This is a genomic window from Streptomyces sp. NPDC048671, from assembly GCF_055587045.1.
The window spans coordinates 280,481-336,958 of record NZ_JBVJHB010000001.1 but is presented as its reverse complement, the minus strand read 5'-3'; the positions used below and the strand labels follow the sequence as shown (position 1 = coordinate 336,958).

Genomic DNA, 56,478 nt, shown 5'->3' with positions numbered 1-56,478 from the left:
AAGACCACGACCGTACGGATGCTCGCCTCGATCCTGGAGGCGGCCGGTCTGCGCACCGCGGCCGTCGGCAACATCGGCGTCTCGCTCCTGGACGCCGTCCTCGGCGAGCAGGAGTACGACGTACTCGCCGTCGAGCTCTCCAGCTACCAGTTGCACTGGTCGCCCTCGTTGCGCGCCCACTCCGCGGCCGTCCTCAACCTGGCCCCCGACCACCTCGACTGGCACGGCTCCATGGAGGCGTACGTCGCCGACAAGGGCCGGATCTACGAGGGCAACGGCGTCGCCTGCGTCTACAACGTCGCCGACCCCGCCACCGAGGAACTGGTGCGCGGCGCGGACGTCGAGGAGGGCTGCCGGGCGATCGGCTTCACCCTCGGCACTCCCGGCCCCTCCCAGCTCGGGGTCGTCGACGGCATCCTCGTCGACCGCGCCTTCGTGACGGACCGGCAGAAGCAGGCCCAGGAGCTCGCCGAGGTCGGGGACGTGAACCCGCCCGTCCCGCACAACATCGCCAACGCGCTGGCGGCCGCGGCGCTGGCCCGCGCCTACGGTGTCGCACCCGCCGCCGTACGTGACGGGCTGCGGGCCTTCCGCCCGGACCCGCACCGCATCGAGCATGTCGCGGAGGCCGGCGGGGTCACGTACATCGACGACTCCAAGGCCACCAACACCCACGCCGCCGAGGCCTCCCTCGCGTCCTACGACCCGATCGTCTGGATCGCCGGGGGCCTGGCCAAGGGCGCCACCTTCGACGAGCTGGTGACCGGGTGCGCGAAGCGCCTGCGGGGCGTCGTACTGATGGGCGCCGACCGCGCCCTGATCCGCGAAGCCCTCGCGCGACACGCGCCCGAGGTCCCGGTGGTCGACCTCGACCGGACCGACACTGGGGCGATGTCCGAGGCGGTCCGCGAGGCGGCACGGCTCGCCCGGCCGGGAGACACCGTACTGATGGCCCCGGCCTGCGCCTCGATGGACATGTTCGTCAATTACAACAAGCGGGGCGAGGCCTTCGCGGACGCCGTCCGCGCACTCGTCGCCGAGAGCGCCTGACGGGCCCGGCCTCCGCGCCGTACCGTCCCGGAGCAACCGGGTACGTACGGCTGTGCCGCGGGCGCGGGCCCTCGGCACCGAAGCCCCGGGCACGAGCAGTGGAGGGGACAGGACCATGCCGGCCGAAGAGAGCTCTGCCGCACGCGGCAGGGAGCGCTCACGGGCGACCACGGCGATCAGCCGGGCGCTCCATCCGCCCCTCCTCGCGGCCGGGGGCGCCCCGCTGCCGGACGGACTCGCCCTGCGCGTCCGCTCGGCTCCCGGCTCCCGGCGGCCCCCCGCGGCCCGCTCCAGGAGCACGGGCGGCCCCCGCACCCCGCGCGGCGGCGGTGTGCGGCGGTTCCACGAGCAGGCACGCCGGGCCTGGGACCGCCCGCTGACCGCGTACTACCTGATCCTGGGTGCCGGGCTGCTCATCACCGTGCTCGGGCTCGTCATGGTCTACTCCGCCTCGATGATCAAGGCGCTGGAACTCGACAAACCGGGCACCTACTTCTTCCGCAAGCAGTTCCTGGCCGCCGTCATCGGGGCCGGGCTGATGGCGGTCGCCGCCCGGATGCCGGTGAAACTGCACCGCGCGCTGTCCTACCCGCTGCTGATGGGCGCCGTCTTCCTGATGGTGCTGGTCCAGGTGCCGGGGATAGGGATGTCGGTCAACGGCAACCGGAACTGGCTCTACCTGGGCGGCCCCTTCCAGCTCCAGCCCAGCGAGTTCGGCAAGCTCGCCCTCGTCCTGTGGGGGGCCGACCTGCTCGCCCGCAAACAGGACAAGCGGCTGCTGAACCAGTGGAAGCACATGCTCGTGCCGCTCGTCCCGGTCGCCTTCATGGTGCTCGGGCTGATCATGCTCGGCGGTGACATGGGCACTGCGATCATTCTCACGGCGATCCTGTTCGGGCTGCTCTGGCTGGCCGGGGCTCCCACCCGGCTGTTCGCCGGAGTACTCGCCGTCGCCGGCCTGATCGGCTTCGTACTGATCAAGACCAGCCCGAACCGGATGGCCAGGCTCGACTGCATGGGCGCCAGCGAACCCGGACCGGGCGGCTCGTGCTGGCAGGCCGTACACGGTATCTACGCTCTGGCGTCCGGCGGCTGGTTCGGTTCCGGGCTCGGTGCGAGTGTGGAAAAATGGGGTCAACTCCCCGAGCCGCACACCGACTTCATCTTCGCCATCACGGGGGAGGAACTGGGGTTGGCGGGGACGCTGTCGGTACTCGCCCTCTTCGCGGCTCTAGGCTATGCGGGTATCCGCGTGGCCGGACGCACGGAGGACCCCTTCGTGAGGTACGCCGCGGGAGGTGTGACCACCTGGATCACGGCTCAGGCCGTGATCAACATCGGTGCGGTGCTCGGTCTCCTTCCGATCGCCGGTGTCCCGCTCCCGCTGTTCTCCTACGGAGGGTCGGCCCTGCTGCCGACCATGTTCGCTGTCGGGCTGCTGATCGCGTTCGCGCGAGCGGATCCCGCCGCGAAGGCGGCCCTGGCCATGCGGAGGCCCGGGGTGAGATGGAAGACGATGAGACGGCGCATCAAGAAGCGTCCGTCCGGAGAGCGGTGAATTTCGGTGCATGTCGTACTCGCCGGTGGGGGGACCGCCGGCCACATCGAGCCCGCGCTTGCCCTCGCGGACGCCCTGCGCAGGCAGGACCCGAGCGTGGGAATCACCGCTCTCGGCACGGAGCGCGGACTTGAGACAAAACTGGTACCCGAGCGGGGGTACGAACTCGCCCTGATCCCGGCCGTGCCGCTGCCGCGCAAGCCCACCCCCGAACTCATCACCGTCCCGGGGCGGCTGCGCGGCACCATCAAGGCCGCCGAGCAGATCCTGGAACGCACCAGGGCGGACTGCGTGGTCGGGTTCGGCGGCTACGTGGCGCTGCCCGGCTACCTCGCCGCCAAACGCGCCGGGGTCCCGATCGTGGTGCACGAGGCCAACGCCCGGCCGGGCCTGGCCAACAAGATCGGTTCGCGGTACGCGCACGGGGTCGCCGTCTCCACCCCCGACAGCAAGCTGCGCGGTGCCCGCTACATCGGTATCCCGCTGCGCCGCACCATCGCCACCCTGGACCGGGCCCGGGTCCGCCCGGAGGCGCGTGCCGCCTTCGGGCTCGACCCCAACCTGCCGACGCTGCTGGTCTCCGGCGGCTCGCAGGGCGCCCGGCACCTCAATGAGGTGGTCCAGCGGGTCGCCCCGCTGATGCAGCGCTCCGGCATCCAGATCCTGCATGTGGTCGGTCCGAAGAACGAAATGCCGCGTGTGGACAACATGCCCGGTATGCCGCCCTATATCCCGGTACCGTACGTGGACCGGATGGACCTCGCGTACGCCGCGGCCGACATGATGCTCTGCCGCGCGGGCGCGATGACCGTCGCCGAACTCTCCGCCGTCGGGCTTCCCGCCGCCTACGTCCCGCTGCCGATCGGCAACGGCGAACAGCGGCTCAACGCCCAGCCGGTGGTCAACGCCGGCGGCGGTCTGCTGGTGGACGACGCGGCACTCACCCCCGAGTGGGTCCAGGGCAACGTCCTTCCGGTGCTGTCGGATCCGCACCGACTGTATGAAATGTCCCGCGCTGCCGCCGAGTTCGGCCGCCGGGACGCCGACGACCTGCTGGTCGGCATGGTGTACGAGGCGATTGCCGCACGCCGAGGCGCGTGAGGCGGACGGGTCCGGGGGCGGCGCCCCCGGACCCGGCGTAAGGAGCGAGCGTGGCCGGACCGACGACCGCCCAGCGCGGTGCAGGGAAGCAGGAGGACACCCAGGACCGGCCGCCGCGCCCGGACGCCCGGGGGCGCCGGATGTCCCGGCGGAGCCTGCTGATCGTGATCGCCGCGGCGGTGCTGCTGCTCGGCTCCGGCGTCGTCTGGGCGCTCTACGGCTCGTCCTGGCTCCGGACCGAACAGGTCCGGATCACCGGGGTCGACGTGCTGTCGCCGGCCGACGTGGAGGCCGCCGCGGCGGTGCCGATGGGTGCTCCGCTGATTTCCGTGGACACGGATTCCATCGCGGACCGGTTGCGCCAGAAGTTGCCTCGTATCGACTCGGTGGATGTCGTACGGTCATGGCCGCACGGCATCGGACTTAAGGTGACCGAACGAAAGCCGGTTCTGTTGGTGAAAAAGGGCGCAAAGTTCATTGAAGTGGACGCCAAGGGCGTGCGCTTCGCCACGGTGGACAAGGCGCCCCGGCGCGTACCTCTGCTGGAATTGACCGCTGGTCAGTCCGCGAGTCTGCACCGTTTCGGCAACGACCGGCTGGTGCGGGAAGCGGTCCGGGTCGCGGGCGGCCTCCCGGACGGCGTCGCCAGGGACACCAAGGTCGTGCGGGTCACCTCGTACGATTCGGTTTCCCTGGAACTCACTCGGGACCGTGAGGTGATCTGGGGGAGTGGTGAAGAAGGTGCGGTGAAGGCGAAAGTCCTCACCGCGCTCATGAAAGCCGCTCCCAAAGCAGGACACTTCGACGTGAGTGCACCCACCGCTCCTGCGGTATCGGGCAGTTGACGCGCATTCCGCCTGGCCAGCACCCTGGTTGGTCAGCGCTACGGGTGATCACATAGGGTGAAAAGAAAAACGGGAGGTTCGGCGTGTTCGTTGAACGTGCGCCACTTGTCGACTTAGTGTCCTGTTCGGAAGAGTCCATGAAGCAGACACACTGGTAACCCTAAACTTCAACGTTAGGGTTTGGGTCGGCGTTCGGACCGTCCCAATCGGCATCCGTCGTCGCGGCGGGACTACCGCCAAGCGACGACACGTAACTCGAGGCGAGAGGCCTTCGACGTGGCAGCACCGCAGAACTACCTCGCAGTCATCAAGGTCATCGGTGTCGGCGGCGGTGGTGTCAATGCCATCAACCGAATGATCGAGGTCGGTCTCAAGGGCGTCGAGTTCATCGCGATCAACACTGATGCGCAAGCCCTGTTGATGAGCGACGCCGACGTCAAGCTCGACGTCGGCCGTGAACTCACCCGTGGCCTCGGCGCCGGGGCGAACCCGGCCGTCGGTCGCAAGGCGGCAGAGGACCACCGTGAAGAGATCGAGGAGGTCCTCAAGGGGGCCGACATGGTCTTCGTCACCGCAGGCGAAGGCGGCGGCACCGGCACCGGTGGCGCCCCCGTCGTCGCCAATATCGCGCGCTCGCTCGGCGCCCTGACGATCGGCGTGGTCACCCGCCCGTTCACCTTCGAGGGCAGGCGTCGCGCAAACCAGGCGGAGGACGGCATCGCCGAACTCCGCGAAGAGGTCGACACCCTCATCGTCATTCCCAACGACCGACTGCTGTCCATCTCGGACCGCCAGGTCAGCGTGCTCGACGCGTTCAAGTCGGCCGACCAGGTACTGCTCTCGGGTGTCCAGGGCATCACCGACCTCATCACCACCCCGGGCCTGATCAACCTCGACTTCGCCGACGTCAAGTCGGTCATGTCCGAGGCCGGATCGGCGCTCATGGGCATCGGCTCGGCGCGCGGCGACGACCGTGCGGTGGCAGCGGCCGAGATGGCGATCTCCTCGCCGCTCCTGGAGGCGTCCATCGACGGCGCCCGTGGTGTCCTGCTCTCCATCTCCGGCGGCAGCGACCTCGGTCTCTTCGAGATCAACGAGGCCGCCCAGCTGGTGAGCGAGGCGGCGCACCCCGAGGCGAACATCATCTTCGGTGCGGTCATCGACGACGCACTGGGTGACGAGGTGCGGGTCACCGTGATCGCCGCGGGCTTCGACGGCGGACAGCCGCCGACCCGTCGCGAGAACGTCCTGGGCGCGAACTCCTCCAAGCGTGAGGAGTCGGCTCCGCCGGTCCGGGCCGCCGAGCCCGTGCGCCAGACGAGCGGACTGGGCTCCGTGCCCCCGCGCGAGGAGAGCCCGGTCCAGAACGATCCGGTGCCGGTGGCCCATGAGAGCCACCTTCCGCCGGTCGCTCCGCCGCACGTCCCGCCGGCCCGTCCCTACCAGGACTCCCAGGCGGAAGAGCTGGATGTTCCGGACTTCTTGAAGTGATAGGTCCGCAACACGCAGTGAACTCGCAGGATTCTGTTTCTTCGGGGGGCGGCGCCCACTTCTCCTTCACCGACAGGTGGGGCGGAGTGAGCGCCGCCCCGTATGCGGAGCTCAACCTCGGCGGCGCGGTCGGAGACGACCCCGCCGCCGTTCTCGCCAACCGCGAGCGCGCCGCCCGCGGCCTCGGTCTCGACCCGGCACGGGTCGTCTGGATGAACCAGGTCCACGGCCGGGACGTCGCCGTGGTCGACGGACCGTGGGGCGGCGCCCCCGAGATTCCCGCCGTGGACGCGGTGGTGACCGTGCGGCGCGGACTCCCGCTCGCCGTCCTCACCGCTGACTGCACCCCCGTACTCCTCGCCGACCCGGTCGCCGGGATCGTCGCGGCGGCACACGCGGGGCGTCCAGGTCTGGTCGCCGGAGTCGTGCCCGCCGCGATCGGGGCCATGGTCCGGCTCGGCGCGGACCCCGCGCGGATCATCGCCCGCACCGGGCCGGCCGTCTGCGGACGGTGTTACGAGGTCCCGGCCGCCATGCGGGACGAGGTCGCCGCGAGCGTCCCCGCCTCCTGGTCGGAGACCAGCTGGGGGACCCCGGCCGTGGATGTCACGGCCGGAGTCCATGCCCAGCTCGAAGCCCTCGGAGTCACCGACCGGCACATGTCGCCCGTCTGCACTCTCGAATCGGGCGACCATTTCTCGTACCGACGCGACCGCACCACGGGGCGGCTCGCCGGATATGTCTGGTTGGACTGATAGGGCATGACGGACCGTAAGACGCAACTCACAGCAAATCTCGCACAGGTGGAGGAACGCATCGCTTCCGCCTGCGCCGCCGCCGGCCGCAAGCGGGAAGAGGTGACCCTCATCGTGGTCACCAAGACCTACCCCGCGAGCGATGTGCGGATTCTGTACGAACTCGGCGTGCGCCATGTCGCGGAGAATCGCGACCAGGACGCGGCCCCCAAGGCCGCCGCATGTGCTGATCTGTCCCTCACATGGCACTTTGTCGGTCAATTGCAGACGAATAAGGTTCGTTCTGTGGTGAGTTATGCCGATGTCGTGCAGTCGGTGGACCGCGCCAAACTGGTGACGGCACTCTCCGCGGCGGCTGCGCGTGACGGCCGTGACGGGCGTGAACTCGGGTGTCTCATCCAGGTCGCGCTCGACGCGGAGAGCGGTGAACGGGGGGAGCGGGGCGGCGTCGCACCCGACGGGATCGAGGAGTTGGCCGCCGCGGTCGAATCCGCCCCGGGACTGCGGCTGACCGGCCTGATGACCGTCGCGCCGCTCGCCGGGCCGTTCGCCGGCAGACAACGGGCGGCGTTCGACCGGCTGATGGAAATCTCATCCCGGCTGCGCGGGAACCATCCGGCTGCGAACATGGTCTCCGCAGGGATGAGTACGGACCTTGAGGACGCGGTTGCGGCCGGAGCGACACATGTGCGCGTCGGTACTGCGGTACTCGGAGTCCGACCCGGGCTCGGGTAACGTCGCCAAGCAAGTCGGACCACAGCAGAAAATATGGTCATTACCGCCCACGGCGGGTAGGCCACAGTGGATCGCGGGCACTTGGTGACAGATGCCGATCCACCACAGAGCGGAGGACTCAGAGCATGGCCGGCGCGATGCGCAAGATGGCGGTCTACCTCGGCCTCGTGGAGGACGATGGGTACGACGGTCCGGGGTTCGACCCCGACGACGAATTCGAACCCGAGCCGGAACCCGAGCGGGACCGGCGCCGGCACCAGCCCGCGCATCAGGTGGAGCGGGAACGGGACGAACCGGTACGAGCGGTGCAGCCTCCGGCACAGCGGGAGCCGGTTCAGATCCCGGCCGAGCGAGAGCGACCCGCCCGAATCGCCCCCGTGGCATCCATCACACCTGAACGCTCGAACTTGGAGAAGAACGCACCGGTGATCATGCCCAAGGTTGTGTCCGAGCGGGAGCCCTACCGCATCACCACGCTGCACCCCAGGACCTACAACGAGGCCCGTACCATCGGGGAACACTTCCGTGAGGGCACTCCGGTGATCATGAATCTCACGGAGATGGACGACACGGACGCGAAGCGACTTGTCGACTTTGCCGCAGGACTCGTCTTCGGTCTTCATGGCAGCATTGAGCGAGTGACGCAGAAGGTCTTTCTGTTGTCGCCTGCTAACGTCGATGTCACGGCGGAGGACAAGGCCCGCATCGCAGAGGGCGGATTCTTCAACCAGAGCTGAGAACACGACACCGGGAACAACCCGGCCGAGAGGCCGGAGCTACGAGAGCCAGGGGAGAGGGAAGCGCGAGGATGGGCGTCGCTCAAAGTGTTGTCTACATCGCGTTGATGTGTTTCCTCATCGTGCTGATCTTCCGGCTTGTCATGGACTACGTCTTCCAGTTCGCACGTTCATGGCAGCCGGGCAAGCCGATGGTGGTCGTTCTTGAGGCCACCTACACGGTCACCGATCCACCGCTCAAGCTCCTGCGGCGGTTCATCCCGCCGCTGCGTCTCGGGGGCGTGGCACTCGACCTGTCCTTCTTCGTTCTGATGATCATCGTTTCCATCCTGATCAGCGTCGTGATCAGGTTGTGAGCGATACGGTCTTGCCGACTGCCGACGACTACGTAGAGGTGAAGAAGAGATGCCGCTGACCCCCGAGGACGTGCGGAACAAGCAGTTCACGACGGTCCGCCTCCGAGAAGGCTATGACGAGGACGAGGTTGATGCCTTCCTCGACGAGGTCGAATCCGAGCTGACCCGCCTGCTCCGTGAGAACGAGGACCTGCGCGCCAAGCTGGCCGCCGCCACGCGTGCCGCCGCGCAGAACCAGCAGCAGCAGCAAGGCATGCGCAAGCCGGAGCAGCAGGACCGGCCCGGCGCACCGGTGCCGGCCGCCATATCTGGTCCGCCGGTCCAGCAGCAGCAGCCCCCGCAGATGGGTCCGCCCCAGCTGCCCGGTGGCGCTCCGCAGCTGCCCGCCGGTCCCAGCGGTCACGGGCCCCAGGGCCCGCACGGCCCCGGTCCGCAGGGCCCGCACGGCCCCGGCCCGATGCAGGGCGGTCCCATGGGTGGCCCGATGGGCGGCCCCATGGGCGGTCACAACCCCCAGCAGCAGCAGATGCAGCAGATGCAGCAGCAGCAACAGCAGCCGCCGCAGATGCAGCAGCAGGGCCCCGGCGGCGACAGCGCCGCCCGTGTCCTCTCCCTGGCGCAGCAGACCGCCGACCAGGCGATCGCGGAGGCCCGTTCCGAGGCCAACAAGATCGTCGGCGAGGCGCGCAGCCGTGCCGAGGGCCTGGAGCGCGACGCACGTGCCAAGGCGGACGCCCTGGAGCGGGACGCGCAGGAGAAGCACCGCGTGGCGATGGGCTCCCTGGAGTCGGCCCGCGCGACGCTGGAGCGCAAGGTCGAGGACCTGCGTGGCTTCGAGCGCGAGTACCGGACGCGTCTGAAGTCCTACCTGGAGAGCCAGCTGCGTCAGCTGGAGACCCAGGCGGACGACTCGCTCGCTCCGCCGCGGACCCCGGCGACCGCCTCGCTGCCGCCGTCGCCCTCGCTGGCTCCGGCCGGCGCGGGTGCCATGGGTCACGCCATGGGCGGCAACCACGGCGGTCACGGCAACCCGCAGATGGGCGGCAACCCGTCCATGGGCGGTGCGCCCTCGTACGGTGGCCAGCAGCAGATGTCCCCGGCGATGACTCAGCCGATGGCACCGGTGCGGCCGCAGGCGCCGCAGCCGATGCAGCAGGCGCCTTCGCCGATGCGCGGGTTCCTGATCGACGAGGACGACAACTGAGCGGCTGTCGCGCGATGAGCGCGTAGCCGTCGGCAGGCTGAGGGCCGGGCCCCGGGGTTTTCCCCGGGGCCCGGCCCTTTGCCGTGGGCGGCGGCTCCCGGGGGCTCTGCTCCCGGGGGCTCTGCCCCCGGACCCCCGCTCCTCAATCGCCGGAGGGGCTTGATTTTGCTGGGCGAGGGCGTGAAACCCAGGTCCGGGAAGGGGAACAGCGAAGAGCCCGGCCGGAGGTGCTCCGGCCGGGCTCTCTCAGGCGCTGTGGGTTACCGCTCCGTCTTGCGGAGACGGAACGTCAGGGACAGGCTCTCGTCCTCGAACGGCTCGCCGTACGCCGTGTCCGCCTCGCCCTGTGCGTAGTCCAGGGCCAGGACCTCGTCCGCGATCAGGGACGCGTGCTCGGTCAGGGCCTCGGCCGTCGCGGGCGACGTGGACGTCCAGCGGACGGCGATCCGGTCCGCCACGTCCAGGCCGCTGTTCTTGCGGGCCTCCTGGATGAGACGGATCGCGTCACGGGCCAGGCCCGCACGCCGCAGCTCCGGGGTGATCTCCAGGTCCAGGGCGACCGTGGCGCCCGAGTCGGAGGCGACCGACCAGCCCTCGCGCGGGGTCTCCGTGATGATGACCTCGTCCGGGGCCAGCGACACCGTCTCGCCGTCGACCTCGACCGAGGCCGTGCCCTCGCGCAGGGCCAGCGACAGCGCGGCGGCGTCGGCGTTCGCGACGGCCTTGGCCACCGCCTGGACGCCCTTGCCGAACCGCTTGCCCAGCGCCCGGAAGTTCGCCTTCGCCGTCGTGTCGACCAGCGAACCGCCGACCTCGGAGAGGGACGCCACCGAGGAGACGTTCAGCTCCTCGGTGATCTGGGCGTGCAGCGCGGGGGAGAGGCTCTCGAAGCCCGAGGCCGCGACCAGGGCCCGGGACAGCGGCTGCCGGGTCTTGACGCCCGACTCGGCGCGGGTGGCCCGGCCCAGCTCGACCAGCCGGCGCACCAGCGCCATCTGCGTCGAGAGCGCGGGATCGATCGCCGCCAGGTCCGCCTTCGGCCAGTCGGCGAGGTGGACCGACTCCGGGGCGTCCGGGGCGACCGGCACGATCAGGTCCTGCCAGACCCGCTCGGTGATGAACGGCGTCATCGGGGCCATCAGCCGGGTGACCGTCTCGATGACCTCGTGCAGGGTGCGCAGCGCCGCCTTGTCGCCCTGCCAGAAGCGGCGGCGGGAGCGGCGCACGTACCAGTTGGACAGGTCGTCGACGAACCCCGAGAGCAGCTTGCCGGCGCGCTGGGTGTCGTAGTTCTCCAGCGCCTGGGTGACCTGGTCGGTCAGGGCGTTCAGCTCGCTCAGCAGCCAGCGGTCCAGGACCGTGCGGTCGGCCGGGGCCGGATCGGCCGCGGACGGCGCCCAGTTCGACGTACGGGCGTACAGCGCCTGGAAGGCGACCGTGTTCCAGTACGTCAGGAGCGTCTTGCGGACGACCTCCTGGATCGTGCCGTGGCCGACGCGCCGCGCCGCCCACGGGGAGCCGCCGGCCGCCATGAACCAGCGCACGGCGTCGGCGCCGTGCTGGTCCATCAGCGGGACCGGTTCGAGGGTGTTGCCCAGGTGCTTGGACATCTTGCGGCCGTCCTCGGCGAGGATGTGGCCCAGGCAGACCACGTTCTCGTACGACGACTTGTCGAAGACCAGGGTGCCGATCGCCATCAGCGTGTAGAACCACCCGCGCGTCTGGTCGATGGCCTCCGAGATGAACTGCGCCGGGTAACGGCTCTCGAAGATCTCCTTGTTCTTGTGCGGGTAGCCCCACTGCGCGAACGGCATCGAGCCCGAGTCGTACCAGGCGTCGATGACCTCGGGGACGCGGTACGCCTCCAGTTGGCAGCTCTCGTGCGAGCAGGTGAACGTGATCTCGTCGATGAACGGCCGGTGCGGATCGAGGGCGGAGAGGTCGCTGCCGGTCAGCTCGCTCAGCTCGGCGCGCGAACCGACGCAGGTGAGGTGGTCGTCCTCGCAGCGCCAGATCGGCAGCGGGGTGCCCCAGTAGCGGTTGCGGGACAGCGCCCAGTCGATGTTGTTGTTCAGCCAGTCGCCGTAGCGGCCGTTCTTGACCGAGTCGGGGAACCAGTTGGTCTTCTGGTTCTCCTCCAGGAGGCGGTCCTTGATCGCGGTCGTGCGGATGTACCAGGACGGCTGCGCGTAGTAGAGCAGCGCGGTGTGGCAGCGCCAGCAGTGCGGGTAGCTGTGCTCGTACGGGACGTGCCGGAAGAGCAGGCCGCGGTCCGCGAGGTCCGCGGTGAGCGCCTCGTCGGCCTTCTTGAAGAAGACGCCGCCGACCAGCGGCAGGTCCTCCTCGAAGGTGCCGTCGGGGCGGACCGGGTTCACCACCGGCAGCCCGTACGCCTTGCAGACCAGGAGGTCGTCGGCGCCGAAGGCGGGGGACTGGTGGACCAGACCCGTACCGTCCTCGGTCGTCACGTACTCGGCGTTGACGACGTAGTGGGCGGGCGCCGGGCTGTGTCCGTTGCTTCCCTCGCTGACGCTCGGGAATTCGACCAGCGCGAACGGGCGCTCGTACGACCAGCGCTCCATCTCGCGGCCGGTGAACGACCGTCCGGTCACCTCCCAGCCCTCGCCCAGCGCCTTCTCGACGAGCGGCCGGGCGACGACGAGCTTCTCCTCGCCGTTCGTCGCGACCACGTAGTCCACCTCGGGGTGCACGGCGACGGCGGTGTTGGAGACCAGGGTCCAGGGGGTCGTCGTCCAGACCAGGAGGGCGGCCTCGCCGGCCAGCGGGCCGGAGGTGAGCGGGAAGCGCACGAAGACCGACGGGTCGACGACCGTCTCGTACCCCTGAGCCAGCTCGTGGTCCGAGAGGCCGGTACCGCAGCGCGGGCACCAGGGGGCGACGCGGTGGTCCTGGACCAGCAGGTCCTTGTTGAAGATCTCCTTCAGCGACCACCACACCGACTCGACGTACTCGGGGTCCATCGTGCGGTACGCGTCGTCGAGGTCGACCCAGTAGCCCATCCGGGTCGTGAGCTCGGTGAAGGCGTCGGTGTACCGGGTCACCGACTCCCGGCACTTGGCGTTGAACTCGGCGATGCCGTACGCCTCGATGTCCTTCTTGCCGTTGAAGCCCAGCTCCTTCTCGACCGCGAGCTCGACCGGCAGACCGTGGCAGTCCCAGCCGGCCTTGCGGCCGACGTGGTAGCCCTGCATGGTGCGGAAGCGCGGGAAGACGTCCTTGAAGACGCGGGCCTCGATGTGGTGGGCGCCCGGCATTCCGTTGGCGGTCGGCGGGCCCTCGTAGAAGACCCACTCGGGGCGGCCCTCGGACTGCTCCAGGCTCTTGGTGAAGACCTTGCTCTCGCGCCAGAAGTCGAGCACTGCGTGCTCCAGAGCGGGCAGGTCGACCTGGGCGGGTACCTGGCGGTACTGCGGCGATGTCATGTGCGGCTTCCTCCGGCGGACGTATTCCACTTCCGTCGGAGGGACGAGAACCCGTCGGGCTCCCGCGGTACCACCCTCCTTGGCCCCGGGCGTGCGCCCGCGGCCCCCTCATTGGGGTGCGAAGCCGGTTCTACTCGCCTTGCGCCAGTGGTCGGAGCCCACTGTCCAAAGCTTTCCTCCGGCGGCTCAGGGTGATCTTCACGACGCGCTCGCCCCCGGGCTCCCACCGTCCCCGGGTCGCTCCTGGCTGCGTACGACGCTACTCGTCCCATCCACGCCTCTCGCTGCCGTCAGTGTACGGGCCCCGGGGTGCGGCGGCCGACCGGTTTGAGGACGGGCCCGGCGTGACCCGAATGGCCAGACCCGGCGTACGGAGTCCTGGTGGGGCCCGGCGGGGGAGCGGAAGGCGGATTACCGGGCGGGGAGCTGGGCACAACGGATTCAGGCGCGCTGTGATCCGGACACGGGGAGGGGCGATTCGGCGGCGTGCCCCGTTGCCGCGGGGCTGGGGTCGACTTATCGTCCCAGCACGACTCGCGAGCAAGATCACAATGCGTGAAGGGGCCGCGGCCATGGTGGCGAAGAAGACCGCCGTAAAGAAGACGGCGTCGGCGCGATCCACGGGCGCGGCCGCCGAGGAGAAGGCGACGAAGAAGGCTGCCGAGAAGGCGGCGCCCAGGAAAACGGCGACCAAGAAGGCGGCGGCGAAGAAGGCCGCGCCGGAGAACAGCGCGGCCGGGAAGACCACGGCCAAGAAGGCTTCGAAGAAAGCCGCCTCGGCGGCCACGGGGGCGGCCGAGGCCGCCGAGCAGACGGGAGCCCACACGGTGGTAGCCAAGAAGAGCGCGGCCAGGACCCGGACCGCCGGCCGGAGCGCGACCCCGGTGCCCCCGGCCCGCGCCGCCGCGACCACGCCCGGGGAACTGCCCGTACGGCCGGGCGAGGACCCCTGGACGGAGGAGGAGGTCGCGGCCGCCAGGTCCGAGCTGACCGGCGAGATCACCCGGCTGCGCAACGAGCTGGAGACCTCGGGCGCGGCCCTGGCCGGGCTGATGCGGGACTCCGGCGACGGGGCGGGTGACGACGAGGCGGACACCGGCACCAAGAACATCACCCGCGAGCACGAGATGTCGCTCGCCGCGAACGCCCAGGAGATGCTGGAACAGACCGAACGCGCGCTCGCCCGCCTCGACGCGGGGACGTACGGGCTCTGCGAGATCTGTGGCAATCCGATCGGAAAGGCGCGGATGCAGGCGTTCCCCCGGGCCACCCTGTGCGTCGAGGACAAACAGAAGCAGGAGCGACGCGGCTAGGGCCTCTCGTTTGGATCATGCTGGGCTCGCGGGGGCCGGCACCGCACCTCGCGGCGTTGTCGTCGGTCGCCAGGACTCCGCCCTGACTCCCTCCTCCGCCTTGCGATGCACGGCACCGGCCCCCGCTCCCTGATCCAGCCTGATCCAAACGGAAGACCCTAGGGCTGTCCGGCGGACCGGGGCCGCGATCCCGGCCGTGGTCCGCCGGACAGGCCCTGGTCCCCGCCGGTGTGTCGTACCCTCGTCCTCAGTCGGGAACTAGGTTGAGGGACTCACGTGGCAGAGGCGGAGAGCATCATCGGTACGCCGGACATCCCTGAGGCTGAGGGACACGAAGGCGCCGGGCCGGAGCAGAGCGACGGGGCCGCGGCCCCGGAGGGGCAGGCGGCGGAGAGCGCCGAGGACGGGGACGGGGAAGCGGCGGTCGACCGTTCGCCGGCCACGCGCCGGCGCCGGATCATCCTGCTCTTCTGCGTCGCCGTCCTCGCCTACCTGCTCGACCTGGGCAGCAAGATGCTCGTGGTGGCGAAGCTGGAGCACCAGGAGCCGATCGAGATCTTCGGCAGCTGGCTCAGGCTCGACGCGATCCGCAACGCCGGAGCCGCGTTCGGTATCGGCGAGGCCTTCACGATCATCTTCACGATCATCGCGGCGACCGTCATCGTGGTGATCGCACGGCTCGCGCGCAAGCTCTACAGCCTGCCGTGGGCCATCGCCCTGGGGCTGCTGCTCGGCGGTGCGCTGGGCAACCTCACCGACCGCATCTTCCGGGCGCCGGGCGTCATGGAGGGCGCGGTGGTCGACTTCATCGCCCCCGCCCACTTCGCCGTCTTCAACCTGGCCGACTCCTCGATCGTCTGCGGCGGCATCCTGATCGTGATCCTCTCCTTCAAGGGCCTGGACCCCGACGGCACCGTGCACAAGGATTAGGACGCGGCGCAAGGATTAGGACGCGCAAGGCATACTCGACAGGTGAGTACGCATCCCGAGATCCGAACCCTGCCCGTACCCGATGGCCTGGAAGGCGAGCGTGTCGACGCCGCCATTTCCCGCATGTTCGGTTTCTCCCGCACCAAGGCCGCAGAGCTGGCCGCCGCCGGGAAGGTACAGGTGGACGGTTCGGTGGCCGGGAAGTCCGAACGGGTGCACGGCGGCGCCTGGCTGGAAGTGGAGATGCCGCAGGCTGCCGCACCGGTGCGGATCGTCGCCGAGCCCGTCGAGGGCATGGAGATCGTCCACGACGACGACGACATCGTCGTGATCATGAAGCCGGTCGGCGTCGCCGCGCACCCGAGCCCCGGCTGGACCGGTACCACCGTCATCGGCGGCCTCGCCGCCGCCGGGTACCGGATCTCCACCTCGGGCGCCGCCGAGCGCCAGGGCATCGTGCACCGGCTCGACGTCGGCACTTCGGGGCTGATGGTCGTCGCCAAGTCCGAGCGCGCCTACACGCTGTTGAAGGCCCAGTTCCGGGACCGGGTCGTCGACAAGAAGTACCACGCGCTGGTCCAGGGCCACCCGGACCCGATGAGCGGCACCATCGATGCCCCCATCGGCCGCCACCCCACCCACGACTACAAGTGGGCGGTCGTCGCCGAGGGCAAGCCGTCGGTCACGCACTACGACCTGATCGAGGCGTACCGCGCCGCCAGCCTCCTGGACATCAAGCTGGAGACCGGCCGTACGCATCAGATCCGGGTGCACATGTCCGCCCACCGCCACCCCTGCGTGGGCGACCTGACCTATGGCGCCGACCCGACGATGGCCAAGCGGCTGGGCCTGACCCGGCAGTGGCTGCACGCCGTCCGGCTCGGCTTCGAGCACCCCTCGGACGGCCGCTGGGTCGAGTTCTCCAGCACCTACCCGGACGACCTCCAGCAGGCCCTGGACCGGATCGCGGCGGAGAGCGAATGACCGGCACGCCCCCCTCGTACACCACCCGCACCGCCGCCGGCGAGCAGGACCGTGCCGCCTGCTTCCAGGTCCGCAAGGACGTCTTTGTCGGTGAGCAGAACGTGCCCGAGGAGATCGAGTACGACGCCTACGACGCGGACGCGGTGCATGTCATCGCCGTCGCGGCGGACGGCACGGCGCTCGGCACCGGACGGCTGCTGCACGGCCCCGGCGCGGTGGCGAAGACCGGCGGCGACCTCACGGTCGGCTCGCTGGGCCGGCTCGCGGTGACCAGCGGGGCGCGCCGCCTCGGGGTCGGCGCGGCGCTGGTGCGGGCCATCGAGGACGCGGGCCGTGACCTCGGCCTCGCCGCCGTCGACCTGCACGCCCAGACGCACGCGCTCGGCTTCTACGAACGGCTCGGCTACGAGGCCTACGGGCCCGAGTTCCCGGACGCGGGCATCCCGCACCGGGCGATGCGCCGCGCGCTGAACGGCTGAGCCCTCCGCCGGGCCGGCCCCGGGCCGGCCCGGCAGGCCCAGACCCAGTGGTCCATGGAGCGCCGCATCACGTCCCGGTGCCGAAGTACCCGGAGGGAGCGGCGGAAGAGGGCTGACCGCGGAAACATCGGAGGAATGGTCGGTCAGGAGGGCTGTGTTGCGGGGGTGTTGCCGGGTTTGTGCGACGTGCGTGGCAGGCTTGAACCCCGGATCGGCCGATCACCGAGGCCGGCTCGCCGCGCTCCGGAAGGCACCTCGTGGACCAAATGGCCCTGTTGCTCCTGCTGTTGCTGGGGGCGGTGGTCACCGTGCCGCTGGGGGACCGGCTCGGGCTCCCCGCGCCGGTGCTGATGACGCTCGTGGGCGTCGGGATGGCTTTCCTCAGCTTCGTACCGAATGTGGACATCCCGCCTGAGATCATCCTTCCCGCGCTGCTTCCGCCGCTGCTCTACGCATCCGTCCAGCGCACCTCCTGGCGGCAGTTCGCGGCCAATAGACGACCGATCTTTCTGCTGGCCGTGGCGCTCGTCTTCCTGACGACGGCGGCCGTGGCCGCGGTGGCGAACGCCATCGTCCCCGGGCTGCCCATCGCCGCCGCCGTCGCGCTCGGCGCGCTCGTCGCACCGCCCGACCCGGTCGCGGCGACCGCCGTCGCGGGTTCGGTCGGGCTGCCCCGCAGGCTCGTCTCCATCCTGGAGGGCGAGGGGCTGTTCAACGACGTGACCGCGATCGTGCTCTACCACGTGGCGATCGCGGCCGCGGTGAGCGGCACGTTCTCGCTGCCGGAGGCGTTCGGGCTGCTGATCCTGTCCGCCGTCGTCGCCGTGGCGGTGGGCGTCGCGCTCGGCTGGCTCACCATCAAGCTCATGGGGCTGCTCGGCGATGCCACGCTCCAGGTCGGGCTCACCCTGCTGGTGCCGTTCGTCAGCTACGTGCTCGCCGAGGAGCTGATGGGCTCGGGCGTCCTCGCCGTCCTCACCACCGCGCTCTTCCTCGCCGAGCACACCGCGGACGCCGACGACGTCCTGGGCCGGCTCACCGGCCGCACCTTCTGGGAGATCGTCGACACCCTCGTCACCGGGGTCGCCTTCGGGCTGATCGGCCTCGAACTCCACAACGTCTTCGGGACCGCAGACGGGCGCGAACTGGAGATGGCCGGCTGGGCCCTGGCCGTCGTCGCGGTCGTCGTCGGCGTCCGGCTGCTCTATCTGCTGCCCGCGACCTGGCTGGCCAAGCGGCTGCACACCCGCCGTGACGTCAGCGAGGAGATCCCCACCGGCTGGCGGGAGACCGTCGTCATGTGGTGGGCCGGGATGCGCGGGGTGGCGTCGGTCGCGCTGGCCCTCGCGATCCCGCTGAAGACGGACGACGGAAAGCCCTTCCCCGGCCGTGACGAGATCGTCTTCATCGCCTTCGCCGTGATCATGGTCACCCTGGTCCTCCAGGGCCTGACCCTGCCGTGGCTGGTGCGCAAGCTGCGGGTCAAGGCGGACACCGATGCCGAGGAGGCGCTGGAGAAGGACCTCGCGATCCGGGCCGCCAGGGCCGCCCGGCAGCGGCTCAAGGAGATCCAGGAGGTCGAGGAGTTCCCCGAGGACGTCGTGGAGCGCCTCCAGCGGCTGGCCTACGACGTGGGTGCGCGGATCAGCCCCGACATGGTCGACGAAGAGCGGCGCGAGGCGTACGCGAAGCGCGCCGAGCGGTTCAGGGAGATCAGCCGCATCCAGCGCGAGATGCTGTCGGCCGCCCGCCACGCGGTGCTCTCCGCGCGCAGCGAGGCCGGTGCCGACCCCGAGATCGTCGACCGGGTGCTGCGGCAGCTGGACGTACGCAGCCTGCGCTGACCCGGCCCCGGGGCGGGCCGGGTCAGCCGCGCCCGGTGCGCGGCGCCCGGTCCCGGTTGCCCGGCTTCCCGTTCGGGTGGGACCCGAGCGGCCAGTTGTCCTCGGGCGGCAGCGCCGCGGGCGCCGTCGCGATGCGCGGCAGGGCGTACGGATGGTGATCGCGCAGCCAGCCGATCAGCTGCTCCCGGACCGCGCAGCGCACCGTCCAGATGTCGTCCGCGTCCTTCGCCGTGACCACCGCGCGCACCACGACGGTGGACGGGGTGGTGTCGGTGACGGCCAGCGACCAGTTCCGGCCGTCCCACGCGGCGCAGTCGCCCAGGATGTCCCGCAGCTGTTCGCGCATCGCGGCGACCGGCGCCGAGTGGTCCAGGTGGAAGAAGACCGAACCGGTCATCTGGGCCCCGCCGCGCGACCAGTTCTCGAAGGGCTGGCTCGTGAAGTACGAGACCGGCATCGTGATCCGCCGCTCGTCCCAGGTCCGTACCGCGAGGAAGGTCAGCGTGATCTCCTCGATCGTGCCCCACTCCTCGTCCACCACCACCGTGTCACCGATCCGCACCATGTCGCCGAAGGCGATCTGCAGGCCCGCGAAGAGGTTGCCGAGCGTGGACTGGGCGGCGACGCCCGCGACGATGCCGAGGACACCGGCAGACGCCAGCATCGAGGTGCCCACCGCCCGCATGGCCGGGAACGTCAGCAGCATCGCGGCGACGGCGACCGTCGTCACCACGGCGGTGACCACCCGCTGGATCAGCGTCACCTGCGTCCGCACCCGCCGCACCCGCGCCGGGTCCCGGGTGTTCGCCGCGTAGCGCGCGTACACCGAGTCCACCACCGCGATGGCGATCCGCAGCACCAGCCAGGCCGAGGCGCCGATCATCACCAGCGTCAGCACCTGCCCGATGCCCGTGCGGTGGTCCTTGATCAGGTCGAGCTGGGTGTGGGTGTAGCTGGCCCGCAGCAGCGCCGTGCACAACGTGAGCTGGAACGGTATCCCGCAGCGCCGCAGCAGACCCCACAACGGGGTCTCGTGATGCCGCCCGTCGGCCCGTCTGAGCAGCAGGTCGACCAGCCATCCGACCGCCAGCGTGATCACCACCGAACCGCCGACGACGATCAGTGGACGCAGTAGGTTCTCCATCCTGTCGCTCTCCAAGCTCTCGACGGTAACTGGCACCATGGGCCTCATGAACATCATGCTTTTCCACTCGACGTACGGTCTGCGCCCCGCGGTGCACGCGGCCGCCGACCGGCTGCGTGCAGCCGGCCACGAGGTGCGGCTGCCCGATATCTTCGAGGGGCACACCTTCGGGACCGTCGAGGAAGGACTGGCCTTCCAGCAGGAGACGGGCAAGGAGGAGCTGCTGAAGCGGGCCGTGCTGGCCGCCGCGCCCTACTCCGACTCCGGACTGGTCTACGCGGGCTTCTCGCTCGGCGCGTCCATCGCCCAGACGCTGGCGCTCGGGGACGCGAAGGCGCGCGGGCTGTTGCTCTTCCACGGCACCTCGGACATCGCTGCGAGCGCCTCGGTGGACGAGCTGCCCGTACAGCTGCACGTCGCGGACCCGGACCCGTACGAGACGCACGACTGGCTGAACTCCTGGTACCTCCAGATGCGGCGGACCGGCGCCGACGTCGAGATCTACCGCTACCCCGGCGCGGGCCACGTGTTCACCGACGCGGAACTGCCGGACTTCGACCAGGCCTCGGCCGAGCTGGCCTGGAAGGTCGCGATCGGCTTCCTCGCCACGCTGTGAGGACGCGAGGGGCCCCGCGGCGCACGGAGGCGTCGCGCGGGGCCCCTCGGGGGTGCGGGGCGGATCAGCCCTTCAGCGCCTTGTCCACTGCGGTGTTCCAGTCGGCAACCGTGCCCGGCGCGTTCTTGCCGTCGGGGCCGGTGATCTTCTTGCCGTTCGTGACGAAGGACGGGGAGCCCTCGACGTCGAACTTGTTGTTGTCGAAATTCTTCGACATCTCGATCGCCCAGCGGTCGAAGGTTCCGTCCTTGACGTCCTTCTGGAACGCCGCGTCGCTCTTCAGCTCAGGGACGGTATCCGCGATCTTGATGAGATACGCGTCGTCCTTGAACTTGTCGCTCGTCTCCTCGGGGTGCCACTTCGTCGAGTACATCGCCTCCTTGTAACCGAGGAAGGCGTCCTTCGATACGTTCAGGGCAGCACCGAGTGCGCTGAGGGCGTTCTTGGAACCCTCGCCCTGGAGGTTGGTGTCGAGGAAGGTGGCACCCACGAACTGGATCTTGTACTTGCCGTCCTCCATGTCCTTCTTGATCGTCGGGCCGACCGTCTGCTCGAACGAGGCGCAGATGGGGCAGCGCGGGTCCTCGAAGGCGATGATCGTCTTCTTCGCGGAGGCCTTGCCCAGAGTGACGGTCGTGTGGTTCTCACCCGTGGTGTTCTTGGGTGCGACCAGAGTCTCGCTCTTCGCGGCCTCCCAGTGGGCGGGCTTGTTGTTCTGCACCACGAAGTAGCCGACGCCGGCGGCTATCGCCAGGACGACGACAATGGAACCGGCGACTGTGCCCTGCCGCTTCACCTTGTCCCGCTTGGCCTGACGTTCGCGTTCGGCTCGCAGCCGCTCGCGGGCTGCCGTCTTAGCTTGCTGGCTGTTGCGCTGGCTCATGATTCCGGGGGCTCCGTAGGTATGTGAAGAGGAATGGGGTGGATCGCTGTGCCGGGAGTCGGATGGCACAGCGCGGCGGTCCGCGCCGTCCTACGGAGTGAGTCAGCAGGCGGGTGCGTACGGCGGGCGTGTACGCACCATGGTGCGGCTGCGTGAGGGGCGGCTCCCGGTGGGCCGTGACCGCTACGAAGGCGATGAGCAGCGGACGGATTGTGAGCGCGGCCACCGAGCGCAGCAGTTGCGTGAGCGCGACCTCGCCTCGCCACAGCCATGCCGATGCGGCAAGCCCTACCGTGATGTGCGCGGCAAGCAGTAGCCAGGGTGCGGGGGACTCGGCCGCCATCAGCGCGGAACCGTTGCCGGGCACTGTGGAGTGTGCCAGCGGGTTGCCGAGCGAGCTGCCTCTGCAGATCAGGTCCACGCCCATGAACCGCAGCGGCCCCGCGATGGGCCCGCCTGCCTGCCCGTAGCACGCGTACTGTCCTGTGGTGAACACTGTGTCCGCTGCAAGTTCGAGCGGCACGAGCAGTGCGCTGATGGACCAGAAGCCCGGCTCCCGGGCTCCCGCGAAGGTAAAGGCGCACGCAAAAATAGCCCCGCCGATCAGAGCTAGCGTCGGCAGCGGCAGAGGCAGCGACGAGAGCAGGACATGGGCGCCGGCGGACAGCGTCAGGCAGAGCGCCGTGAAGAGCGCCGCCCGTACAGCCCGGAGGCCGATCCCCTGCCTGTTCATTGCGGCAATTCTGCCACGCCCGGGTGTAAGGGATTCGCGGTCTCGGATGTTCTGGAAGCGGCTCGTCCGGATCATGATCCTGGGCGCGGGTCGTGTATCCGCTCGGTGACGTCAGTTGCACTGTATGTGACGAGCGTCGCGATCGAAATCCCCGCGATATTCGTAGTGGCCCATCAGGAGCCCGATGGGCCACTACGAATTCCGGGATTCAGCAAATGTTTACTGAACCTGATTCCTTGGTCAGGTTTCCCGAGTAAATCCAGCCCTTGGTCTCGCTGCCGGCGACGCGCCCGTACACCCAGAGATTTCCGTATTTGTTGTAGACGCCGCACCATGCGTAGAACGTTACGCCGGGAACCACGGACATGGTCTGGGCGCACGAGTCGGCCGGGCCGTTGCGCAGGTGTCCCACCACGACCTTGTGGACGGCGTCAGAGTTATTGTGTCCGCTGCTCCCGCATCCGTACCCGGCGGCATCGGCCGAAGATGCCAGGCCAATCGTTGTGCCCCCCAGTGCCGCTGTTGTGGCGACAATGGACACGAGAGCCCTCTTGAGTTTCACATTCCCCCCCAGTTCTTTCACATGCTGGAACCGGAAGAACGATAGCTCCCCTGCATGGTGATCGTAAAGGGGTTAACGAACCATCCCGATATTGCGGCATTGCCCGTATGCGGTGGATACCGACGTCAGTTCTTGCCGGGTCGTCTCAGTCCAGCCCCGGAATCCGGCCGTTGCGGAACAGGTCCACGAAGATCCGGTGGTCCGCGCGCGCCCTGGCACCGTACCTGTGGGCGAACTCCACCAGCAGGTCCCCGAAGCCCTCCTCGTCCGCCGCGATCGCCGCGTCGATCGCCCGCTCGGTGGAGAACGGCACCAGCGAGTGGCCGCTCTCGTCGTCCGCCGCGGAGTGCATCGTCGCCGTCGCCCGGCCGAGGTCGGCGACGACCGCCGCGATCTCGTCGGGCTCGTCGATGTCGGACCAGTCCAGGTCGACCGCGTACGGCGACACCTCGGCGACCAGCTGACCGGACCCGTCCAGCTCGGTCCAGCCCAGCCACGGGTCGGCGTGCGCCTGGAGCGCGCGCTGCGAGATCACCGTGCGGTGCCCCTCGTGCTGGAAGTAGTCCCGCACGGCCGCGTCCGTGATGTGCCGGGAGACCGCGGGGGTCTGCGCCTGCTTGAGGTAGATCACCACATCGTTCTCCAGGGCGTCGCTGTTGCCCTCCAGAAGGATGTTGTACGAGGGCAGGCCGGCCGATCCGATGCCGATCCCGCGCCTGCCGACGACGTCCTTGACCCGGTAGGAGTCGGGGCGGGTCAGGCTCGACTCCGGCAGCGTCTCCAGATAGCCGTCGAACGCCGCGAGGACCTTGTAGCGCGTCGCCGCGTCCAGGTCGATCGCGCCCGCGCCGTCCGCGAAGCGGCGCTCGAAGTCACGGATCTCGGTCATCGAGTCCAGCAGCGAGAACCGGGTCAGCGACCGGGCGTCGCGCAACGCCCCCAGCAGCGGGCCCTCGGCGGTGTCCAGGGTGAACGGGGGCACCTCGTCGTTCTTCGCGCCCGTCGCCAGCGCGTGGATCCGCTCGCGGTAGGCCGCCGCGTAGATCCGGACGAGCTCGGTGATCTGCTCGTCGCTCAGCGCCTTCGCGTAACCGATCAGGGCGACCGACGCGGCGAAGCGCTTGAGGTCCCAGGTGAACGGGCCGACGTACGCCTCGTCGAAGTCGTTCACATTGAAGACCAGCCGGCCGTTGGCATCCATGTACGTGCCGAAGTTCTCCGCGTGCAGATCGCCGTGGATCCACACCCGGCCGGTGCGCTCGTCGAGATACGGGCCGCCGTGCCGCTCCCGCTCCAGGTCGCCGTAGAACAGGCACGCCGTGCCCCGGTAGAAGGCGAAGGCCGAGCCCGCCATCTTGCGGAACTTGACCTGGAACGCAGCCGGGTCGGCGGCCAGCAGCTCCCCGAAGGCGGTGTCGAAGACCTCAAGGATCTGCTCCCCGCGCTGCGCTGCGCCGGTCTGCGTTTCCGACATCTCTGGGTGCCTCCTGGTACCTGGCGTGCGTGACGACGTACATGACAAATGGGACGGGCGTCCCCGCTCTTCCAACGCGCGACCGTATCCCGGAGTGCCCGTCCGTTGTCACCTCGGAGACGTAGACTTCGGGACACCCCCCAGCCCGCCATCCCCAGTTCCCCCGGAGGCACAGCGCCGTGACCAAGCCGCCTTTCACGCACCTTCACGTCCACACCCAGTACTCGCTGCTGGACGGTGCCGCGCGGCTCAAGGACATGTTCGAGGCGTGCAACGAGATGGGCATGTCCCATATCGCGATGACCGACCACGGCAACCTGCACGGCGCCTACGACTTCTTCCACTCGGCGGCCAAGGCGAATGTGACGCCGATCATCGGGATCGAGGCGTACGTCGCCCCGGAGTCGCGCAAGCACAAGCGGAAGATCCAGTGGGGTCAGCCGCACCAGAAGCGCGACGACGTCTCCGGATCCGGTGGTTACACCCACAAGACGATCTGGGCGTCGAACGCCAAGGGCCTGCACAACCTCTTCAAGCTGTCCTCCGACGCCTACGCCGAGGGCTGGCTGCAGAAGTGGCCGCGCATGGACAAGGAGACGATCTCCCAGTGGTCCGAGGGGCTGATCGCCTCCACCGGATGCCCCTCCGGCGAGGTGCAGACGCGGCTGCGGCTCGGGCAGTTCGACGAGGCGGTGCAGGCGGCCTCCGACTACAAGGACATCTTCGGCGAGGGCAAGTACTTCCTGGAGCTGATGGACCACGGCATCGAGATCGAGCGCCGGGTCCGTGACGGGCTCCTGGAGATCGGCCGGAAGCTGGACATCCCGCCGCTGGTGACGAACGACTCGCACTACACGTACGCCAACGAGGCGACCGCGCACGACGCCCTGCTCTGCATCCAGACCGGCAAGAACCTCTCCGACCCGGACCGCTTCCGCTTCGACGGCACCGGCTACTACCTGAAGACGACGGACGAGATGTACGCCGTCGACTCCTCGGACGCCTGGCAGCAGGGCTGCGCCAACACCCTGCTCGTCGCGCAGCAGATCGACACCACCGGGATGTTCGAGAAGCGCGACCTGATGCCGAAGTTCGACATCCCCGAGGGCTTCACGGAGATCACCTGGTTCCAGGAGGAGGTCCGGGTCGGGATGAACCGGCGCTTCCCCGCCGGGGTGCCGGAGGACCGGCAGAAGCAGGTCGAGTACGAGATGGACATCATCATCCAGATGGGGTTCCCGGGGTACTTCCTGGTCGTCGCGGACTTCATCATGTGGGCGAAGAACAACGGCATCGCGGTCGGCCCCGGCCGTGGCTCCGCCGCCGGATCGATCGTGTCGTACGCGATGGGCATCACCGACCTCGACCCGATCGAGCACGGACTGATCTTCGAGCGGTTCCTCAACCCCGAGCGCGTCTCCATGCCCGACGTCGACATCGACTTCGACGAGCGCAGGCGCGTCGAGGTGATCAGGTACGTGACGGAGAAGTACGGCGCCGACAAGGTCGCCATGATCGGCACGTACGGCAAGATCAAGGCCAAGAACGCGATCAAGGACTCCGCCCGCGTCCTCGGCTACCCGTACGCGATGGGCGACCGGCTCACCAAGGCCATGCCCGCCGACGTCCTCGGCAAGGGCATCGACCTCAACGGCATCACCGACCCCAAGCACCCGCGCTACAGCGAGGCGGGCGAGATCCGGGGGATGTACGAGAACGAGCCGGACGTCCAGAAGGTCATCGACACCGCGAAGGGCGTCGAGGGCCTGGTCCGGCAGATGGGCGTGCACGCCGCGGGCGTCATCATGTCCAGCGAGCCGATCGTCGACCACGCCCCGGTCTGGGTGCGCCACTCCGACGGCGTCACCATCACGCAGTGGGACTACCCGCAGTGCGAGTCGCTCGGCCTGCTCAAGATGGACTTCCTGGGGCTGCGCAACCTGACGATCATGGACGACGCCATCAAGATGGTGAAGTCCAACAAGGGCGTCGACCTGGAGATGCTGGCCCTCCCGCTGGACGACCCCAAGACCTACGAGCTGCTCTGCCGCGGCGACACGCTCGGGGTGTTCCAGTTCGACGGCGGGCCGATGCGTTCGCTGCTGCGCCAGATGCAGCCCGACAACTTCGAGGACATTTCCGCCGTCTCGGCCCTGTACCGGCCGGGCCCGATGGGCATGAACTCGCACACGAACTACGCCGAGCGCAAGAACGCCCGCCAGGAGATCACCCCGATCCACCCGGAGCTGGAGGAGCCGCTCAAGGAGGTCCTCGGCCTCACCTACGGTCTGATCGTCTACCAGGAGCAGGTCCAGAAGGCCGCCCAGATCGTCGCCGGGTACTCGCTCGGCGAGGCCGACATCCTGCGCCGCGTCATGGGCAAGAAGAAGGCCGACGAGCTGGCGAAGAACTTCGTCCTCTTCGAGGCCGGCGCCAAGAAGAACGGCTTCTCCGACGCCGCGATCAAGGCCCTGTGGGACGTGCTGGTCCCGTTCGCGGGATACGCCTTCAACAAGGCGCACTCCTCCGCGTACGGCCTGGTCACCTACTGGACCGGCTACCTGAAGGCGAACTACCCCGCCGAGTACATGGCGGCGCTGCTGACCTCGGTCAAGGATGACAAGGACAAGTCGGCGGTCTACCTCAACGAATGCCGCCGCATGGGCATCAAGGTGCTCCCGCCGAACGTCAACGAGTCCGAGTCGAACTTCGCCGCACAGGGTGACGACGTCATTCTCTTCGGGCTGACGGCCGTCCGTAACGTCGGTCAGAACGTCGTCGACTCGATCATCCGGTGCCGCAAGACTAAGGGGAAGTACGGCAGCTTCCCCGACTTCCTCGACAAGGTCGAGGCGGTCGTCTGCAACAAGCGGACGGTGGAGTCCCTCATCAAGGCCGGCGCCTTCGACGAGATGGGCCACACCCGCAAGGGGCTCGTCGCACACCACGAACCCATGATCGACAACGTGGTGCAGGTCAAGCGCAAGGAGGCCGAGGGACAGTTCGACCTCTTCGGCGGCGGTGAGGAGGACAGCGACGAGCCGGGCTTCGGGCTCGACGTGGAGTTCTCCGACATCGAGTGGGAGAAGTCCTACCTGCTGGCCCAGGAGCGCGAGATGCTCGGACTGTACGTCTCCGACCACCCGCTCTTCGGTATCGAGCACGTGCTGAGCGACAAGTCCGACGCCGCGATCTCGCAGCTCACCGGCGGCGAGCACAGCGACGGCGCGATCGTCACCATCGGCGGCATCATCTCCGGCCTCCAGCGCAAGATGACCAAGCAGGGCAACGCCTGGGCCATCGCCACCGTCGAGGACCTGGCCGGCTCCATCGAGTGCATGTTCTTCCCCGCCACCTACCAGCTGGTCTCCACCCAGCTCGTCGAGGACACCGTCGTCTTCGTCAAGGGACGCCTCGACAAGCGGGAGGACGTGCCCCGGCTCGTCGCCATGGAGATGCAGGTCCCCGACATCTCGAACGCGGGCACCAACGCCCCCGTGATCTTGACCATCCCCACGGTCAAGATCACCCCGCCCATGGTCAGCAGGCTCGGCGAGGTGCTCAACAGCCACCGCGGCGACACGGAGGTGCGGATCAGGCTCCAGGGCCCCCGCAAGACCACGGTGCTCCGGCTCGACCGGCACCGAGTGAAGGCCGACCCGGCGCTCTTCGGTGACCTGAAGGTGCTGCTCGGCCCGTCCTGCCTGGCCGGCTGAGACTCCCGGCCGACCGCACACGCACGAGAGGGGCGCCCCGCGAAAGCGGGAGCGCCCCTCTCGGCTACCGGCCTGTGGCCGTACCGGAGGAGTCCGGTCAGTTGTGGCCGAAGCGCCGCTGATGCTTACGCGCAACATCGGCAGGGCTGCCCTGGGACTGCGCCTGAGACTGGTTCTGCGACTCGAAAGCCGTCGACCGTGCCTCCTGCTCACCGCGCTCCGACTCGGTAGCGCGGTCCTGCTGGCTGCCCTGCTTGCGGTTCTTGTTCTTGGCCATGGTGTTCCTCCTATGGGGACTCTCGGGGCCAGGACCGCTGTCAGATTCACATAACCGGATAAACATCGCATGTTGGATCATTACCGTGCGTAGCGAGGGGGTATGATGCGCCGTTTTCCGGATCCGCCACGCCGATGATCGAGTTCCGGCCGTTAACCCACGCGTGGTCGGGCAGACTCGAAGGAAACCCTGAGTAAGCGGGTCCGGTCATCGGAGGGTGCGACGCCGCGCTCCGAACGCCGGACCCGCTGAACCCGTTCCCGAATTCCTGGAAGAGGGTGGAACGCGTGGACCGTTGCGTCGTCCTGGTGGACGCCGGCTACTTGCTGGGCGCAGCCGCGAGTCTGCTGGCCGGAGAGCCCGCCCGTTCCCGCATCACCGTCGACCACGCGGCCCTGATCCAGGGGCTCCGGGAGCGGGCGGAGGCCGATACGGAACAGCCGCTGCTGCGGATCTACTGGTTCGACGGGGCCCCCGACCGCGTACCGCAGCCCGAGCACCGCAGACTGCGCGTCATGCCACGGGTGACGGTGCGCCTGGGCGCCCTCACCCGCAGTGACGGGCGGTGGGCGCAGAAGGGTGTCGACGCGGCGATGCACGCCGAGCTCACCGAGCTCGCGCGGAACCGGGCCTGCTCCGATGTGGTCCTGGTGACCGGCGACGGCGATCTGCTGCCCGGACTGATGTCGGCCAAGGAACACGGCGTCGCCGTCCACCTCTGGGCGGTCCAGGCCGCCGACGGCGACTACAACCAGTCCGAGGACCTCGTCGCCGAGGCCGACGAGCGGCGCGTGCTGGACCGGGCCTGGATCACTCGCGCCGTACGCGCCAAGGAGACCGGCGGCGCGTGCGCGCCGTCACCCGCCGCACGGAATTCCGAGATCGCCGCGATCCTCTCCGCACCGCTGCCCGAGGCGGCCCTCGCGGCCTCCGCCGAGCGGGGCTCCCAGGCCCAGGCCGAGGCCGCCCGCGACGGCGCGGCCGAACCGTCCGACGATTCCTCCGCCCCCGCCCCGCACAGCCACGCGGGCCGCGGCGTCCCCACCCCGAAGGACCTCGCCGGCACCCTGCGCGGCCCCGGCGCCCAGCCCGCCCAGCCCCCCGTCCAGCCGCCGGCCGCCAACGCCACCCTGCGCTGGTCCTCGGACCGGGGCTGGGTGGAGCGCGGCGGCCCCCTCGGTGAGCCCCCGGAGACCGCGTCCCTCCCGACGCTGGCCCAGGTCACCAGCGCCGAGCAGCGCTGGGCGGACCGCGAGGAGGACATCACCACGGTCGGCGGCGACCCGTTCGAGGTGGGGCAGGTCTTCGCCCGGCGCTGGATGGAACGGCTGCCGGAGACCGTCCACCTCCAGAAGCTGTCCACCATGTACCCCCGCGTCCCGCACCGCATCGACGGCGAGCTGCTGCGGTACGCCGCCCGGTTCGGGCTGCTCGCGCACAAGGACGACCAGATCGACGAGCACGACCGGTACGCGATCCGGGCGGGATTCTGGCGCGAGATCGATGTACGGGCAGCCGCGGAGCACGCGCCGCCGCTGCCCGACAAGCACGCTCCGCCGGTGGGGCGGACGGAGAAACCGGCGCCGGCCGGGGACTGAGGCCGCATCGGGTCGACTTCCGTGGTGCTGCCCGTCCGCATGGCCGGTCCGGCTCATTCGGCAGCGAAGCAGCCGGACAGCGTGACGGCGTACCGTGGCGGCGTGGCAAACGAAGACCTGGGCAGAACGCTGCGCCGCTTGCGTCGTCTGGCCGCCCTGACACAAGAGGACTTGGCCGAGAGTTCCAGCGTGTCTGTCGATGTGATCCGCCAGCTCGAACAGGGACGGAAGCACTCGGCCCGCCTCCCCACACTGCACGCACTGGCGAACGGCCTGGGCGTGGAACTGACCACACTCCTGGGGGATCCACCCGCGGTGTCCTCCACGGGGGAGAGCGACGGACCCCGGTTCGTGGCCGTGCGCCGCGCCATCATGCCCGTCCTCCGCGGGCCCGAGCCGGAGCCGCCGGGGCCCGGCTTCTCGCTGGACCGTCTCCGGGAGCAGATCGCGGACGGCTGGACGCAGTACCACGCCGCCGAGTTCGACACGGTGATGAAGGCGCTGCCGGACATGCTCTCGGATGCGCGCACCGCCACGGCCTCGGAGAGCGAGGACGACCGCAGGGCCGGTTTCGCGGCCCGGGGCAAGGCGCTCCAGCTGGCCGGCCACGTCGCCGTGCGGATGGGTAAGACGGACCTCGCGCTGACGAGCCTGGAGCGCGCCATAGAGGCAGCGGGGCAGTCCTCGGACCCGCTGCTCGTACCGATGATCGTCAACTCCACCGCGTGGACCTACCAACGGCAAGGGCGACTGGAAGACGCGCTGGGCATCGCGCTCCGTGCCGCCGACGAGATGAAGCGGGCGGGTCACGCATCGACAGCTGACGGCCTTAAGGTCTGGGGTGCGCTGACCATGAGCGCCGCCACGTCAGCGGCACGGAGCGGTGACTACGAGCGGGCGGCGGCGATGATGGAGGTGGCGGAGACGGAAGCCGTCCGGGTGTCGAAGCTGTCCGACGGCGGCGACAACCGCATGGTGAGCGTCTTCAGCCCGTCGTCCGTCCGTATCGAGCGGGTCCGCCTGGCCGTCCAGTACGGGCACCCCGAAGACGCCCTCAAGCTGGCCAAGGGCATGCGGCTGAGTAAGGACACCCCGCCGTCCTGGCGTACGTGGCTGCTGCTGGACGTGTCGCGGGCTCACACGGACATCGGGGACGCGGCGGGGGCGGTGAAGACTCTGGAGTCCCTTCGCCGGGTGGCGCCGACGTGGATGCAGCACCACACCCTGGCCGTGGCCATCGTGCGTGACCTGTGGGCGCTGCCCAACCACCCTCCGGGCCTCCGGCCGTTGGCGGAGTTCCTGGGCGTCGCCGAATAGCGTGGTGAAAGTGGGACGCTCCGTCCCTGGAGTGGCGTGACGGGGACGGCGAGCCTTGGCATGACAATCCCCGCACCGCGCGAGCGGCCGGGGGCACGGCCACCGCTTCGAGGAGCGCCGACATGCCGCAACCCGCGACGCGGGCACGCCCGACCGGGCACGCCGGCTACAGCGAGACCCTGCCACGCGAGCCGGAGAGCGCCGCGCGTGCCCGGCGCCTGGTGCGGGTGGGGTTAGCGGTCTGGAGCCTGGACGCCCTGGCCGACGACGGCGCCCTGATCGTCTCCGAGCTGGTGTCCAATGCCGTCCGGCATGCCCGGAGGGAATCCATCCGGGTCAGCGTCGACCGCCCCGGCGTGGCACGCGTGTGCGTTGGCGTCGTGGATTTCTCGAAGGTGCTCCCGGTGTACCGGGAACCGGACGTGGAGCGCGAGGGAGGGCGGGGCCTCGCCCTTGTGGGGGAACTGGCCGAGAGCTGGGGCACTGAGCTGTTGCCGTGGGGCAAGCGGGTGTGGGCGGAGCTGTACGGGGAGGGGCGGGGATGACCGGGCGAAAGCCCTGGGTGGGCGACTTGATTCACGACGGGGACGCCGACCGGCTCGGGATCGTCACGGACGTACAGGGCGGTGCCGTGTGGGTGTTGCGGCCCGAGTGCGGCTACGGCCGGTGGACTTCCGGCCGGCCTGACCGCCTGACCGTGGTGACGCCGCGCGAGGAGATGCGGCACCGGCTGTAGGTACGCGGAAAGCCCCGGGCGTAATGGAGGTGCCCGGACCCCGTACTCTCGTACCTCGTGAGTACGGGCACAGCACAGGCGCAGACGGCGGACGGCACCGTGTGCGCGGTGCGTGACCTGGTCAAGACCTATCCCGCGGCCCGGGGCCGGCGCGGTACACCCGCCAGCCCCGAGATACGCGCCACCGACGGCATCAGCCTGGACGTCCGGCGCGGCGAGATCTTCGGACTGCTCGGCCCCAACGGCGCCGGCAAGTCCACCCTCGTACGGCAGCTCACGGGGCTGATGCGGCCCGACTCCGGCAGCGTCGACATGCTCGGCCACGACCTCGTGCGCCACCCCGAACGGGCCTCCCGGCTCATCGGCTACCTCGGCCAGGAATCGACCGCGCTCGACGAGCTGACGGTGGCGCTCGCCGCCGAGACCACCGGACGCCTGCGTGGCCTGCCGGTACGGGACGCCCGCGCCGAGCGCGACGCGGTACTCGACGAACTCGGCCTCGGCGAGATCGCCGGCCGCCCCCTGAAGAAGCTCTCCGGCGGGCAGCGGCGGCTCGCCTGCGTCGCGGCCGCGCTGGTCGGGGAGCGTCCGGTGCTCGTCCTGGACGAGCCGACGACCGGTATGGACCCCGTTGCCCGGCGCGCCGTCTGGGCCGCCGTCGACCGGCGGCGTGCCGAGCGCGGTGCGACGGTGCTGCTGGTCACCCACAACGTCATCGAGGCCGAGACCGTCCTGGACCGGGTCGCCGTCATCGACCGCGGCAAGGTCATCGCCTGCGACACCCCGGCCGGGCTCAAGGAGCAGGTGGCGGGCGAGGTCAGGGTGGAGCTGGTGTGGCGCGAGCGGGCACCGCTGGACGTGCCCGAGGTCGCGGCGCTGCGGGCGTCAGCGCAGGAGTCCGGACGCCGCTGGGTGCTGCGGCTCGGGCCCGACGAGGCGCGTGCGGCGGTCGCCGCGGTGACCGGTGGTGCGGCCTTCGCCGCGCTCGACGACTTCACCCTGGCGACGCCCAGCCTGGAGGATGTCTACCTGGCGCTCGGCGGGGGCGCGACCAAGGGGCTGGTGAAGTCATGACCGCGACGCGTGCGACGAGCGGCTCGGCCGGAGCGGACCGGTGCGGGCGTGCGGCCGGGCAGGGACCGAACAGGAGCAGCGCCAGGTGACGAGCATCGTTCCCACGGAGGCGATGGCCGGGCAGACCGGGCGGCCGGCACACTCCGAGCCGTCGGGCAGGTCGGGCGGGTCCGGCGGGTCCGGCCGGACCCGCCCGACCTGCCGGGACGGTTTCGCCGACGGCCGGAGCACCGAGGCCGCGGAGCTCGCCCCGAGGGCCCGGCTGTTCCCCTCGCTCGCGGCGGTCTACCGGGCCCAGATCTCCCGGGCCAGGGTCGCCCGCATCCCGCTGCTCTTCGTGGCGACCTTCCAGTCCGTCGGGATCATGGTCCTGATGCGCGGGGTCGTCGACGGCGGCTCCGAGGCGCGGGCCGTCGTGGCCGGGTCCAGCGTCCTGGTCGTCGCCTTCGTCGCGTTGAACCTGCTGGCCCAGTACTTCGGGCAGCTGCGGGCCGGCGGGGGGCTCGACCACTACGCGACCCTGCCGGTGCCGCCCGCCGCCGTGGTGCTCGGGGCGGCCGGGGCGTACGCCTCCTTCACCGTGCCCGGCACGATCGTCACGGCGGTGGCGGGCAGCGTGCTCTTCGGGCTGCCGATGACTCACCTGTGGGTGCTCGTCGCCGTCATCCCGCTCTCCGGCGCGGCCCTGTCCGGACTCGGCGCCGCGCTCGGGCTGCTCGCGCCCCGGCAGGAGCTGGCCACGCTGCTGGGCCAGCTCGGCATGTCCGCGGCGCTGCTGCTGGGCGTGCTTCCGGCGGACCGGCTGCCGGAGCCGATCGGCTGGGCACGCGATCTGCTGCCCTCCACGTACGGGGTCGAGGCGCTCGCCCGCTCCTTCGACGCCCACCCCGACTGGGCGGTCGTCGCCCTCGACCTGGCTGTCTGCGCCGTTGTGGGCGTGCTCTCGCTGGCCGTGGCGACCTGGGCGTACCGCAGGGCAGCGGTCCGGTGAGGCGCGACACAGGGACGCCTGGCACGATGGCACGGTGACAGCACCTTTGACGCCGCCGCACCAGCCCTCGCCCCACGATCCGTGGCAGACGCCGCCGAAAGGGGGCGGCCCCGGCGGCTCCCATCTCGGGACCCTGCTGGAGTCGCCGGAGGAGAAGGATCTCGGTGCGGACCTGCGCCGGGCCGCCCTCGTCTGTGCGGCGGTGACGGTCGCGGGTGTCGGGCTCGGGCTGCTGTGGCTGTGGCTGGCACCCCGGGTGCCGCTGGTCTCCGACAACACGGCCGTCTTCCTGAGCGACAGCGAGGGCGAGGAGGCGATCGGGGCCGACGGCTCGTTCGCGCTGCTCGCGCTGGCCTTCGGCGCGGTCTCCGGTGCGCTGGCCTTCTTGTTCCACCGGCGGGGCGGAGCCGCGTTCGTGGTGGGGCTCGCGGTGGGCGGGGTACTCGGCTCGGTGCTCGCGTGGCAGCTGGGGACCCGGCTGGGGCCGACCGGCGACGTGGTCGCCCACGCACGTGAGGTCGGCAAGGGCGTGATCTTCGACGCGCCGCTGGAACTGCACGCCAAGGGGGCGTTGCTGGCGTGGTCGCTGGCGGCGACGGCCGTGCATCTGGGGTTGACCGCGATGTTCGGGCCGCGGGATCCGGAGCCGGAGTGGGGGGTGTACCACGCGCCGGGGGGTGCGCCGGTGTACGGGCCTGCGCCGTCTCCTGGGGCCGAGCCGTCTTCTGGGCCCGAGCTGTCGTCCGGGCCCGCGTCGTCCTCCGGCCCTGCGCCGTCCTCTGGGGGCGCGCCGGCTTCTGGTCCTGCGCCGTCCGGGCCGTCGTCGCCCGAGCCGCCTGCTCCGTCTTCGGGGTCGTAGCGGGGCGGGTGGTGCGCCTGCGGCGGGCCTTGTCCCCTCCCCGCCCCTTCCCGTAACCGGGGCTCCGCCCCGGACCCCGGTCCTCAAACGCCGGACGGGCTGGGTGCGGGGCGGTCCTCAAGTGCGGGACGGGTGGGGGGTGGGGCGGGTGTGCTCGGACGGGCTGGGTGCGGCCGGGTGGGTTGGGTGCGGGCTCGGTCTCAGGTGTGGGGTGGGTTGGGTGTGGCTGGGCGGGCCGGGTGTGGGCTGGTGGGTTGGGTGTGGCTGGGCGGGCCGGGTGTGGGCTGGTGGGTTGGGTGTCGCCGGGCGGGCCGGGTGTGCTCCGGACAGGCCTAGCCGCGGCCGATCGCCGCGAAGACCGCGTCCGTCAGTGATGCCAGATCCGTGGGGGACAGTTCGACCTCCAGGCCGCGGCGGCCCGCCGAGACGCAGACCGTGTCGTGGGTCCGTGCCGACGCGTCCAGCACCGTGGGCAGGCGCTTGCGCTGGCCCAGGGGGGAGATGCCGCCCCGGACGTAGCCCGTGGTCCGTTCCGCCGCCGCCGGGTCCGCCATGGTCGCCCGCTTGCCGCCGACCGCCGACGCCAGGGCCTTCAGGTCCAGGGAGCCGGCGACCGGGACGACCGCGACGGTCAGCCGGCCGTCCACGTCGGCGACCAGGGTCTTGAACACCCGGTCGGGGGAGACGCCAAGGGCCTCGGCCGCCTCCTCGCCGTAGGAGGCCGACGCCGGGTCGTGCTCGTAGGCGTGCAGGGTGAAGACCGTGCCGGCCGCGGTCAGCGCGACCGTTGCCGGGGTGCCGCCGGACTGGTGCGGCTTCTTCGGCTTCTTCGCCACGGGGGAGTGGCCCTCCGGTCGCTCAGTTGGGGTAGGTCGGGGCGCGGGTCAGGTCCACCGCGGGCAGCGACGGCAGGTGCCGGATGACGGCGGTCTCCGAGCGCAGCAGCGTCAGCTCCTCGCGGAGCCGGGTCGCGGTGTCCGGGGCCTGGAGCAGACGCTGCTTGGCGGGGATGTCCAGCACGGACGCGGCGGCGACCAGGTAGGAGACGACGGACGGGTCGTCGGGCAGGTCAGCGCCGGTGGTGAGGGAACGTTCGCTCGCGCCCGCCAGCCGCTTCTGGTAGCTGCGGAAGGCCCGCAGGACGCCCTCGGCGAGCGCACCGGCGTCCTCGCCCGGATCCTCCTCCAGCTCTTCGAGCTCGGCCGTCAGGCAGGGGCCGCTCGCGTCCACCGAGAGCAGCCGGACCCGGGTGGTGCCGGTCGCGAGGACCTCGAAGCTGCCGTCCGACCGCTCCCGGATCTTCGCCGCGTCGGCGATACAGCCCACCCGGTGGAAGGTCTGGAGGGGATCGGGGCCGAAGCCGTCCGCCGGGCCGCGCTCGACGGGAACGCGCCCCGGGTCCGGCATTCCGGCAGCCGTCGGGGCGGTCTCGCGGCCGTCGCGGATGGCGACCACGGCGAAGCGGCGCGGTTCGTCCTCATCGGTCTTCAGCAGTTCGCGCATCATGGCGCGATAACGCTCCTCGAAGACGTTCAGCGGCAGCACGAGGCCGGGGAACAGCACCGCGTTCAGCGGGAACAGAGGCAGGCGAGCGGTGGTCACAACGGTCAAGCGTAATGGCCGCGGGTCCGTCCCCGGTCGGCCCGGTGTCGCAAGGGGGTCACAGACGCCACCTGGAGCCGGGTGCCGTCGCGTGTGTCGAGGAACCGGCCGAGCGGATCCTCGGACACCGAGGACCAGGGGAACGAGGCGGCGTGGGGTCCGATCCGCCGGAACTGTTCCAGCGCCTCGTTCCAGCGGCCCCGTACGACCAGCACGTACGCGAGCAGATTGCGGACCTCGGCCGGCCACGGGTCACCCGGCTCGAAGGAGACGGAGAGGGAGATCGCCAGATCCGCCGCCCGGTCGATCCGTTCCATCTGCACCGAGGTGGTCCGCGCGTCCGGTCCCTCGGCCAGCAGGGCGAAGGCCGCCCGCAGCGGCAGCGCCTGCACCAGGGAACTGGGCAGCGAGTCCTCGGCGGCCCGCTCGGCGAAGTCGAAGCACTCGCGGTGCGAGCCGTACCAGGCGGCGGAGAGGTACTGGAGGGCGGCGACATGGCAGCCGTAGTGGTGCGTGGAGCGCTGTATGGCCTGCTCCCACAGCGTCTCGAACGTGGTGTGCGTCGCATGGGTGCCGCGGGCGTGGTCGAGCGCGAGGCGCCAGGGCACCGGATCGCGCGGATCGCACTCCGCCGCGGCCGTGATCATCGGCCCCACCTCGCGCAGCTGCTCCGCGCGGGCGGGCGACTCCCAGGCGCGGGACAGGGCGAGCTGGGCCTTGACGAGCAGCGCGTCGGGGTCGTGCGGGGCGGCGGCCAGCCAGTCGCCCAGCCAGCCGTCCCGGCTGCGGGCGAAGGCCACGATCCGCCTCAGATAGCGGTCCCGGCTCTCCCACTCGGCCGCGTCCCGGGTGGTGGCCAGCAGCTTCGCGGCCGGCTCGTACTCCCCGAGCGCGGCGGCGACCAGCGCGGGCGACAGCCTCTCGTCGGGGGCGTCGAGCATCACCGCATGGTCCGCGGGCAACCCGGCGATCAGTTGCGGGGTGTGCCGGATCATGCGCGCGGTACGGAGCAGAGCGCGGAGGAAAGGCATGGTGCAGACCATTGAAAAGCGCTGGTCCGGGCGGCGCCAGAGGGGGGCTGTGAAACTTTGGTGCCGAGTGAATGGGTTGCTCTCAGGAGGGTCAAGAAAAAGTAAAGGAAATCGCGGAATCTGGCCTGTTTCTGTCGTTGTGGGGGTGGCGGTCGCGTGGTGTGCCCCGGAGCGGTGGGCGGGTGTTCGACGGCCGCTCCACCCGTTCGTGGAGCGGGTGGAACGGCCGTCGAACGCCGCTGCGGGGCCGCTCCGCGGTCAGCTGCGGCTCAGCAGCCGGGAGGCGCCGGCCGCGACGGTGGTGGCCAGTATCCAACCCAGCAGGATCAGGGCGGCCGCCACCCACTGCCAGCCGCCCTCCATCAGCCAGTAGCCGTCCTGGCCGAGATTGATCACCGGCACCAGCAGGTCCAGCGCGTACAGCGAGGGGTTCCACTCCGGATGCTCGCTCCCCTTGATCGCCGCCGGCCGGTACTGCGAGAAGGCCACCGCGCCCGCCGCCCACAGCACCGCCATCCACACCGCGGCCCGCCCCGGCCGGTAGCCGTACGCCACCGTCCAGTCCTGGAGGTAGCCCCAGAGCTTCGCGGCGGGCTGCAGGGTCTCGCGGCGCCGACGCTGCTTGGCGAGCAGCACCTCGCGGGCGTCCGCGTCCTCGCCGCTGCCGCGGAGCACGGTGGCGAGGCGCTCGTACGGCTCCGGCACGTACTCGGGGGTCGCCGCGGCCACCCACTCCAGGCGCCGGGAGAGCGGGAAGTGCCCGTACGGGACGAGGTTCTCGTACACGAATCCGCCCATCGCCAGACCGCCTGGACCCGGCCAGCTGGTCGACACGTCGATCAGCGTGACGATCTTCGCCCCGTTCAGCACCACCCGGCCCTGGGCCGGGCGTTCCGGGTTGAACCTCAGCTCGGGAGCCACTATCCGGCGCAGCGACAGCTCCTCGTGGCCGACGAGGACGAAGACGGCCTTGTGCAGATCGACCGCGTCACCGAACCGCCCGTCGTCCAGCCGCACCCCGCCCCGGCACCGGAAGACCTGCGCGCGGGTGCCGTGTGCGGGCGTCGGGGACATCACGGTGCCGTACGGGGGAGTGTTGCCCTGGTTACCGGTGTCCACGCTGACCCACGCCTCGCTCATGTACAGCGTCCGCTCCACGCTCAGCTGCGGGGCGTTCAGCGCGCGGAGTCCCTGCGTGGCCCGGAGCCGGCTGCCGCGCAGGCTCAGCGAACCGCCGACCTTCGCGCCGCGCAGGCTCAGCTCGCCGAGCAGCTCGATCATCTCGGCCTGGAGGTCCTGGGCGACCGTGAGCCCGTCGCCGATGAACGCCCGGCCCTGCCGGTCGGGGCCGATGTCGATCTGGTTGATCAGCAGATCCGTGCCGATCTGCGCGTCCGTGAGGCGGATGCCCCGCTCGACCCGGCAGCGCGGCAGATGCAGATCGCCCTCGGTGCGCAGCCGGGCCGCCTCCAGCCGCGGGATCGCGCACCCGACCATCCGCAAGGTCGTGAAGTGGCACTCGGGCAGCACCACCTCCTGCTCGAAGCGGCAGCCGGTCAGTTCCACGTACGGATCCACCCGCCCGCCCGCGAGATCCAGCTTCCCGGTGACGCGCAGGCCCCGCAGCTTCAGCGCGGCCACCCGGCCGGGCCTGGCCTTCGGGCCGCTCAGCAGCAGCCGGGCGACGACCCGGGCGTCCACACTGCGCTCCGGGCCCCAGGCGAGCGGGGCGAAGGGATCGTTGAGGGCTGCGTCACGGGAGCGCAGATCGTAGGTGGTCCCGTTCCTGAAGGACTGCCACATGCCCAGCTCGGCCGCGCTGAGACCGTCCGGGAAATCACCGTCGTGCGGTTCGGTCACCGATGCCCCTTCCGCTCGGAGCCTTGGACCGACCGGCACAAAAGGGGGTCGGTCGGTAATCCCGTTATTCCCTCTGAGTGACCGTATGAACGCTAATAGTCAGCCGTGACAGCGAGGGCATGTATCAGCCAGTGATACGGGCGTCCGGGCGTCTGGGGCGGTCTGAGAGAATTGCGGTGTGATCTCTCGAATCGATCTGCGCGGCGATGCCCTCCCCGAGGGCGGCGCCCTGCGCGACCTGCTGCCCCGTGCCGAGTTCGACGTGGAAGCCGCCCTGGAGACGGTGCGGCCCATCTGCGACGACGTACGCCATCGTGGCTCGGCGGCAGTGATCGACTGGGGGGAGAAATTCGACGGGGTGCGGATCGGCTCGATCCGGGTCCCGGCCGGTGCGATCACCGAGGCGCTGGAGCGGCTTGATCCCGCCGTGCGCGCCGCCCTGGAGGAGTCGATCCGCCGCGCCCGGCTCGTCCACCGCGAGCAGCGCCGCACCACGCACACCACCCAGGTCGTGCCCGGCGGCACCGTCACCGAGAAGTGGGTGCCGGTCGAGCGCGTCGGGCTGTACGTGCCGGGCGGGCGCTCCGTCTACCCGTCGTCCGTCGTGATGAACGTCGTCCCGGCCCAGGAGGCGGGCGTCGAGGGCATCGCGGTCTCCTCCCCGCCGCAGAAGGAGTTCGGCGGACTGCCGCACCCGACGATCCTGGCGGCCTGCGCCCTGCTGGGCGTCGACGAGGTGTACGCGGCCGGCGGCGCCCAGGCCGTCGCGATGTTCGCCTACGGCACCGAGGACTGCCTGCCGGTGAACCTCGTCACCGGCCCCGGCAACATCTACGTCGCCGCCGCCAAGCGTCTCCTCAAGGGCCGCATCGGCATCGACGCCGAGGCCGGGCCCACCGAGATCGCGATCCTCGCCGACTCCACCGCCGACCCGGTGCACGTCGCCGCCGACCTGATCAGCCAGGCCGAGCACGACCCGATGGCCGCCGCGGTGCTGGTGACCGACTCCGAGGAGCTCGCCGCCGCCACCGAGGCCGAGCTGAGGCCGCAGGTCGCCGCGACCAAGCACGTCACCGACCGGATCGAGCCCGCGCTGGCCGGCCGGCAGTCCGCGATCGTCCTCGTCAACGACCTGGAGGACGGCCTCACGGTCGTCGACGCGTACGCCGCCGAGCACCTGGAGATCCAGACCGCGGACGCCGCCGCCGTCGCCGACCGGGTCCGTAACGCCGGGGCTGTCTTCGTCGGCCCCTGGTCCCCGGTCTCGCTCGGTGACTACTGCGCCGGCTCCAACCACGTGCTGCCCACCGGCGGCTGCGCCTGCCACTCCTCGGGCCTGTCCGTGCAGTCCTTCCTGCGCGGCATCCACATCGTCGACTACACCCGCGACGCGCTCGCCGAGGTCACCCACCACGTCGTGACCCTCGCCGAGGCGGAGGACCTCCCCGCCCACGGCGCCGCACTGAAGGCCAGGTTCGGCTGGAAGGTTCCGCAGCAGTGACGAACGACAGTTCCACGCCGACCCGCATAGACGACCTCCCGATCCGGGACGAACTGCGCGGCCAGTCCCCGTACGGGGCGCCCCAGCTCGACGTACCGGTCCGGCTGAACACCAACGAGAACCCCTACCCGCTCCCCGAGGCACTGGTCGACCGGATCGCCGAACGGGTCCGCGAGGCCGCCCGCGACCTCAACCGCTACCCCGACCGGAACGCCGTCGAGCTCCGCACCGAGCTGGCCCGCTACCTCACCCGCACCGCCGGGCACCGGGTGGACCACGCCAACGTCTGGGCGGCCAACGGCTCCAACGAGGTGCTCCAGCAGCTGCTGCAGACCTTCGGCGGCCCCGGCCGCACCGCGATCGGCTTCGAGCCCTCGTACTCGATGCACGCCCTCATCGCCCGCGGCACCGGAACGGGCTGGATCTCCGGCCCGCGCAACGAGGACTTCACCATCGACGTGGACGCGGCCCGCGCGGTCATCGCCGAGCGCCGCCCCGATGTCGTCTTCATCACCTCGCCCAACAACCCCACCGGCACCGCCGTCGACGCGGAGACCGTCCTCGCGCTGTACGACGCCGCGCAGGCGTCCAAGCCGTCGATGGTCGTGGTCGACGAGGCGTACGGCGAGTTCAGCCACCACGCCTCGCTGCTCCCGCTGATCGAGGGCCGCCCCCACCTGGTGCTCTCGCGCACCATGTCGAAGGCGTTCGGCGCCGCCGGACTGCGGCTCGGCTACCTCGCCGCGGACCCCGCCGTCGTGGACGCGGTCCAGCTGGTGCGGCTCCCGTACCACCTGTCCTCCGTCACCCAGGCCACCGCGCTCGCCGCCCTGGAGCACACCGATACGCTCCTCGGGTACGTCGCCCAGCTCAAGAGCGAGCGCGACCGGATCGTCACCGAGCTGCGCGCTCTCGGCTTCGACGTCACCGACTCGGACGCCAACTTCGTCCAGTTCGGACGCTTCGCCGACAGCCACACGGCCTGGCAGCACATTCTCGACCGGGGCGTCCTGGTCCGGGACAACGGCGTACCGGGATGGCTGCGGGTCTCCGCAGGGACCCCGGCAGAGAACGACGCGTTCCTCGATGCGGTACGCGAACTGAAGAAGGAGCACGACGCATGACTCGCGAGGCCCGCGTAGGAAGAGTGGAGCGGACCACCAAGGAAACCTCCGTGCTCGTCGAGATCAACCTCGACGGCACCGGCAAGGTCGATGTCGCGACCGGGGTCGGCTTCTACGACCACATGCTCGACCAGCTCGGCCGCCACGGACTCTTCGACCTCACGGTCAAGACCGACGGCGACCTGCACATCGACTCGCACCACACCATCGAGGACACCGCCCTCGCGCTCGGCGCCGCCTTCAGGCAGGCCCTCGGCGACAAGGTCGGCATCTACCGCTTCGGCAACTGCACCGTCCCGCTCGACGAGTCGCTCGCCCAGGTCACCGTCGACCTCTCCGGCCGCCCGTACCTGGTGCACACCGAGCCCGAGAACATGGCGCCGATGATCGGCGAGTACGACACGACGATGACCCGGCACATCCTGGAGTCGTTCGTCGCCCAGGCGCAGATCGCCCTGCACGTCCACGTCCCGTACGGGCGCAACGCCCACCACATCGTGGAGTGCCAGTTCAAGGCGCTCGCACGCGCCCTGCGCTACGCGAGCGAGCACGACCAGCGCGCGGCCGGCATCCTGCCCTCCACGAAGGGCGCGCTGTGACCGGCCTCAACACCATCCTGATCCTGGTCGGCCTCTTCCTGGCCGGCGGGGTCTACTCCTTCTCGAAGCAGGGCATGCCCAAGGGCGTCATCGTGCTGCTCGGCATCGGCTCCGTGATGTGCCTGGTCGCAGGCGTCATGCGGATCCAGGGACTCTGGGACTAGGGGCGGGTGTGAACACGAAGAAGAAGGTCGTCGTCTTCGACTACGGCTTCGGCAACATCCGCTCCGCCGAGCGCGCCCTCGCCCGGGTCGGCGCCGATGTCGAGATCACCCGCGACTTCGACACGGCGATGAACGCCGACGGACTGCTGGTGCCCGGCGTCGGCGCGTTCTCCGCCTGCATGGAGGGCCTCAAGAAGGCCCGCGGCGAATGGATCATCGGCCGCAGGCTCTCCGGCGGGCGCCCCGTCATGGGCATCTGCGTCGGCATGCAGATCCTCTTCGAGCGCGGCATCGAGCACGGCGTGGAGACCGAGGGGCTCGACGAGTGGCCGGGCACCGTCGGCCCGCTCAAGGCCGACGTCGTCCCGCACATGGGGTGGAACACCGTCGAGGCCCCCGAGGACTCCCGGCTGTTCGCCGGACTCGACGCCGAGGCCCGGTACTACTTCGTGCACTCGTACGCGGCGCACGACTGGTCACTCGAAGTCACCAACGCGAAGATCCGCGCCCCCAGGGTCACCTGGGCCACGCACGGCGAACGGTTCGTGGCGGCCGTGGAGAACGGCGCGCTGTGGGCCACCCAGTTCCACCCCGAGAAGTCCGGCGACGCCGGCGCCCAGCTGCTGACCAACTGGATCGAGACGCTGTAATGCCGAAGCTTGAACTGCTCCCCGCCGTAGACGTCCGCGACGGCCAGGCGGTCCGCCTGGTGCACGGCGAGTCCGGCTCCGAGACCTCCTACGGCTCCCCGCTGGAGGCCGCACTCGCCTGGCAGCGCTCCGGCGCCGAGTGGCTGCACCTCGTCGACCTGGACGCCGCCTTCGGCACCGGCGACAACCGCGCGCTCATCGCCGAGGTGGCCGGCGCCATGGACATCAAGGTCGAGCTCTCCGGCGGCATCCGCGACGACGCCTCGCTCGCCGCCGCCCTCGCCACCGGCTGCCGCCGGGTCAACCTCGGCACCGCCGCCCTGGAGACCCCCGAGTGGGTCGCCAAGGTCATCGCCGAGCACGGCGACCAGATCGCGGTCGGCCTCGACGTGCGCGGCACCACCCTGCGCGGCCGGGGCTGGACCCGCGACGGCGGCGACCTCTACGAGACGCTCGCCCGCCTCGACTCCGAGGGCTGCGCCCGTTACGTCGTCACCGACATCGCCAAGGACGGCACGCTCCAGGGCCCCAACCTGGAACTCCTCAGAGACGTCTGCGCCGCCACCGACAAGCCCGTCGTCGCCTCCGGCGGCGTCTCCTCGCTCGACGACCTGCGGGCCATCTCCTCGCTCGTCCCGGCGGGCGTCGAGGGCGCCATCGTGGGCAAGGCGCTGTACGCGAAGGCGTTCACCCTGGAAGAGGCGCTGGAGGCGGTCTCCGTATGACCGACTCCGTCAGGCGCTTCTCCTCCGGCGCCCCCTGGGAGGAGAAGCTCGGCTACTCCCGCGCGGTCGAGCTGCCCAACGGCCTGGTGCTGGTGGCCGGGTGCACCTCGGTGGCCGGCGGGGAGATCTCCGCCGGCGGCCCCTACGAGCAGGCCATCACCTCCTTCGAGGTCGCCTTCGCGGCGCTCAAGCAGGTGGGCCTGGGCCGCGAGGACGTCGTCCGCACCCGGATGTACCTCACGCACGCCCGGGACGTCGACGACGTCGGCCGTGCCCACAAGGAGCTGTTCGACGACGTGCGCCCCGCCGCCTCCATGATCATCGTGTCCGGCTTCGTCGACCCGAGCCTGGTCGTCGAGATCGAGATCGAGGCCTACCGGGCAGGTGCCCGATGACGCTCGCGGTACGTGTCATCCCCTGCCTCGACGTGGACAACGGCCGCGTCGTCAAGGGCGTCAACTTCCAGAACCTGCGCGACGCCGGTGACCCCGTGGAGATGGCGAAGCTGTACGACGCCGAGGGCGCCGACGAGCTGACCTTCCTCGACATCACCGCGTCCAGCGGCGACCGCGAGACGACGTACGACGTGGTGCGCCGCACCGCCGAGCAGGTCTTCATCCCGCTCACCGTCGGCGGCGGCGTCCGCACCACCGACGACGTCGACAAGCTGCTGCGGGCCGGCGCGGACAAGGTCGGCGTCAACACCGCGGCCATCGCCCGCCCGGAGCTGATCCGGGAGATCGCCGAGCGCTTCGGCCGCCAGGTCCTGGTGCTCTCCGTGGACGCCCGGCGCACCCCCGCGGGGACCTTCGAGGTCACCACGCACGGCGGCCGCAGGGGCACCGGCATCGACGCCGTCGAATGGGCGCACCGGGCCGCCGGGCTCGGCGCGGGCGAGATCCTGCTCAACTCGATGGACGCAGACGGCACGAAGGACGGCTACGACACCGAGATGATCGCGGCGGTCCGCGAGCACGTGACCGTCCCCGTCATCGCCTCCGGCGGCGCGGGGCGGCTCGCGGACTTCGCGCCGGCCGTCGGCGCGGGAGCCGACGCGGTCCTCGCCGCGTCCGTCTTCCACTTCGGCGATCTGCGGATCTCCGAGGTCAAGGGCGCTCTCCGGGAGGCCGGCCACCCGGTCCGCTGAGCGCGGACAGGCGCCACCGGCCGATGCGTGCGACCGGGGCGCACCGCGAATGGGGCGACCGCCGGAGAAACCCGGCGGTCTCCACGCGGTGCGCCGGTCCGCGCGGCCGGGTCCGGTCCGGCGGAGCCCCCGCGGCGCCGGGAGGTTGCAGGACCGTGATGAGAAGGACGCCGCAGACCCCTAGGTACCGACTGGGCGGTATGCCATTCTGCGGGCGTCAGGATCATTCGGTGTGCTCATGCCCAACGCCGGGCTGGGCGATCCGGAGCCGGCCGAATCCCGGTGGAGGCCGCCATGCCGCAGGTCGTACGTTCACGGGTCAGGGCGCTGCACGGGCCGCCGCCCGTCGCGCCGGTGCCGCGCCGCTTCCGTTCGCTGGCCGACCGCGAAGCCGTCGCCGTACTGCACCGGGCCGCCCGGGTGCTGATCGAGGCGCTGCCCGAGCTGACGGACCGGCTCGTCGAGGCGCTGCGGGAGCAGGAACCCGCCTACCGCTCGGCGATCGAGGCGGACGCGGCGGAGATCTGGCAGGAGGTGCACCACTCGCTGCGGCACAACGTCGGATCGCTCATCCAGCCACGGGAGTTCCGGGACGCGGCCCACCGCACCTCCCGGCGGATCGGGGAGGTCCGGGCCGAACAGGGCCTGCCGCTCGACGCGGTCCTGCACGCCTTCCGGATGGGCGGCGCGATGGTCTGGCAGGGCCTCGTGGACGAGACCGCGCGCCGGCACCCCGACGACGTCCGGCTGCTGGTCCACGTCGCGGCGGACGTCTGGAACTTCGTGGACGAGCACTGCGGCGTCGTCGCCGACGCCTACCGGCAGACGGAACGCCGGCTGGCCTGGCGCCGGGAGAACCGCCAGCGCCTGATGACGGCGGCACTGCTGGACGGCACCGCCCGGATCGCCGAACTGCCGGACGCCGCGGCGATGCTGGGGCTGCCGGAGCACGGCAGCTACGCGGTGCTCGCGGTCGCCACCGCCCGCCGCGCCCCGCACGGCACCGCGCACCCGCCGATGGCGCTGCCCACGGGCACCGAGGCGCTCTGGCACCTGGGCCCGGACGCGGAGTTCGCCATCCTGCCGCTGACCCCGGGCGCGGCGGCCGAGCCCCGCGCGCCGCTCACCGACGTCTCCGTACCGGTCGAGACCGGTGCGCGGCCCGGCGCACCGGGCGGCGCACCGCCCGGCCCGGTCGACGCTGACGCCGAACTCGCCGCCCTGGCGGCGGGGTTGTCCGTTCCGCCCGGTGCCCGGGTCGGCATCAGCTCCGTCGTACGCGGGCTGGCGGCCCTCGGGGACGCCCGGCGGCTCGCCGAGACCGCCCTGCGGGCGTGCCCGGCCGGCGGCGGGGTCGTCCTGCTCGACGAACAGCTGCCCGCCGCCCTGGTCGTCTCGTCCCCCGGACTCGGCGCGGCGCTCGCCGCCCGGGTGCTGGGACCGCTGGACCGGCTGGACCCCGCCGACCGTGACGTACTCATCGAGACGCTTACCGCGTGGCTCGACTCCGACGGCTCCGCCCAGCGGGCGGGGGCCCGGCTCTACTGCCACCGCAACACCGTCCTGAACCGGCTGCGCCGCTTCGAGCAGCTGACCGGCCGCTGTCTGACCCGCCCGTCCGACGCGGTCGAGGTCTCGCTCGCCCTGACCGCGCGCCGGCTGCTGGCCGGCTGAGGGGCCCGTTCGCCGTCCGTGCCCGGCCCCCTCGCGTGAATCGCGCAGCTTTTATTGCGCAATAGATATTGCGCAAGATTTCTTTCCTATCTACCGTGGAGGCATGGCAAGCAACGAATCACGCCGGGTGTCCGACCTCGACACGCTCAAGGCGTTCGGACACCCCCTGCGGATGAGGCTCTACCGGGCCCTCTACATCGCCCGGCAGGCCACCGCCTCCCAGCTCGCGGAGCAGGTGGACGAGCAGGTCTCACTGGTCAGCTACCACCTGCGCAAGCTCGCCGACCACGGCCTGATCGAGGCGGCCGAAGGGCCGGGCAAGGACGGCCGTGAGCGCTGGTGGCAGCCCTCCTCGAAGGGGCTGAACTTCCACGACGAGGACTTCAACGACGCCCCCGAGAAGGTCGCCACCCGCGCCGCCGTCGGCCGGATCTCGTTCGACCAGCACATCGAGATGTACCGGCGCTTCCTCGACGCGTACCAGAGCTGGCCGTCGGAGTGGCGCGCCGCCTCCAACAGCGCCGAGTACCTGGCCAGGCTGACCGCCGAGGAGCTTTCCGAGCTCAGCCGCGAGGTGCACGAGATCGTCGACCGGTACGAGGAACAGGGCCGTACCCGTGAGGAGGCGGGCGACACGGAAGGCCGGGAGAACGTCGCGATGCACCTGTACGGATTCCCGTTCCGGACCTGACCCGGCCACCCGAGAGGACACGTCCCCGTGACCGTCACGCTCACCCCCGGACAGGCTCCCGAACGCCCCGCCCACCGCGACGGCAACGTCCTGCGCTGGCTCGGTGCCTACACCGCGTCGACGATCGGCGACAGCGTCTACTACCTGGCCCTCGCCTGGGCCGCCGCCCGCACCGGAAGCGCCTCCCAGACCGGCCTCGTGCTGGCGGTCGGCTCCATACCCAGGGCCCTGCTGCTGCTCGGCGGGGGAGTGCTCGCCGACCGGTTCGGGCCGCGCCGTGTCGTCGTCGTGAGCGACACCGTCCGCTGCCTCGTCATCCTGGGACTGGCCGGGGCGCTGCTCATCACCTCGCCCACGGTGTGGATGCTGATCGCCGTCGCCCTGGTCTTCGGCGCGGCCGACGCCCTCTTCCTGCCCGCCGTCGGCGCGCTGCCGCCCCGGATCACCGCGGCCGGACAGCTCGCCCGCGTCCAGGGCATGCGCGGCCTCGCCACCCGCACCGCCACCGTCGTCGGCGCCCCGCTCGGCGGCGTCGCCGTCGCCCTCGGCGGCCCGGTCCTCGCCTTCGCCGCGGCCGGTGTGCTCTTCGCCGTCTCGCTGCCGCTGCTGCTGGCCGTACGGATGAGCCCGCTGCCCGCGCCGGAGCAGCCGGCCGAACCCACCGGAACGGCATGGCGCGAACTCGTCGACGGGCTGCGCCACATCCGCCGCCACCCGCTGCTGGGCCCCTTGATGCTCGTCGTCGCCGTCAGCGAACTGGGCTTCGTGGGACCGCTCAACCTCGGCCTGATCCTGCTCAGCCAGGAACGCGGCTGGGGCGCCTCAGGAATGGGCTGGATCATCGCCGCCTTCGGCATCGGCGCGGGCGCCTCCGCCCTGCTGCTCGCCGTCCGGGGACGGCTGCCCAGGGCCGGGCTCGTCATGTGCGTCACCGTACTGACCGGCGCGTCCGCCATCGCCGCCCTGGCGTACGCGCCCTCCGTGCCGCTGGCCGCCGGTGTCGCGGCCCTCATCGGGCTCTTCGTGGGACTCGGCGGCGCCCTGTGCGGCGCCCTCGTCCAGACCGCCGCCGACCCGGTCTACCTGGGCCGGGTCACCTCGGTCTCGACGCTCTTCACCCACGCCCTCGCGCCGCTCAGCTACCCGGTCACAGGCGCGGCCGTCGCCCTCTGGGGCACCGGCCCGGTCTTCGTCGCGAGCGCCTCGCTGTGCGCGTCGGGGGCGGTGGCGGGCCTGCTGGTCGCGCCGCTGCGCCGCGCGGAACTCCCGCGCTGAGCACCGGCGCGGCGGCCCGCCGCCGGACCCGGACCTACATACCGAGCTTCGCCGTCGTCACCCGGGAGATCGCCTCCTGGTCGCCCTCCAGCTCCACCCGCGCCGCGTCCTGCCGCCCGAACGCGAACAGCAGCAGCTCGCCCGGCTCACCGGTCACCGTCACCACCGGGGTGCCCTTGTGCGCGACCGCGGTCTGCCCGTCGGGGCGGCGCAGCACCAGCCCCACCGGGGCCTTCCGCCCCAGCATCCGGGCCGCCTTCTCCGTACGCGACCACAGGACATCGGCGAAGACCGGGTCCAGCTCCCGCGCCGACCAGTCGGGCTGGGCCCGGCGCACGTCCTCCGTATGGACGAAGAACTCGACGGTGTTGGCGGCCTCGTCCACCTGCTTCACCCCGAACGGGGACATCCGCGGCGGTCCCGTACGGATGAGCTGGACCAGCTCCTCGTACGGCTTCGAGGTGAACTCGTTCGTGATCCGCTCGCTCCGGCTCTTCAGGGGGCCGATCAGCAGCCCGGCCGCCGCGTCGGGCCTGCGCTCCCGCACCACCACGTGGGCCGCCAGGTCCCGGGCCGTCCAGCCGTGGCAGAGGGTCGGGGCCTCCGGGCCCGCCGCCTCCAACAGATCGGCGAGCAGAAGTCGTTCGCGCTTCGCATGGGTCGACATGTGCGCCAGCGTACGACCGCTGTCCAGCGTCCGCCCAGTGGACGCACGCCCGGACGGCCCTCGCCGCCACGGCACAATGGGCACATGACCAGCACGCCCACGCCCGGCACCCCACCGCCCGCCAGCGGCCTCGACCCCGCCATCGCCGCCCGCCTCAAGCGCGGCGCCGACGGACTGGTCCCGGCCATCGCCCAGCAGTACGACACCGGCGAGGTACTGATGCTCGGCTGGATGGACGACGAGGCCCTGCACCGCACCCTGACCACCGGCCGCTGCACCTACTGGTCGCGCAGCCGCCAGGAGTACTGGGTCAAGGGCGACACCTCCGGCCACATCCAGCAGGTCAAGTCCGTCGCACTGGACTGCGACGCCGACACCGTCCTCGTCCGGGTCGACCAGACGGGTGCCGCCTGCCACACGGGCGAGCGCACCTGCTTCGACGCCGACGTCCTCCCGCTCGGACAGTAGGGTCTGGCGCCATGGATCTCGACACGTTCCGCAAGCTGGCCCTCGACCGGCGCGTCATCCCCGTCACCCGCCGGCTCCTCGCGGACGGCGACACCCCGGTCGGGCTCTACCGCAAACTCGCGGGCGAGCGCACCGGCACCTTCCTCCTCGAATCCGCGGAGAACGGCCGCACCTGGTCGCGCTACTCCTTCATCGGGGTACGCAGCGCCGCCACGCTCACCGCGAAGGACGGCCAGGCCCACTGGACCGGCACCCCGCCGGTCGGCGTCCCCGTCGACGGTGACCCGCTCCAGGCCCTGCGCGCCACCATCGAGACCCTGCACACCCCGCACGAACCGGACTCCGGACTGCCGCCGTTCACCGGCGGCATGGTCGGCTACCTCGGCTACGACATCGTGCGGCGGCTGGAGAGGATCGGCGAGAACGGGGGCGACGACCTGAAGCTCCCCGAGCTGACCATGCTGCTCACCTCCGACCTCGCCGTCCTCGACCACTGGGCCGGCAGCGTCCTGCTCATCGCCAACGCCATCAACCACAACGACCTGGCCACCGGCGTCGACGAGGCGTACACCGACGCCGTGGCCCGGCTCGACGCCATGGAGCGGGACCTGCGCCGCCCCGTCGAGAACACCCCCGCCGTCCTGCCGCCCTCCGAGCTCCCGCCGTACACCGCGCTGTGGGGCGGCAAGGCCTACCAGGACGCCGTCGAGGACGTGAAGGAGCGCATCAGGGCCGGCGAGGCCTTCCAGGTCGTCCCCTCCCAGCGCTTCGAAACCCCGTGCACCGCGAGCGCGCTGGACGTCTACCGGGTGCTGCGCGCCACCAACCCCTCGCCGTACATGTACCTCTTCCGGTTCGAGGGCTTCGACGTCGCCGGCTCCAGCCCCGAGGCACTCGTCAAGGTCGAGGACGGCCGCGCGATGGTCCACCCGATCGCCGGGACCCGGCACCGCGGCGCCACCCCGCAGGAGGACCAGGCCCTCGCCGAGGAACTCCTCGCCGACCCGAAGGAACGCGCCGAGCACCTGATGCTCGTCGACCTCGGCCGCAACGACCTGGGGCGGGTCTGCGAACCCGGCAGCGTCGAGGTCGTCGACTTCATGTCCGTCGAGCGGTACTCCCACGTGATGCACATCGTGTCCACCGTCACCGGCCGCGTCGCCGAGGGCCGCACCGCCTTCGACGTCCTCACCGCCTGCTTCCCGGCGGGCACCCTCTCCGGCGCCCCGAAGCCGCGCGCCATGCAGATCATCGAGGAACTCGAACCCACCCGCCGCGGCCTGTACGGCGGCTGCGTCGGCTACCTCGACTTCGCCGGGGACTCCGACACCGCCATCGCCATCCGCACCGCCCTGCTGCGCGACGGAACGGCATACGTCCAGGCCGGGGCGGGCGTCGTCGCCGACTCCGACCCGGTCGCCGAGGACACCGAGTGCCGCAACAAGGCCGCGGCGGTGCTGCGCGCCGTGCACACGGCCAACCGCCTCGGCGGCGCATGAGAGCCTGCCGGCGCAGCCGGGGCGCGCGGCAAGGGGCTCCATCTCACACCCCCCGTGTGCCGGTCACCCCGGGGCCGTAGGGGATAGTGGGGTACGTGAGTGCTGTCCCCGTACCCCAGCCCCGTGCCGAAGCCGTCCCCGCGCCCGACAGCGCGGGAAGCCGCCGAAGCCTGGCCGCCGGCCTGCTCCTCGGGGCAGCCGGTGCCACCGTCGTCCTGCTCGCCTCCGGGCAGACCTGGGCCGAGGGCCGGGCCTCGGTCGGCGGCGGAGCCCTGCCGCTGAGCGCCGACGGACAGGACGTCACCGGTCTCCCGGCCGCCCTCGCCATCGTCGGCCTGGCCGCCCTCGTCGCCGTCTTCGCCGTCCGCCGCAGCGGCCGGCTGCTCGTCGCGGGACTGCTGGCCCTCAGCGGGCTCGGCGCCGCGCTGAGCGCCTTCCTCGGCGCCTCCGACAGCGCCGCGCTCGACGAGCAGGCCGCCAGGACCACCGGCGACAGCTCCGCCACCATCGGCGCCCTCAGCCACACCGCCTGGCCCTACGTGACCGCGGCCGGCGGTCTGCTGATCCTGCTCGCCGGGCTGCTCGCCCTGCGCTACGGCAAGCGCTGGCCCACGATGTCCGGGCGGTACGAGCGCGACGGCACCCCCCGCCCCCGCAAGGCCCCCCGCAAGGCCCTGGATCCCGACCGGCCCGAGGACCTGTGGAAGGCTCTGGACCGCGGCGAGGACCCGACGCGCGAGGCATGACCCCCCAGCTCACGTCCTTTCCGCACGTACGGGACAATGGCCCGGAGCTCACAGCACAGCGGCACCCACAGCGGCACCGGCTCTGCGCACAGTGACACCGAGCGACACCAACAGCGCAACATCAACGAGGAGCAAACTCATGGCGGGCAGCAGCCACGGACACACCCCGGCCGCCTGGACCGGTGTCATCATCTCCTTCATCGGCTTCTGCATCGCAGGCGTCTTCATGGTCGCGGCCAACCCGCTCGGCTTCTGGGCCGGTATCGCCGTCACCGTCATCGGCGGGATCGTCGGCGTCGCGATGAAGGCCGCCGGTCTCGGCATGCCGAAGGAGTCGGCGGAGCTGGCCCAGGCCAGGGACCGCGCCGGACATGCGCAGACCTCCTGACCCCTCCGCAGCACGTACGCACGCGAGGCGCAGCCCGGACCGGGCTGCGCCTTTCCGCGCCAGAGGCGACAATCACCGGGTGGACGCCTCGCCCTCACCATCCGCCGCCCCGCCGACGCCGGGCCATCCGCCCGCGCCCGGCGCCTGTGCGGCTCCCGGCCCCCAGCCCGCTCCCGACGACGGCCAACTGCCCGCGCCCGGTCCGCCCGCCGGGCACCCGGGGCCGTTCCCGCCGGTCTTCCCGCCGGCCCCCGTCCCCGCCTCACGGCTGCGGCGGATCGCCGCCCCGGCCGGCGTCATGGCGGGCATCGTCGGGGCCTTCGCCTTCGTCGGCTCCGTCGACCCCAACGAGCCCGGCCACTACCCGGTCTGCCCGCTGCTCCGCTTCACCGGCATCTACTGCCCCGGCTGCGGCGGGCTGCGCAGCGCCCACGCCGTCGCCCACGGAGACATCGCGGTGGCGTTCGGCTCCAACGCCCTCGCCGTCATCGGCTACGGGATCTTCGCCGTGCTCTGGGTCCTGTGGATGGTCCGCGCGGCCGCCGGGAAGCCCGTGCGGATCGTGCTGAAGCCCGTCCACTGGTGGGGCATCGGAGCCGTTCTCATGATCTTCACCATCGTCCGGAACCTGCCGTTCGGATCGGCGCTGGCGCCGTGAATGCCCAGGTAGTGGGACATCTGTCGGGCGGATGCGGGCCCACCGGCCTCCTGCGGATACCATCGGTATGGCTGATCCTGTTCCCTTGTCACCGTCCCGGAAGGGGGCCGCTCGCGTGAGTGTGCTCGACGAGATCATCAATGGCGTACGCGCCGACCTCGCAGAGCGGCAGGCGCGCGTCAGCCTCGATGAGCTGAAGGAACGCGCGGCGCGCGCTCCCCAGGCGAAGGACGGAGTCGCCGCCCTGCGCGGCGAGGGCGTCACCGTCATCTGCGAGGTAAAGCGCTCAAGCCCCTCCAAGGGGGCCCTTGCCGCCATCGCCGACCCCGCCGCACTCGCCGCGGACTACGAGGCGGGCGGCGCGTCCGTCATCTCGGTCCTCACCGAGGAGCGCCGCTTCGGCGGTTCGCTGGCCGACCTGGAGGCCGTCCGCGCCAAGGTCGACATCCCGGTCCTGCGCAAGGACTTCATCGTCACCTCCTACCAGCTGTGGGAGGCACGGGCGTACGGCGCCGACCTCGCCCTGCTGATCGTCGCCGCCCTCGACCAGGAGGCCCTGGTCTCCCTGATCGAGCGCGCCGAGTCCATCGGCCTGACGCCGCTGGTCGAGGCGCACGACGAGGAGGAGGCGGAGCGAGCGGTGGACGCCGGCGCGCGCATCATCGGCGTCAACGCCCGCAACCTGAAGGACCTCAAGGTCGACCGCTCCACCTTCGAGCGCGTCGCCCCCGAGATCCCCGACCGCATCGTCAAGGTCGCCGAGTCCGGCGTCCGCGGCCCGCACGACCTCATCGCCTACGCCAACGCCGGCGCGGACGCCGTACTGGTCGGCGAGTCCCTGGTCACCGGCCGCGACCCGCGCGGCGCCGTCGCCGACCTGGTCGCCGCGGGCGCCCACCCGGCGCTCCGGCACGGACGGAGCTGACCGCACCCGTGTCCGCCGACCGTTCCGCTTCCGGGTCCCGGCCGGTGGCCGCGCCGGGCCCGCGCCCAGCCGCGGCCACCGGCCGGGACCCGCACGCGCCGCTGGCGCGCGGCTGCCGCCCCCGCGGCTGCCGCGCCCCCGCGCGCCGCGTGCACGGCCGGCGGGTGCGGTACGTGATCGGTGACGAGCCCGGCCAGGTCAACGGCATGCGATGGCGCACGGGGTCCGCGCAGTAAGCGAGCCCCGGCCGTCGCACCCAACGCCCACCTGGCGCAACCGCACGACCGCACCGCCCGGCCACGGCCGCGGCGGAGCTCGCTCACGGCGCGACACGGTGAATCCACGCATCCACCCCATGCCATGTCGAGGAGCACACGTCGGATGTCATCTGACTTCTTCATTCCGGACCCGGAGGGTCTGATCCCCAGCGCCGAGGGCTACTTCGGCGCGTACGGCGGAAAGTTCATCCCGGAGGCGCTCGTCGCCGCCGTGGACGAGGTCGCCGTCGAGTACGACAAGGCGAAGGCCGACCCGGCCTTCGCCGCCGAGCTCAACGAGCTCATGGTCAACTACACCGGCCGGCCCAGCGCGCTGACCGAGGTGCCGCGCTTCGCCGAGCACGCCGGCGGCGCCCGGATCTTCCTCAAGCGCGAGGACCTCAACCACACCGGTTCGCACAAGATCAACAACGTGCTGGGCCAGGCGCTGCTCACCCGGCGCATGGGCAAGACCCGGGTCATCGCCGAGACCGGGGCCGGCCAGCACGGCGTCGCCACCGCGACCGCCTGCGCCCTCTTCGGCCTCGAATGCACCATCTACATGGGCGAGATCGACACCGAGCGGCAGGCGCTGAACGTGGCGCGGATGCGGATGCTCGGCGCCGAGGTCATCGCCGTGAAGTCCGGCTCCCGCACGCTCAAGGACGCCATCAACGAGGCGTTCCGCGACTGGGTCGCCAACGTGGACCGCACGCACTACCTCTTCGGCACGGTCGCGGGCCCGCACCCCTTCCCCGCCATGGTCCGCGACTTCCACCGCGTCATCGGCGTCGAGGCCAGGCGGCAGATCCTGGAGCGGGCCGGCCGGCTGCCGGACGCCGCGGTCGCCTGTGTCGGCGGCGGCTCCAACGCTATCGGCCTCTTCCACACCTTCATCCCGGACGCGGGCGTCCGCCTCATCGGCTGCGAGCCCGCCGGACACGGCGTGGAGACCGGCGAGCACGCGGCGACCCTGACCGCGGGCGAGCCCGGCATCCTGCACGGCTCGCGCAGCTACGTCCTCCAGGACGAGGAGGGCCAGATCACCGAGCCGTACTCCATCTCGGCCGGTCTGGACTACCCGGGCATCGGCCCGGAGCACGCGTACCTGAAGGACACCGGCCGCGGCGAGTACCGGGCGGTCACCGACGACGCGGCCATGCAGTCGCTGCGGCTGCTCTCCCGCACCGAGGGGATCATCCCGGCCATCGAGAGCGCGCACGCGCTGGCCGGCGCACTGGAGGTCGGCAGGGAGCTCGGCAAGGACGGCCTGATCCTGGTCAACCTGTCCGGCCGCGGCGACAAGGACATGGACACGGCGGCCCGGTACTTCGGGCTGTACGAGGCCGACGCGACCGTCGAGGCGGACGCGGCCGGCAGCGCCGAGATCGAGGGGGACGTCAAGTGAGCGGCAACATCGAGCTGCTGAATTCCACCCTCGCCGCGGCGAGGGCCGAGGACCGGGCGGCGCTGATCGCGTACCTGCCCGCGGGCTTCCCGACCGTCGACGGCGGCATCGCGGCCGTCAAGGCCGTGGTGGCCGGCGGCGCCGACGTCGTCGAGGTGGGTCTGCCGCACAGCGACCCGGTCCTCGACGGCCCGGTCATCCAGACCGCCGACGACATCGCGCTGCGCGGCGGCGTGAAGATCGCCGACGTGATGCGCACGGTCCGCGAGGCGTACGAGGCGACCGGCGTCCCGATCCTGGTCATGACGTACTGGAACCCGATCGACCGGTACGGCGTCGAGCGCTTCACCGCCGAACTCGCCGAGGCGGGCGGCGCCGGGTGCATCCTGCCCGACCTGCCGGTCCAGGAGTCCGCCCTGTGGCGCGAGCACGCCGGCAAGCACGGTCTGGCGACCGTCTTCGTCGTCGCGCCCAGCAGCAAGGACGAGCGCCTCGCCACCATCACGGCGGCCGGCTCCGGCTTCGTCTACGCCGCTTCGCTGATGGGCGTCACCGGCACCCGCGTCTCGGTCGGCGAACAGGCCCAGGAGCTGGTGAGGCGCACCCGCGCCACC

General features: G+C 71.0%; 56 protein-coding genes (2 of these 56 only partly in view). 44 read left to right on the top strand and 12 right to left on the bottom strand.

Translation table 11 applies throughout. From position 1 onward, the window contains the following. From murD to ACZ6S6_RS01555, 10 genes are all read left to right on the top strand, one after another. A protein-coding gene (gene murD / locus ACZ6S6_RS01600; RefSeq protein WP_362953600.1) for a UDP-N-acetylmuramoyl-L-alanine--D-glutamate ligase crosses the window boundary here: on the top strand, window positions 1–1,050 show its 3' portion. It extends 393 nt beyond the left edge of the window; the window shows 1,050 of its 1,443 coding nt (coding positions 394–1,443); its start codon lies beyond the left edge, outside the window; its stop codon occupies window positions 1,048–1,050. A gap of 115 nt (window positions 1,051–1,165) precedes the next feature. Then, entirely contained in the window at window positions 1,166–2,608 is a 1,443-nt protein-coding gene (gene ftsW, locus ACZ6S6_RS01595; RefSeq protein ID WP_362953602.1) for a putative lipid II flippase FtsW, read from the top strand. A 6-nt stretch (window positions 2,609–2,614) separates the two neighbouring features. After that, window positions 2,615–3,709: an undecaprenyldiphospho-muramoylpentapeptide beta-N-acetylglucosaminyltransferase gene (murG, locus tag ACZ6S6_RS01590; protein WP_362953603.1), complete on the top strand. Its 1,095-nt coding sequence runs from the start codon at window positions 2,615–2,617 to the stop codon at window positions 3,707–3,709. A gap of 50 nt (window positions 3,710–3,759) precedes the next feature. Further along, a complete protein-coding gene (locus ACZ6S6_RS01585; protein WP_469703015.1) occupies window positions 3,760–4,554 on the top strand; it encodes a cell division protein FtsQ/DivIB in 795 nt (264 codons plus the stop codon). A gap of 276 nt (window positions 4,555–4,830) precedes the next feature. Continuing rightward, the gene (gene ftsZ / locus ACZ6S6_RS01580; RefSeq protein WP_469703012.1) at window positions 4,831–6,045 is read left to right on the top strand and encodes a cell division protein FtsZ; all 1,215 of its coding nucleotides are present in this window, start codon (window positions 4,831–4,833) and stop codon (window positions 6,043–6,045) included. Between the two features lie 17 nt (window positions 6,046–6,062). After that, on the top strand, window positions 6,063–6,800 hold the full coding sequence (gene pgeF, locus ACZ6S6_RS01575) for a peptidoglycan editing factor PgeF (RefSeq protein ID WP_362953609.1): 738 nt from the start codon (window positions 6,063–6,065) through the stop codon (window positions 6,798–6,800). 6 nt (window positions 6,801–6,806) lie between these two features. Continuing rightward, entirely contained in the window at window positions 6,807–7,535 is a 729-nt protein-coding gene (locus ACZ6S6_RS01570) for a YggS family pyridoxal phosphate-dependent enzyme (protein WP_362953611.1), read from the top strand. A 125-nt stretch (window positions 7,536–7,660) separates the two neighbouring features. Continuing rightward, complete coding sequence (locus ACZ6S6_RS01565) at window positions 7,661–8,272, top strand: cell division protein SepF (RefSeq protein WP_073735522.1); 612 nt, start codon at window positions 7,661–7,663, stop codon at window positions 8,270–8,272. A 71-nt stretch (window positions 8,273–8,343) separates the two neighbouring features. Then, entirely contained in the window at window positions 8,344–8,628 is a 285-nt protein-coding gene (locus ACZ6S6_RS01560) for a YggT family protein (RefSeq protein WP_073735521.1), read from the top strand. Window positions 8,629–8,677: 49 nt separating this feature from the next. Beyond that, window positions 8,678–9,832: a DivIVA domain-containing protein gene (locus tag ACZ6S6_RS01555; protein ID WP_362953613.1), complete on the top strand. Its 1,155-nt coding sequence runs from the start codon at window positions 8,678–8,680 to the stop codon at window positions 9,830–9,832. Window positions 9,833–10,092: 260 nt separating this feature from the next. Here the strand turns inward: ACZ6S6_RS01555 and ileS are convergent, their stop codons facing one another. Then, on the bottom strand, window positions 10,093–13,275 hold the full coding sequence (gene ileS / locus ACZ6S6_RS01550; protein WP_469703006.1) for an isoleucine--tRNA ligase: 3,183 nt from the start codon (window positions 13,273–13,275) through the stop codon (window positions 10,093–10,095). A 572-nt stretch (window positions 13,276–13,847) separates the two neighbouring features. On the opposite strand from ileS, the gene ACZ6S6_RS01545 reads away from it, so the two are divergent. The 5 genes from ACZ6S6_RS01545 (at window position 13,848) to ACZ6S6_RS01525 (ending at window position 18,825) form a co-directional block, all read left to right on the top strand. Beyond that, entirely contained in the window at window positions 13,848–14,588 is a 741-nt protein-coding gene (locus tag ACZ6S6_RS01545) for a TraR/DksA family transcriptional regulator (protein ID WP_469703002.1), read from the top strand. 276 nt (window positions 14,589–14,864) lie between these two features. Next, a complete protein-coding gene (gene lspA / locus ACZ6S6_RS01540) occupies window positions 14,865–15,518 on the top strand; it encodes a signal peptidase II (RefSeq protein ID WP_469703000.1) in 654 nt (217 codons plus the stop codon). Window positions 15,519–15,560: 42 nt separating this feature from the next. Then, window positions 15,561–16,502, top strand: coding sequence for an RluA family pseudouridine synthase (locus ACZ6S6_RS01535; RefSeq protein WP_469702998.1), 942 nt, complete (start codon window positions 15,561–15,563; stop codon window positions 16,500–16,502). Beyond that, on the top strand, window positions 16,499–16,981 hold the full coding sequence (locus ACZ6S6_RS01530; protein WP_362953623.1) for a GNAT family N-acetyltransferase: 483 nt from the start codon (window positions 16,499–16,501) through the stop codon (window positions 16,979–16,981). Before ACZ6S6_RS01535 ends, ACZ6S6_RS01530 begins: the two co-directional genes overlap by 4 nt. A 257-nt stretch (window positions 16,982–17,238) precedes the next feature. Beyond that, a complete protein-coding gene (locus ACZ6S6_RS01525; RefSeq protein WP_469702996.1) occupies window positions 17,239–18,825 on the top strand; it encodes a Na+/H+ antiporter in 1,587 nt (528 codons plus the stop codon). Window positions 18,826–18,847: 22 nt separating this feature from the next. Here the strand turns inward: ACZ6S6_RS01525 and ACZ6S6_RS01520 are convergent, their stop codons facing one another. Further along, window positions 18,848–19,969 carry a mechanosensitive ion channel family protein gene (locus ACZ6S6_RS01520; RefSeq protein ID WP_362953800.1) on the bottom strand — a complete coding sequence of 374 codons (1,122 nt, stop codon included), beginning with the start codon at window positions 19,967–19,969 and terminating at the stop codon, window positions 18,848–18,850. A gap of 37 nt (window positions 19,970–20,006) precedes the next feature. On the opposite strand from ACZ6S6_RS01520, the gene ACZ6S6_RS01515 reads away from it, so the two are divergent. Next, window positions 20,007–20,585 carry a dienelactone hydrolase family protein gene (locus ACZ6S6_RS01515; RefSeq protein ID WP_362953627.1) on the top strand — a complete coding sequence of 193 codons (579 nt, stop codon included), beginning with the start codon at window positions 20,007–20,009 and terminating at the stop codon, window positions 20,583–20,585. 64 nt (window positions 20,586–20,649) lie between these two features. Here the strand turns inward: ACZ6S6_RS01515 and ACZ6S6_RS01510 are convergent, their stop codons facing one another. From ACZ6S6_RS01510 to ACZ6S6_RS01495, 4 genes are all read right to left on the bottom strand, one after another. Next, window positions 20,650–21,468 carry a thioredoxin domain-containing protein gene (locus ACZ6S6_RS01510; RefSeq protein ID WP_362953628.1) on the bottom strand — a complete coding sequence of 273 codons (819 nt, stop codon included), beginning with the start codon at window positions 21,466–21,468 and terminating at the stop codon, window positions 20,650–20,652. Further along, window positions 21,440–22,201, bottom strand: coding sequence for a hypothetical protein (locus ACZ6S6_RS01505; RefSeq protein ID WP_362953630.1), 762 nt, complete (start codon window positions 22,199–22,201; stop codon window positions 21,440–21,442). Before ACZ6S6_RS01505 ends, ACZ6S6_RS01510 begins: the two co-directional genes overlap by 29 nt. A gap of 208 nt (window positions 22,202–22,409) precedes the next feature. Continuing rightward, window positions 22,410–22,742 carry a hypothetical protein gene (locus ACZ6S6_RS01500; protein ID WP_362953632.1) on the bottom strand — a complete coding sequence of 111 codons (333 nt, stop codon included), beginning with the start codon at window positions 22,740–22,742 and terminating at the stop codon, window positions 22,410–22,412. Window positions 22,743–22,908: 166 nt separating this feature from the next. Beyond that, window positions 22,909–24,237 carry a DUF2252 domain-containing protein gene (locus tag ACZ6S6_RS01495; RefSeq protein ID WP_362953634.1) on the bottom strand — a complete coding sequence of 443 codons (1,329 nt, stop codon included), beginning with the start codon at window positions 24,235–24,237 and terminating at the stop codon, window positions 22,909–22,911. Window positions 24,238–24,416: 179 nt separating this feature from the next. Between ACZ6S6_RS01495 and dnaE the strand changes: the two genes are divergently transcribed. Then, window positions 24,417–27,953, top strand: coding sequence for a DNA polymerase III subunit alpha (gene dnaE / locus ACZ6S6_RS01490; RefSeq protein WP_362953636.1), 3,537 nt, complete (start codon window positions 24,417–24,419; stop codon window positions 27,951–27,953). Window positions 27,954–28,050: 97 nt separating this feature from the next. Here the strand turns inward: dnaE and ACZ6S6_RS01485 are convergent, their stop codons facing one another. Then, window positions 28,051–28,230, bottom strand: a complete 180-nt coding sequence (locus tag ACZ6S6_RS01485) for a hypothetical protein (protein WP_362953638.1) — start codon at window positions 28,228–28,230, stop codon at window positions 28,051–28,053. Between the two features lie 278 nt (window positions 28,231–28,508). On the opposite strand from ACZ6S6_RS01485, the gene ACZ6S6_RS01480 reads away from it, so the two are divergent. From ACZ6S6_RS01480 to ACZ6S6_RS01450, 7 genes are all read left to right on the top strand, one after another. Next, window positions 28,509–29,828, top strand: coding sequence for an NYN domain-containing protein (locus ACZ6S6_RS01480; RefSeq protein WP_469702993.1), 1,320 nt, complete (start codon window positions 28,509–28,511; stop codon window positions 29,826–29,828). A 102-nt stretch (window positions 29,829–29,930) separates the two neighbouring features. Further along, window positions 29,931–31,145, top strand: a complete 1,215-nt coding sequence (locus ACZ6S6_RS01475; protein WP_469702991.1) for a helix-turn-helix domain-containing protein — start codon at window positions 29,931–29,933, stop codon at window positions 31,143–31,145. Window positions 31,146–31,267: 122 nt separating this feature from the next. After that, window positions 31,268–31,690, top strand: a complete 423-nt coding sequence (locus tag ACZ6S6_RS01470; RefSeq protein ID WP_469702988.1) for an ATP-binding protein — start codon at window positions 31,268–31,270, stop codon at window positions 31,688–31,690. Next, complete coding sequence (locus tag ACZ6S6_RS01465; RefSeq protein WP_469702986.1) at window positions 31,687–31,881, top strand: hypothetical protein; 195 nt, start codon at window positions 31,687–31,689, stop codon at window positions 31,879–31,881. The genes ACZ6S6_RS01470 and ACZ6S6_RS01465 overlap by 4 nt, the downstream gene beginning before the upstream one ends. A gap of 99 nt (window positions 31,882–31,980) precedes the next feature. Next, complete coding sequence (locus ACZ6S6_RS01460) at window positions 31,981–32,955, top strand: ABC transporter ATP-binding protein (protein ID WP_469703817.1); 975 nt, start codon at window positions 31,981–31,983, stop codon at window positions 32,953–32,955. A gap of 85 nt (window positions 32,956–33,040) precedes the next feature. Then, window positions 33,041–33,946: an ABC transporter permease gene (locus tag ACZ6S6_RS01455; protein WP_469702982.1), complete on the top strand. Its 906-nt coding sequence runs from the start codon at window positions 33,041–33,043 to the stop codon at window positions 33,944–33,946. Between the two features lie 34 nt (window positions 33,947–33,980). Next, on the top strand, window positions 33,981–34,805 hold the full coding sequence (locus ACZ6S6_RS01450) for an ABC transporter permease (RefSeq protein ID WP_469702980.1): 825 nt from the start codon (window positions 33,981–33,983) through the stop codon (window positions 34,803–34,805). Window positions 34,806–35,137: 332 nt separating this feature from the next. Here ACZ6S6_RS01450 and ybaK read toward each other — a convergent pair whose 3' ends face one another. The 4 genes from ybaK to ACZ6S6_RS01430 all read right to left on the bottom strand — a co-directional run bounded on the left by ybaK (window position 35,138) and on the right by ACZ6S6_RS01430 (window position 39,298). Further along, on the bottom strand, window positions 35,138–35,641 hold the full coding sequence (gene ybaK, locus ACZ6S6_RS01445; RefSeq protein WP_469702978.1) for a Cys-tRNA(Pro) deacylase: 504 nt from the start codon (window positions 35,639–35,641) through the stop codon (window positions 35,138–35,140). 22 nt (window positions 35,642–35,663) lie between these two features. Then, window positions 35,664–36,407 carry an LON peptidase substrate-binding domain-containing protein gene (locus ACZ6S6_RS01440; RefSeq protein WP_362953650.1) on the bottom strand — a complete coding sequence of 248 codons (744 nt, stop codon included), beginning with the start codon at window positions 36,405–36,407 and terminating at the stop codon, window positions 35,664–35,666. A 5-nt stretch (window positions 36,408–36,412) separates the two neighbouring features. Further along, on the bottom strand, window positions 36,413–37,450 hold the full coding sequence (locus tag ACZ6S6_RS01435) for a hypothetical protein (protein ID WP_362953652.1): 1,038 nt from the start codon (window positions 37,448–37,450) through the stop codon (window positions 36,413–36,415). A 246-nt stretch (window positions 37,451–37,696) separates the two neighbouring features. Continuing rightward, the gene (locus ACZ6S6_RS01430) at window positions 37,697–39,298 is read right to left on the bottom strand and encodes an oxidoreductase (protein WP_469702972.1); all 1,602 of its coding nucleotides are present in this window, start codon (window positions 39,296–39,298) and stop codon (window positions 37,697–37,699) included. A 178-nt stretch (window positions 39,299–39,476) separates the two neighbouring features. Between ACZ6S6_RS01430 and hisD the strand changes: the two genes are divergently transcribed. The 11 genes from hisD (at window position 39,477) to ACZ6S6_RS01375 (ending at window position 48,848) form a co-directional block, all read left to right on the top strand. Further along, complete coding sequence (gene hisD / locus ACZ6S6_RS01425) at window positions 39,477–40,799, top strand: histidinol dehydrogenase (protein ID WP_469702969.1); 1,323 nt, start codon at window positions 39,477–39,479, stop codon at window positions 40,797–40,799. After that, window positions 40,796–41,923 carry a histidinol-phosphate transaminase gene (locus ACZ6S6_RS01420; RefSeq protein ID WP_469702965.1) on the top strand — a complete coding sequence of 376 codons (1,128 nt, stop codon included), beginning with the start codon at window positions 40,796–40,798 and terminating at the stop codon, window positions 41,921–41,923. Before hisD ends, ACZ6S6_RS01420 begins: the two co-directional genes overlap by 4 nt. Beyond that, a complete protein-coding gene (hisB, locus tag ACZ6S6_RS01415) occupies window positions 41,920–42,522 on the top strand; it encodes an imidazoleglycerol-phosphate dehydratase HisB (protein WP_362953660.1) in 603 nt (200 codons plus the stop codon). The genes ACZ6S6_RS01420 and hisB overlap by 4 nt, the downstream gene beginning before the upstream one ends. Further along, on the top strand, window positions 42,519–42,686 hold the full coding sequence (locus ACZ6S6_RS01410; protein ID WP_164494307.1) for a hypothetical protein: 168 nt from the start codon (window positions 42,519–42,521) through the stop codon (window positions 42,684–42,686). The genes hisB and ACZ6S6_RS01410 overlap by 4 nt, the downstream gene beginning before the upstream one ends. Before the next feature lie 8 nt (window positions 42,687–42,694). Further along, on the top strand, window positions 42,695–43,336 hold the full coding sequence (gene hisH, locus ACZ6S6_RS01405; RefSeq protein WP_362953662.1) for an imidazole glycerol phosphate synthase subunit HisH: 642 nt from the start codon (window positions 42,695–42,697) through the stop codon (window positions 43,334–43,336). Beyond that, window positions 43,336–44,061 (top strand): bifunctional 1-(5-phosphoribosyl)-5-((5-phosphoribosylamino)methylideneamino)imidazole-4-carboxamide isomerase/phosphoribosylanthranilate isomerase PriA, encoded by a 726-nt coding sequence (priA, locus tag ACZ6S6_RS01400; protein ID WP_362953664.1) that lies wholly within the window; start codon window positions 43,336–43,338, stop codon window positions 44,059–44,061. The genes hisH and priA overlap by 1 nt, the downstream gene beginning before the upstream one ends. Then, entirely contained in the window at window positions 44,058–44,456 is a 399-nt protein-coding gene (locus tag ACZ6S6_RS01395) for a RidA family protein (protein WP_469702957.1), read from the top strand. The genes priA and ACZ6S6_RS01395 overlap by 4 nt, the downstream gene beginning before the upstream one ends. Then, window positions 44,453–45,208 (top strand): imidazole glycerol phosphate synthase subunit HisF, encoded by a 756-nt coding sequence (gene hisF, locus ACZ6S6_RS01390; RefSeq protein ID WP_362953667.1) that lies wholly within the window; start codon window positions 44,453–44,455, stop codon window positions 45,206–45,208. The genes ACZ6S6_RS01395 and hisF overlap by 4 nt, the downstream gene beginning before the upstream one ends. 294 nt (window positions 45,209–45,502) lie before the next feature. Then, on the top strand, window positions 45,503–46,882 hold the full coding sequence (locus ACZ6S6_RS01385; protein WP_469702954.1) for an RsbRD N-terminal domain-containing protein: 1,380 nt from the start codon (window positions 45,503–45,505) through the stop codon (window positions 46,880–46,882). A 103-nt stretch (window positions 46,883–46,985) separates the two neighbouring features. Next, window positions 46,986–47,573, top strand: a complete 588-nt coding sequence (locus ACZ6S6_RS01380; RefSeq protein ID WP_362953670.1) for an ArsR/SmtB family transcription factor — start codon at window positions 46,986–46,988, stop codon at window positions 47,571–47,573. A 27-nt stretch (window positions 47,574–47,600) separates the two neighbouring features. Continuing rightward, on the top strand, window positions 47,601–48,848 hold the full coding sequence (locus ACZ6S6_RS01375) for an MFS transporter (RefSeq protein WP_362953672.1): 1,248 nt from the start codon (window positions 47,601–47,603) through the stop codon (window positions 48,846–48,848). A gap of 34 nt (window positions 48,849–48,882) precedes the next feature. Here ACZ6S6_RS01375 and ACZ6S6_RS01370 read toward each other — a convergent pair whose 3' ends face one another. Next, a complete protein-coding gene (locus tag ACZ6S6_RS01370) occupies window positions 48,883–49,515 on the bottom strand; it encodes a TIGR03085 family metal-binding protein (RefSeq protein WP_362953674.1) in 633 nt (210 codons plus the stop codon). An 84-nt stretch (window positions 49,516–49,599) separates the two neighbouring features. Between ACZ6S6_RS01370 and hisI the strand changes: the two genes are divergently transcribed. The 9 genes from hisI to trpA form a co-directional block, all read left to right on the top strand. Further along, a complete protein-coding gene (gene hisI / locus ACZ6S6_RS01365; protein ID WP_363078575.1) occupies window positions 49,600–49,983 on the top strand; it encodes a phosphoribosyl-AMP cyclohydrolase in 384 nt (127 codons plus the stop codon). 11 nt (window positions 49,984–49,994) lie between these two features. Further along, window positions 49,995–51,482 carry an anthranilate synthase component I gene (locus ACZ6S6_RS01360; protein ID WP_469702948.1) on the top strand — a complete coding sequence of 496 codons (1,488 nt, stop codon included), beginning with the start codon at window positions 49,995–49,997 and terminating at the stop codon, window positions 51,480–51,482. Window positions 51,483–51,568: 86 nt separating this feature from the next. Then, window positions 51,569–52,228, top strand: coding sequence for a TIGR02234 family membrane protein (locus ACZ6S6_RS01355; protein WP_469702946.1), 660 nt, complete (start codon window positions 51,569–51,571; stop codon window positions 52,226–52,228). Window positions 52,229–52,367: 139 nt separating this feature from the next. Then, window positions 52,368–52,616 carry an HGxxPAAW family protein gene (locus ACZ6S6_RS01350; protein WP_362953681.1) on the top strand — a complete coding sequence of 83 codons (249 nt, stop codon included), beginning with the start codon at window positions 52,368–52,370 and terminating at the stop codon, window positions 52,614–52,616. Window positions 52,617–52,695: 79 nt separating this feature from the next. Further along, the gene (locus ACZ6S6_RS01345) at window positions 52,696–53,274 is read left to right on the top strand and encodes a DUF2752 domain-containing protein (RefSeq protein WP_469702942.1); all 579 of its coding nucleotides are present in this window, start codon (window positions 52,696–52,698) and stop codon (window positions 53,272–53,274) included. Between the two features lie 115 nt (window positions 53,275–53,389). Next, complete coding sequence (gene trpC, locus ACZ6S6_RS01340) at window positions 53,390–54,199, top strand: indole-3-glycerol phosphate synthase TrpC (protein ID WP_362953682.1); 810 nt, start codon at window positions 53,390–53,392, stop codon at window positions 54,197–54,199. A gap of 8 nt (window positions 54,200–54,207) precedes the next feature. After that, window positions 54,208–54,435 carry a tryptophan biosynthesis modulator TrpM gene (gene trpM, locus ACZ6S6_RS01335; RefSeq protein WP_469702940.1) on the top strand — a complete coding sequence of 76 codons (228 nt, stop codon included), beginning with the start codon at window positions 54,208–54,210 and terminating at the stop codon, window positions 54,433–54,435. A 145-nt stretch (window positions 54,436–54,580) separates the two neighbouring features. After that, window positions 54,581–55,864 (top strand): tryptophan synthase subunit beta, encoded by a 1,284-nt coding sequence (trpB, locus tag ACZ6S6_RS01330; RefSeq protein ID WP_469702937.1) that lies wholly within the window; start codon window positions 54,581–54,583, stop codon window positions 55,862–55,864. Further along, window positions 55,861–56,478: the 5' portion of a tryptophan synthase subunit alpha gene (gene trpA / locus ACZ6S6_RS01325; protein WP_362953686.1), read on the top strand. Its footprint extends 195 nt past the window's final position; only the first 618 of its 813 coding nucleotides appear in the window; the start codon lies at window positions 55,861–55,863; its stop codon lies beyond the right edge, outside the window. The genes trpB and trpA overlap by 4 nt, the downstream gene beginning before the upstream one ends.

Coding starts and splice junctions, on each gene's coding strand:
- ftsW (WP_362953602.1), top strand. CDS start 1,166: ATGCCGGCCGAAGAGAGCTCTGCCGCACGCGGCAGGGAGCGCTCACGG.
- ACZ6S6_RS01570 (WP_362953611.1), top strand. CDS start 6,807: ATGACGGACCGTAAGACGCAACTCACAGCAAATCTCGCACAGGTGGAG.
- ACZ6S6_RS01565 (WP_073735522.1), top strand. CDS start 7,661: ATGGCCGGCGCGATGCGCAAGATGGCGGTCTACCTCGGCCTCGTGGAG.
- ACZ6S6_RS01560 (WP_073735521.1), top strand. CDS start 8,344: ATGGGCGTCGCTCAAAGTGTTGTCTACATCGCGTTGATGTGTTTCCTC.
- ACZ6S6_RS01555 (WP_362953613.1), top strand. CDS start 8,678: ATGCCGCTGACCCCCGAGGACGTGCGGAACAAGCAGTTCACGACGGTC.
- ileS (WP_469703006.1), bottom strand. CDS start 13,275: ATGACATCGCCGCAGTACCGCCAGGTACCCGCCCAGGTCGACCTGCCC.
- ACZ6S6_RS01545 (WP_469703002.1), top strand. CDS start 13,848: ATGGTGGCGAAGAAGACCGCCGTAAAGAAGACGGCGTCGGCGCGATCC.
- ACZ6S6_RS01530 (WP_362953623.1), top strand. CDS start 16,499: ATGACCGGCACGCCCCCCTCGTACACCACCCGCACCGCCGCCGGCGAG.
- ACZ6S6_RS01520 (WP_362953800.1), bottom strand. CDS start 19,969: ATGGAGAACCTACTGCGTCCACTGATCGTCGTCGGCGGTTCGGTGGTG.
- ACZ6S6_RS01515 (WP_362953627.1), top strand. CDS start 20,007: ATGGGCCTCATGAACATCATGCTTTTCCACTCGACGTACGGTCTGCGC.
- ACZ6S6_RS01510 (WP_362953628.1), bottom strand. CDS start 21,468: ATGAGCCAGCGCAACAGCCAGCAAGCTAAGACGGCAGCCCGCGAGCGG.
- ACZ6S6_RS01505 (WP_362953630.1), bottom strand. CDS start 22,201: ATGAACAGGCAGGGGATCGGCCTCCGGGCTGTACGGGCGGCGCTCTTC.
- ACZ6S6_RS01495 (WP_362953634.1), bottom strand. CDS start 24,237: ATGTCGGAAACGCAGACCGGCGCAGCGCAGCGCGGGGAGCAGATCCTT.
- ACZ6S6_RS01485 (WP_362953638.1), bottom strand. CDS start 28,230: ATGGCCAAGAACAAGAACCGCAAGCAGGGCAGCCAGCAGGACCGCGCT.
- ACZ6S6_RS01470 (WP_469702988.1), top strand. CDS start 31,268: ATGCCGCAACCCGCGACGCGGGCACGCCCGACCGGGCACGCCGGCTAC.
- ACZ6S6_RS01465 (WP_469702986.1), top strand. CDS start 31,687: ATGACCGGGCGAAAGCCCTGGGTGGGCGACTTGATTCACGACGGGGAC.
- ACZ6S6_RS01435 (WP_362953652.1), bottom strand. CDS start 37,450: ATGGTCTGCACCATGCCTTTCCTCCGCGCTCTGCTCCGTACCGCGCGC.
- hisB (WP_362953660.1), top strand. CDS start 41,920: ATGACTCGCGAGGCCCGCGTAGGAAGAGTGGAGCGGACCACCAAGGAA.
- priA (WP_362953664.1), top strand. CDS start 43,336: ATGCCGAAGCTTGAACTGCTCCCCGCCGTAGACGTCCGCGACGGCCAG.
- ACZ6S6_RS01395 (WP_469702957.1), top strand. CDS start 44,058: ATGACCGACTCCGTCAGGCGCTTCTCCTCCGGCGCCCCCTGGGAGGAG.
- hisF (WP_362953667.1), top strand. CDS start 44,453: ATGACGCTCGCGGTACGTGTCATCCCCTGCCTCGACGTGGACAACGGC.
- ACZ6S6_RS01385 (WP_469702954.1), top strand. CDS start 45,503: ATGCCGCAGGTCGTACGTTCACGGGTCAGGGCGCTGCACGGGCCGCCG.
- ACZ6S6_RS01380 (WP_362953670.1), top strand. CDS start 46,986: ATGGCAAGCAACGAATCACGCCGGGTGTCCGACCTCGACACGCTCAAG.
- ACZ6S6_RS01370 (WP_362953674.1), bottom strand. CDS start 49,515: ATGTCGACCCATGCGAAGCGCGAACGACTTCTGCTCGCCGATCTGTTG.
- hisI (WP_363078575.1), top strand. CDS start 49,600: ATGACCAGCACGCCCACGCCCGGCACCCCACCGCCCGCCAGCGGCCTC.
- ACZ6S6_RS01360 (WP_469702948.1), top strand. CDS start 49,995: ATGGATCTCGACACGTTCCGCAAGCTGGCCCTCGACCGGCGCGTCATC.
- ACZ6S6_RS01350 (WP_362953681.1), top strand. CDS start 52,368: ATGGCGGGCAGCAGCCACGGACACACCCCGGCCGCCTGGACCGGTGTC.
- trpB (WP_469702937.1), top strand. CDS start 54,581: ATGTCATCTGACTTCTTCATTCCGGACCCGGAGGGTCTGATCCCCAGC.